At 32.5% G+C, this 57,671-nt stretch carries 46 protein-coding genes (2 of these 46 cut by a window edge); 44 read left to right on the top strand and 2 right to left on the bottom strand.

Annotated elements, in window-relative coordinates:
* From flgK to BUB90_RS16365, 36 genes are all read left to right on the top strand, one after another.
* Positions 1-1,522: the 3' portion of a flagellar hook-associated protein FlgK gene (gene flgK, locus BUB90_RS16540; RefSeq protein WP_073289552.1), read on the top strand. The gene continues 320 nt to the left of window position 1, outside the view; the window shows 1,522 of its 1,842 coding nt (coding positions 321-1,842); its start codon lies beyond the left edge, outside the window; its stop codon occupies positions 1,520-1,522.
* 21 nt (positions 1,523-1,543) lie between these two features.
* Positions 1,544-3,109, top strand: a complete 1,566-nt coding sequence (locus tag BUB90_RS16535; protein WP_073289551.1) for a flagellin N-terminal helical domain-containing protein — start codon at positions 1,544-1,546, stop codon at positions 3,107-3,109.
* 148 nt (positions 3,110-3,257) lie between these two features.
* Positions 3,258-3,734, top strand: a complete 477-nt coding sequence (fliW, locus tag BUB90_RS16530) for a flagellar assembly protein FliW (protein ID WP_242952563.1) — start codon at positions 3,258-3,260, stop codon at positions 3,732-3,734.
* Positions 3,735-3,956 carry a carbon storage regulator CsrA gene (gene csrA / locus BUB90_RS16525; protein ID WP_073289550.1) on the top strand — a complete coding sequence of 74 codons (222 nt, stop codon included), beginning with the start codon at positions 3,735-3,737 and terminating at the stop codon, positions 3,954-3,956. It begins immediately after the preceding gene.
* A gap of 134 nt (positions 3,957-4,090) precedes the next feature.
* Entirely contained in the window at positions 4,091-4,504 is a 414-nt protein-coding gene (locus BUB90_RS16520; RefSeq protein ID WP_073289549.1) for a flagellar protein FlaG, read from the top strand.
* A 13-nt stretch (positions 4,505-4,517) separates the two neighbouring features.
* Positions 4,518-6,869: a flagellar filament capping protein FliD gene (fliD, locus tag BUB90_RS16515; RefSeq protein WP_073289548.1), complete on the top strand. Its 2,352-nt coding sequence runs from the start codon at positions 4,518-4,520 to the stop codon at positions 6,867-6,869.
* 172 nt (positions 6,870-7,041) lie between these two features.
* Complete coding sequence (gene fliS, locus BUB90_RS16510) at positions 7,042-7,422, top strand: flagellar export chaperone FliS (protein WP_073289547.1); 381 nt, start codon at positions 7,042-7,044, stop codon at positions 7,420-7,422.
* 54 nt (positions 7,423-7,476) lie between these two features.
* Positions 7,477-7,959: a flagellar export chaperone FlgN gene (locus BUB90_RS16505; protein ID WP_084139324.1), complete on the top strand. Its 483-nt coding sequence runs from the start codon at positions 7,477-7,479 to the stop codon at positions 7,957-7,959.
* A gap of 179 nt (positions 7,960-8,138) precedes the next feature.
* On the top strand, positions 8,139-8,954 hold the full coding sequence (locus tag BUB90_RS16500) for a flagellin N-terminal helical domain-containing protein (protein WP_073289546.1): 816 nt from the start codon (positions 8,139-8,141) through the stop codon (positions 8,952-8,954).
* Positions 8,955-9,101: 147 nt separating this feature from the next.
* Positions 9,102-9,416 (top strand): hypothetical protein, encoded by a 315-nt coding sequence (locus BUB90_RS16495; protein WP_073289545.1) that lies wholly within the window; start codon positions 9,102-9,104, stop codon positions 9,414-9,416.
* A 109-nt stretch (positions 9,417-9,525) separates the two neighbouring features.
* A complete protein-coding gene (locus tag BUB90_RS16490) occupies positions 9,526-11,370 on the top strand; it encodes a motility associated factor glycosyltransferase family protein (RefSeq protein ID WP_073289544.1) in 1,845 nt (614 codons plus the stop codon).
* 20 nt (positions 11,371-11,390) lie between these two features.
* Positions 11,391-13,076: a motility associated factor glycosyltransferase family protein gene (locus BUB90_RS16485; RefSeq protein WP_073289543.1), complete on the top strand. Its 1,686-nt coding sequence runs from the start codon at positions 11,391-11,393 to the stop codon at positions 13,074-13,076.
* Positions 13,077-13,089: 13 nt separating this feature from the next.
* Positions 13,090-13,992 carry a class I SAM-dependent methyltransferase gene (locus BUB90_RS16480; RefSeq protein ID WP_073289542.1) on the top strand — a complete coding sequence of 301 codons (903 nt, stop codon included), beginning with the start codon at positions 13,090-13,092 and terminating at the stop codon, positions 13,990-13,992.
* A gap of 32 nt (positions 13,993-14,024) precedes the next feature.
* Positions 14,025-15,035: an acylneuraminate cytidylyltransferase family protein gene (locus tag BUB90_RS16475; RefSeq protein ID WP_073289541.1), complete on the top strand. Its 1,011-nt coding sequence runs from the start codon at positions 14,025-14,027 to the stop codon at positions 15,033-15,035.
* Between the two features lie 47 nt (positions 15,036-15,082).
* Entirely contained in the window at positions 15,083-16,585 is a 1,503-nt protein-coding gene (locus BUB90_RS16470) for an N-acetylneuraminate synthase family protein (RefSeq protein ID WP_170865521.1), read from the top strand.
* 252 nt (positions 16,586-16,837) lie between these two features.
* Positions 16,838-18,055 (top strand): CDP-glycerol glycerophosphotransferase family protein, encoded by a 1,218-nt coding sequence (locus tag BUB90_RS16465; protein WP_073289539.1) that lies wholly within the window; start codon positions 16,838-16,840, stop codon positions 18,053-18,055.
* A gap of 31 nt (positions 18,056-18,086) precedes the next feature.
* Positions 18,087-19,910, top strand: a complete 1,824-nt coding sequence (locus tag BUB90_RS16460) for a hypothetical protein (protein ID WP_073289538.1) — start codon at positions 18,087-18,089, stop codon at positions 19,908-19,910.
* 3 nt (positions 19,911-19,913) lie between these two features.
* Entirely contained in the window at positions 19,914-21,008 is a 1,095-nt protein-coding gene (locus BUB90_RS16455; protein ID WP_207650251.1) for a pyridoxal-phosphate-dependent aminotransferase family protein, read from the top strand.
* 8 nt (positions 21,009-21,016) lie between these two features.
* Positions 21,017-21,763 carry a class I SAM-dependent methyltransferase gene (locus BUB90_RS16450; protein ID WP_073289537.1) on the top strand — a complete coding sequence of 249 codons (747 nt, stop codon included), beginning with the start codon at positions 21,017-21,019 and terminating at the stop codon, positions 21,761-21,763.
* Positions 21,764-21,780: 17 nt separating this feature from the next.
* Complete coding sequence (locus BUB90_RS16445; RefSeq protein ID WP_073289536.1) at positions 21,781-22,521, top strand: phosphocholine cytidylyltransferase family protein; 741 nt, start codon at positions 21,781-21,783, stop codon at positions 22,519-22,521.
* A gap of 103 nt (positions 22,522-22,624) precedes the next feature.
* Positions 22,625-24,439, top strand: coding sequence for a hypothetical protein (locus BUB90_RS16440; RefSeq protein WP_073289535.1), 1,815 nt, complete (start codon positions 22,625-22,627; stop codon positions 24,437-24,439).
* Positions 24,440-24,462: 23 nt separating this feature from the next.
* Positions 24,463-26,064 (top strand): SGNH/GDSL hydrolase family protein, encoded by a 1,602-nt coding sequence (locus tag BUB90_RS16435; protein WP_073289534.1) that lies wholly within the window; start codon positions 24,463-24,465, stop codon positions 26,062-26,064.
* Between the two features lie 38 nt (positions 26,065-26,102).
* Positions 26,103-27,095, top strand: a complete 993-nt coding sequence (gene pseB, locus BUB90_RS16430) for a UDP-N-acetylglucosamine 4,6-dehydratase (inverting) (protein WP_073289533.1) — start codon at positions 26,103-26,105, stop codon at positions 27,093-27,095.
* Between the two features lie 48 nt (positions 27,096-27,143).
* On the top strand, positions 27,144-28,175 hold the full coding sequence (locus tag BUB90_RS16425) for a radical SAM/SPASM domain-containing protein (protein WP_073289532.1): 1,032 nt from the start codon (positions 27,144-27,146) through the stop codon (positions 28,173-28,175).
* 105 nt (positions 28,176-28,280) lie between these two features.
* The gene (locus BUB90_RS16420; protein ID WP_073289531.1) at positions 28,281-29,723 is read left to right on the top strand and encodes a class I adenylate-forming enzyme family protein; all 1,443 of its coding nucleotides are present in this window, start codon (positions 28,281-28,283) and stop codon (positions 29,721-29,723) included.
* A complete protein-coding gene (locus BUB90_RS16415; RefSeq protein WP_073289530.1) occupies positions 29,720-30,349 on the top strand; it encodes a hypothetical protein in 630 nt (209 codons plus the stop codon). The genes BUB90_RS16420 and BUB90_RS16415 overlap by 4 nt, the downstream gene beginning before the upstream one ends.
* Before the next feature lie 2 nt (positions 30,350-30,351).
* Positions 30,352-31,002, top strand: coding sequence for a cyclase family protein (locus BUB90_RS16410; RefSeq protein ID WP_073289529.1), 651 nt, complete (start codon positions 30,352-30,354; stop codon positions 31,000-31,002).
* Between the two features lie 6 nt (positions 31,003-31,008).
* Positions 31,009-31,257, top strand: a complete 249-nt coding sequence (locus BUB90_RS16405; RefSeq protein ID WP_073289528.1) for an acyl carrier protein — start codon at positions 31,009-31,011, stop codon at positions 31,255-31,257.
* Between the two features lie 11 nt (positions 31,258-31,268).
* Positions 31,269-32,036 (top strand): AAC(3) family N-acetyltransferase, encoded by a 768-nt coding sequence (locus BUB90_RS16400; protein WP_073289527.1) that lies wholly within the window; start codon positions 31,269-31,271, stop codon positions 32,034-32,036.
* 47 nt (positions 32,037-32,083) lie between these two features.
* Complete coding sequence (locus BUB90_RS16395) at positions 32,084-33,133, top strand: 4-hydroxy-2-oxovalerate aldolase (RefSeq protein ID WP_073289526.1); 1,050 nt, start codon at positions 32,084-32,086, stop codon at positions 33,131-33,133.
* A gap of 112 nt (positions 33,134-33,245) precedes the next feature.
* Positions 33,246-34,511, top strand: coding sequence for a DUF4910 domain-containing protein (locus tag BUB90_RS16390; RefSeq protein ID WP_073289525.1), 1,266 nt, complete (start codon positions 33,246-33,248; stop codon positions 34,509-34,511).
* 210 nt (positions 34,512-34,721) lie between these two features.
* Entirely contained in the window at positions 34,722-35,417 is a 696-nt protein-coding gene (pseF, locus tag BUB90_RS16385; protein ID WP_073289524.1) for a pseudaminic acid cytidylyltransferase, read from the top strand.
* A 42-nt stretch (positions 35,418-35,459) separates the two neighbouring features.
* Complete coding sequence (gene pseI, locus BUB90_RS16380; RefSeq protein WP_073289523.1) at positions 35,460-36,491, top strand: pseudaminic acid synthase; 1,032 nt, start codon at positions 35,460-35,462, stop codon at positions 36,489-36,491.
* Positions 36,492-36,525: 34 nt separating this feature from the next.
* Positions 36,526-36,987: a GNAT family N-acetyltransferase gene (locus tag BUB90_RS16375; RefSeq protein ID WP_073289522.1), complete on the top strand. Its 462-nt coding sequence runs from the start codon at positions 36,526-36,528 to the stop codon at positions 36,985-36,987.
* A gap of 19 nt (positions 36,988-37,006) precedes the next feature.
* Positions 37,007-38,134, top strand: a complete 1,128-nt coding sequence (gene pseC, locus BUB90_RS16370) for a UDP-4-amino-4,6-dideoxy-N-acetyl-beta-L-altrosamine transaminase (protein WP_242952562.1) — start codon at positions 37,007-37,009, stop codon at positions 38,132-38,134.
* Between the two features lie 182 nt (positions 38,135-38,316).
* Positions 38,317-39,408: a PseG/SpsG family protein gene (locus BUB90_RS16365; protein WP_073289520.1), complete on the top strand. Its 1,092-nt coding sequence runs from the start codon at positions 38,317-38,319 to the stop codon at positions 39,406-39,408.
* A 309-nt stretch (positions 39,409-39,717) separates the two neighbouring features.
* Here the strand turns inward: BUB90_RS16365 and BUB90_RS24135 are convergent, their stop codons facing one another.
* Both BUB90_RS24135 and BUB90_RS16360 read right to left on the bottom strand, forming a co-directional pair.
* The gene (locus BUB90_RS24135) at positions 39,718-39,843 is read right to left on the bottom strand and encodes a hypothetical protein (RefSeq protein WP_278277304.1); all 126 of its coding nucleotides are present in this window, start codon (positions 39,841-39,843) and stop codon (positions 39,718-39,720) included.
* A gap of 116 nt (positions 39,844-39,959) precedes the next feature.
* Complete coding sequence (locus BUB90_RS16360; protein ID WP_073289519.1) at positions 39,960-40,949, bottom strand: DUF1796 family putative cysteine peptidase; 990 nt, start codon at positions 40,947-40,949, stop codon at positions 39,960-39,962.
* 295 nt (positions 40,950-41,244) lie between these two features.
* On the opposite strand from BUB90_RS16360, the gene BUB90_RS16355 reads away from it, so the two are divergent.
* The 8 genes from BUB90_RS16355 to BUB90_RS16320 form a co-directional block, all read left to right on the top strand.
* Complete coding sequence (locus BUB90_RS16355; RefSeq protein ID WP_084139322.1) at positions 41,245-41,640, top strand: tetratricopeptide repeat protein; 396 nt, start codon at positions 41,245-41,247, stop codon at positions 41,638-41,640.
* Between the two features lie 209 nt (positions 41,641-41,849).
* Positions 41,850-43,601 (top strand): potassium-transporting ATPase subunit KdpA, encoded by a 1,752-nt coding sequence (kdpA, locus tag BUB90_RS16350; protein ID WP_073289518.1) that lies wholly within the window; start codon positions 41,850-41,852, stop codon positions 43,599-43,601.
* Positions 43,602-43,702: 101 nt separating this feature from the next.
* Entirely contained in the window at positions 43,703-45,760 is a 2,058-nt protein-coding gene (gene kdpB, locus BUB90_RS16345) for a potassium-transporting ATPase subunit KdpB (protein WP_073289517.1), read from the top strand.
* Positions 45,761-45,953: 193 nt separating this feature from the next.
* Complete coding sequence (kdpC, locus tag BUB90_RS16340; RefSeq protein WP_073289516.1) at positions 45,954-46,559, top strand: K(+)-transporting ATPase subunit C; 606 nt, start codon at positions 45,954-45,956, stop codon at positions 46,557-46,559.
* A gap of 89 nt (positions 46,560-46,648) precedes the next feature.
* The gene (locus BUB90_RS16335; RefSeq protein WP_073289515.1) at positions 46,649-49,339 is read left to right on the top strand and encodes a sensor histidine kinase; all 2,691 of its coding nucleotides are present in this window, start codon (positions 46,649-46,651) and stop codon (positions 49,337-49,339) included.
* 35 nt (positions 49,340-49,374) lie between these two features.
* On the top strand, positions 49,375-50,094 hold the full coding sequence (locus BUB90_RS16330; RefSeq protein ID WP_073289514.1) for a response regulator: 720 nt from the start codon (positions 49,375-49,377) through the stop codon (positions 50,092-50,094).
* A 153-nt stretch (positions 50,095-50,247) separates the two neighbouring features.
* Positions 50,248-51,846, top strand: coding sequence for an acyl-CoA carboxylase subunit beta (locus BUB90_RS16325; RefSeq protein ID WP_242952561.1), 1,599 nt, complete (start codon positions 50,248-50,250; stop codon positions 51,844-51,846).
* 437 nt (positions 51,847-52,283) lie between these two features.
* A protein-coding gene (locus tag BUB90_RS16320) for a lipocalin-like domain-containing protein (protein WP_073289513.1) crosses the window boundary here: on the top strand, positions 52,284-57,671 show its 5' portion. 411 nt of this gene lie beyond the right edge of the window; only the first 5,388 of its 5,799 coding nucleotides appear in the window; the start codon lies at positions 52,284-52,286; the stop codon falls past the right edge of the window.

The raw sequence follows: 57,671 nt of genomic DNA, 5'->3' as shown, positions 1-57,671 counted from the left end.
AGATGAAGGTGGTTTTACAGACTCATATAACAGCTTATTTAGTGCGTTGAAAACGCTGTTTGATGATCCCTCTAGTATGGATATTCGTACCACTGTAGCAAACAATGCAGATTCACTTAGTGAATACATGAATTATATGTATACTAGTATGCAAACAATTCAAGAAGATGCAAATTTCCAGATAAAAAATCTTATTGACCGTGTAAATTCATTAGGGGAACAGATTGCTACTGTTACAAAGCAAATCAATGCATTAGAAGTAACAGGGGTTACTGCCAATGACTTACGTGATTCGAGAGAAAATCTTGTAGATGAGTTATCGAAGATTGCTAATGTGACAACAGAAGAAAAAGTAATGAAGAAGGATCCTATGGACCCTGGTACCGTTGTTTATGAAGTAAGAATTAACGGTCAATTATTAGTAGATACGGGCTCAAGTAAGCAATTAAAAGTAGTACCAAGAACTGAGAAAATAAATGCAACAGATATAGATGGTTTATATGATGTTACTTGGGCAGACGGACAAGAGTTCTCTTTAAGCAATGCAAACTTAAAAGGTGAGTTGAGTGCATTATTTGCAGTTAGAGATGGTAATAATGCAGAGAATCTTGGTGGCAAAGTTACAACAACCACAACTGGTGGTGTAACGACATTAACCATGACTAAGACGAACTGTGATGACATTACTAAGTTAAATATCCCTACAGAGGGAAATATTACAATTGCAGGTAAGGATTATAAATACAAAGGATTTACTGTAGATGTTCAGGCAGATGGAACCTACCAATATAATTTCAAATTAGATGAGCCATTGGCAACTGATATCAAAGATACAGATAATGTTCGTGGTGAAATTGGTGAAACCGTTAATTACAAGGGTATACCTTATTATATGGGTAAATTGAATGAGTTCTCTCGTACATTTGCTTCTGTATTTAACAAGATGCATAACCAAGGAGAAGATTTGGACGGGAATAAAGGTCTAGATTATTTCAATTATACGGATAAAAAAGGTGCAGCAGATTTGCTAGAGAACTTTACATCGTTTAGTTCTGATGGTACTGCAACATATATTGCAGCAGATGGTACGGTAACTACAGGTGAATCTTATTATAATTTAACAGCTTTCAATATGACAATAACGGCTGAGATTATGAGTGATCCTAGGAAGTTTGCAGCGGCAAGTGATATTACACAAGGTGTTGAGAATAAAGATAATCTGAAGGAGCTTCTTAAGATCGAAAGTGATAAATCTTTATTCAAAGCAGGAACACCAGCACAATTCTATAGTACATTAGTTGCCGAAATCGGTGTAGATGCTTCTAAGTATGAAACGTTTACAAAGAGTCAAGAAAGTATCATGAAATCAATTACAAACCAAAGATTATCTGAATCTGGTGTTGATGTGGATGAAGAAGCAATGAATTTGGTTAAATTTAAAAATGCATATAACTTATCTGCTAAAGTTATTCAGACAATGAATGAAATCTACGATAAATTAATTAATGGTACAGGCGTATAATCCACCTGGAGGTGATAGCAAATGAGAATAACAAACCAAATGTTAACGAATAACATGATGAGTAACATCAATAAGAATAAATATAATCTGAATAAATATGATGAACAGTATTCTACCGGAAAGAAAATTCAAAGACCATCGGATGACCCTATTATTGCTGTTAGAGCATTAAAATTAAGAACGAACATGGTACAGTTGAACCAATACATCGATAAAAATATTCCAGATGCTTTGGCTTGGATGGATGTATCAGAAAGTGCGTTGAAAAATGTAAATCAGTTATTAACAGATATGAATAGTTATTGTGTAGATGGTTCGAATGATGATCTAACAGTTAAAGATCGTAATAGTATTATCCAGAATTTATTGGAATTAAGAACACAGATATATCAAGAAGGTAATGCTAATTACGTTGGTAGACATGTATTTACTGGATATAAGACGGATCAAAGCTTAACTTACAGTTCAGCGGATGATTTGGCTAGAGAAAAATATAATATTACAGAAGATTTTAAAGGGACAGATTTAGAAAGTGTTACGAAGATAATTGGTTCATATACAGTTCCAGGTGATACGACAACAATTACGCCTGGACTATATGGAGATGCACCAACAACTATTGAAGCATATCGATTACGATTATCTTATGGTTCACTTGGGGATAAAGGAGAAGTATCTTGTAACCTAAGCTATAAAAAGGCTGATGGAACATCAGTTGGATTTGGACCGGGATTTCCAGCATCAGCAACTAACAATTATCAGATATTAAATTCAACAGATCTAGTTGGAGGTAAAAGTGCTTACGAAGTTGGAGATGATGAAGTACGTTTCTTAGCGGACACTGGAGAAGTGATTATTGGAAAAAATGTCTATAATGAAATGAGAAATGCAACAGATATTTCCGTAACTTATGATAAATTACAATTTTCAGAAGGGGAATTACGACCAGAAAACTTTTTCGATTGTTCCAAATATAAAGTTGGAGATGACGGAAAGATTCAAAAGGATGGTACTGGAAATCCCGTAATTGATGTAGAGTATACAAAAGAAGATCAAAAGATTGAATATGAAATCAATTTTGGACAAAATATAGCAGTTAATGTACAAGCTAGAAATGCGTTTTCACATGATATTGGACGTGATATTGAAGGATTAAAGGCATTAGCGGACGATGTTACAGCAACAGAGAAGAAGATAGCAGAAGTTAAGAAACTTCGTGAAGACGGAAATAATTCCGCTGTTACGAACGAGGCACTTGATAAATTATTAGAACAGATGAATACGGAACTTGTATTAAAGAACAGTGCGTTACAAAAAGGTTTTTCATCTGCAATAACAAGCACACAAAAACAGCAAGAAAAATTAAATATAGCCATTGCTGATTTAGGAAGCCGATATAGCCGTGTTGAATTAACTGAGAATCGTTTGGATAAGCAAAAGACAGATTTTACTGATTTACTATCTTCGAATGAAGACGTGGATATCGCGGAAGCATATATTAACTTATCAATGTCTCAGTTGATTTACAATGCTTCATTATCTGCCGCGTCAAAAGCTGTTTCAAATACACTATTGGATTTTATCTAAGGTATAATATAAGCAAAAAGAAATGTCAGAGTGGTGGAAAGATTAAACTTTTGCCACTCTTTTCTTAAAAGGAGCGTAGTGCGAAAGACAAATCTTTCGCACGCAAATTTGTGCTTGCAGCCCAAAGTTTGCAGGCTATGGAAAGGGTATGGTTATTAATATGCTAATAAATACAAGATGTTTTGGAGAAATTAATCTTGATGAGAATAAAATTGTAACATTTGAAAGTGGTCTCATGGGATTTGAACAATATAAGAGATTTACTATTTTGTATAATATTGAAGATGAGAAATCTAAGATTTCATGGTTACAAAGTGTTGATGAACCAAGTTTAGCTTTACCAATCATTGCACCAGGTGTTGTAAAAGAAGATTATAATCCTACTGTAGAAGATGAAGTATTAAGGCCGCTTGGAGAATTAACAGATGAAAATCTAGTGGTTTTTCTAACAGTAACGGTACCAAGTGATATTAAGAAAACGACAGTGAATCTGAAAGCGCCAATCATCATAAATGCAGATACAAGAAAAGGGTGCCAGATTATTGTAGAAAATTCTGAGTATACAGTACGCTATAATGTATATGATATTATGAAAGAAAGAAAAAAAGATAAGGGGGTCGAATAGATGCTAGCCCTATCCCGAAAAATAGGAGAATCAATCGTTATCAATAACGATATAGAAATTACAATATTAGAAATCAAAGGTGATCAGGTAAAAGTGGGAATCGCTGCTCCTAAGAGTGTACCAATTTACCGGAAGGAATTATATCTTCAGATACAAGAATCAAATAAAGAGGCTGCTGATAGTGTAGCCGGTGTGGAAGAATTATCTAATCTTTTTGACTAACACAAATACAATATTTACTAAAGGTATTAATATTTGGAACTTAAATGCCGATAGATTCTATAAGTAAATTATATTAAAAACTAAATTTAGAAGTGATTTTGAAACATTTAAATGCACACGGAGGTGTATATAGTATGGCAATTAATGGAGTGAAGCCAGGTTCACAGGGAACCGGAGATGTATCAAGTAAAGTTGCATCTGAGCCTGCAGTAACAGAAGTAGAAAAAGTAAGTGCACAATCTACTGACAATATGGGTGAACAAAGTGAACAGACAGCGAGTCAGGTAACGGAAAACCAACAACCAACTGATGAACAATTAGATAAGAAACTTAAAGATGCTATCAGTATGGCAAATAATAAGTTAAAGCTATCTCAGCCACTAACAAGATGTGAATTTACTTACCATGAAGATGTGAATCGTGTATCTATTAAGTTAATCGATAAAGATACAAAGGAAGTGGTAAAAGAAATTCCACCAGAAAAGAAGATTAAAATGATTGAAAAGTTGTGGGAGATTACGGGCTTACTTGTTGATAAAAAATTATAAGGAGGCATAAGATATGGCTGGAATTAGAATGACAGGTATGATATCTAACATGGATACAGAATCGATTGTAGAATCCATGATGGACGCGCATCGTCTAAAATTAACTAAGATAGAGAATAATAAAACTAAATTAGAGTGGAAACAAGATAAATGGAAAGAACTTAATACAAAGTTATATAAATTGTATCAAGAGCAAACCTCTAAATTACGTTTAACTTCTAACTACAAGTCAAAAAAAGTAACATCATCGAATGAATCGGTTGTTAAGGTAACTTCTGATAAGAATGCTACAGAAGGGACACATTCATTCACAGTAAAAGAATTAGCTAGTTCTCAATATGTTACTGGAGCGAAATTGGGTAGTGATGTTAAGGAGACTACTAAATTAGCAGATTTAGGATTCTTAAGTGGAACAACCATCAATATATCTGCTGCTAACGGTAAAAAGAATACAAGTTTAACAGTATCATCTAGTACAACATTAGGAGATTTTATTAAGTCATGTGGTAAAGTTGGTTTAAATGCAAGCTATGATGCAAAACAGCAACGTTTATTTATTGGCTCTGCTTCGAGCGGTACTGATCAAACATTTAGTATTACTAGTGATGTGTCTAATACAATCATAGGTGGAATAGGTGATGCCGACCAAGCAGCAGCAAAAACAGCTATGGAAACAATTTATTCTAACAAGAATGCAATTTCAGGGATGACTGATGTAGAAAAGACGGCTTTCTATGAAGCGGCGGCTGGAATTGATCTCAGTAAAACAGATGATGAACTTAAAGCAGCCAATGGCTGGAATGATACACAAGTGACTTATGCGAAAGCATATAAGAATTTATATGATATGACTGCTTCAAATAATGAGTCTACTAATAGGCAATTAGCTAATACAGAAGCAGAAAAGATTATACAAGAGGCTATAAAACAAGCAATCTACTCAGATACATCAGCAGGAACGGCTACCATCACTGATAAAGGAAATGCTACATATACAATTTCAGGGATTGCAAGTATAAGTTCAATTAACGCAGATGCTTCTGTTGAAGCCGATAAGACGATTGCTGAATATATGGATGGAACGTTAGCATCTACACAACCAGCATTAGCTGCCGCATTAGATGAGTATAAAGAAGCAGCAAAAGCTAAGATGCAATTAGAAAATCCCGATATAGATTTTAATGATCCAGATGTTATTGACCAGTTGAATAATAATATAAAGGATCGATATCAATCTGATTTGGTTGAAGAAAAAGTAAATGCTGAAGTGACAAGAGTTCTTGGTTCAACAGAAGGTATAGCAGCTTACACAGGGTACTCTGATTCAGTTGTTAATAAATCTTTTACTACGGCAAACAAAAATCTAATAAGTAATATCCAGGGTGTTATTAACAGTGGCGGTGCTGGACTAGCTGGGTCTACTACTAGTGTACTTGATAGTTTAGGAATAGGAAATATTACCACATCAGTAGGCGCAGATGGAAAAATTACTACAAAATCTACAAATACTAATTGTGTAACAGTAAGTGCAGCGGATTGTAAGGTTGTCTATAATGGTGCAGACTTAACAAGTTCATCGAACTCGTTAACTGTTAATGGGTTAACTTTTGAAGCTGTTAGTGTTTCAGAACAAGATGGAAGTGGAAATTATAAGCCAACTTCAATTACTGTTACAAAAGATTCGAAAGGTATGTACGATATGGTGAAGAAATTCCTTACAGAATATAATTCAATTCTTAAGGATATGAATACCCTATACTATGCGGATTCAGCTAGGGGATATAATCCATTAACTGATGAAGAAAAAGAAGCCATGACAGATGATCAAATTAAATTATGGGAAGACAAAATTAAGGATTCGTCATTAAGAAGAGATACTACACTTGGTGGTATTACATCAGCTATGAAGCAGGCTATATCAACAACAGTTGAAGTCGATGGAAAAAAATATTCTTTATCAAGTTTCGGTATTATGACATCAAGAGATTATACAGAAAAGGGATTGCTTCATATATATGGTGATAAAGATGACGCTACTTATTCTGATAAAGATGATAAATTAATGAAAGCAATTGAAGAAGATCCAGATTTAGTTGCAAAAGTTATGGCTGGAATTACTGATAATCTTCACTCGACATTAATGAATAAGATGAGCAAAACTTCATTAAGTAGTGCGTTAACGTTTTATAATGATAAGCAAATTGATAAGCAGATTAGTCAATATAAAAAAGATATTAGTACTATGGAATCAAAATTAAAAGATAAAGAAGCGGCTTACTATAAGCAATTTACAGCAATGGAGAAAGCACTTGCTGCAATGCAGTCTCAACAAAGTGCACTATCAGGCTTGTTAGGTTCAAATTAATTTGCTATAATATAGATACATTGAGAGTATTAGAATAAGTTTGATATAAAATTATTTGTGATATTGGTTAAAAAACTACCGATGTATCAATTGGATAAGGTTACCTAGTTCTACAGTGAATAGAATTGGTAACCTTTCTTGATAAGTACATCAAATTAAGGAGGAAGTTATTATGGCATTTAATTATGCTGCTGCTTATCAAAATAATAAAGTACAGACTGCATCGAAAGGAGAACTAACTCTTATGCTATATGATGCAGGTATTAAATTTGTTAACAAAGCAATTATTTCAATTGAAAAGAATGATATTCAAGGGGCTAATGCGAATATTATAAAAGCTGAAGATGTAATAGTTGAGTTTCGTTCTACTTTAGATCATAAATATCCAGTTGCAAAAGATTTTGATGTTGTTTATGATTTTATGTATCGCAGACTTATTGAAGCAAACATTAAGAAGGATAAAGAAATTCTAGAAGCAGTATTAGTGGATTTTAAGGAAATGCGAGAAATATGGATGCAAGTTATGAAACAAGGCAGACAGCAAGCGAAATAGATTTAAATATTGATACTCATAGTTGTATAATGAGAAAATATAAGAGGTGCCAAATTGGATAATAATTCAACATATATACAAGTGATGATTCAATCATTAAATAGAAAGATAGAGGTTCTTGAGAAAATCATTGGATATACTCAGGAACAAGAACATGTCTTAAAAGAAGAAGAAGTGGACCTTGATCAATTTGGTGATTTGATTGATGAGAAGCAAAAATGGATCGAGCAATTGAATTTACTTGATACAGGATTCGAGAAGTTATTTGAACGTGTGAAGGAAGAAATTCAGTTACATAGAGAAGAGTATCATGAAGAGATAGAACAGATGCAAGGTTTAATAAAAAAAATCACAGATTTAGGTGTAGTACTTCAGACAAGTGAGCTTCGAAATAAGGTTCGTTTTGAACAATATAGTGCTAACAAAAAGAAAGAAATACGTGAATTTAAGATGAGTAATACAAGTGCTTCGAAATATTATCAGAATATGGCAAATCAACATCAAGGACAATCGTACTTTCTTGACAAAAAAAAATAAATATTTTATTTTTTGCTGTTAAGTTTTTTATATAATAAGTCGATAAATAAATTGTAAAAGAAAATTATTATAATTAGCTCGGGAGCGTACGGCCTAAAGTTAATTATTGTGAGTTTCTTCGGTAAAAAACATAATTTAAGCAGCATGGATGCTGCTGGTAATTCAAGGAGGAAAACAATATGATTATTCAACATAATATGACAGCTGCTAATACTAGCAGACAATTAGGTATCACTACTGGTAACTTACAAAAATCTACAGAAAAATTATCTTCTGGTTATAGAATTAACCGCGCTGGTGATGACGCTGCTGGTCTTTCTATTTCTGAAAAGATGAGAGGACAAATCAGAGGTTTAGAGCAAGGCTCAACAAACGCTCAAGATGGTATCTCTTTAATTCAAACAGCTGAAGGTGCTTTAAATGAAACTCACTCAATCATCCAAAGAATGAGAGAATTAACTGTACAAGCAGCTAATGATACTAATGCTTCTGAAGATAGAACTGCCATCTCTAAAGAAATGGATCAGTTACAAACTGAAATTAGTCGTATTGCTAATGAAACAGAATTCAATACTAAGAAACTTCTTAATTCTAAGAAGACACTTGATTTCCAAGTAGGTGCTAATAGTAATCAAAAAATTTCAGTAAACACTGCTAAAATGACTGCAACAGCATTAAAGATTGAAAAAGCAAAAGAAAATGTATCTACATTTACTAAAGCAACAGCTTACATTAAAACTCTTGATGCTGCATTAAAGTCAGTTTCTGAATTCAGATCAGATCTTGGTGCTGTTCAAAACAGATTAGAGCATACTATTGCTAATGCTGATAATACAGCAGAAAACTTAACTGCAGCTGAATCACGTATTCGTGACGTTAATATGGCAGATGAAATGGTTAAATTCTCTAAGAACAACATTCTTCAACAAGCAGCTCAATCAATGCTTGCTCAAGCTAACCAATCTACACAAGGTGTATTATCAATTATTGGTTAATTTTAATTCTGTTCTTAGATAAAAAGGTTGGCATTTTGCCAACCTTTTTTCTTTAATTATGAATATCGCGAGCGTAGACTGATTCATCTGAGTAATTGCAAGTGATATAATAAGAATTTATAGAATAATGATATTGCGGAGGAGTACATGGAAGTTAAAATTAAGAATAATGTAAATGAATTAATAATGTTACTAGACGAGATAACATTATGTTTTTACCAACAAAAAAAAGAAGAGGGATATAGTAAATTAGACTGCGTATTGTCAAAATTATCTGATGTTATGGATGAAATAGTGTATATAAAAGATACGAATAAAGAAATTCCGGTGGATATTATAAAGTTGAATAAAGCCTTAAACTTGGGATTGCAAGCTTTACAAGAAAACGATATCGTTATGTTTAGTGATGTAATGCACTTTGAATTTGTAGAACAATTATATGAAATTCAACGGTTTCTTTAGATAATAGAATTATGCATTATGCGGTAGTGAAAATAGAATATTGCGAAATAAAATACACAGTTGTTTTATTTCGCAATATTCCATTAAAAATAATAGGAGCATATAAAACATGGGAATGAAAAAAAATAATCTAGAAATTATAAAACAAGAAGCATTGTATTTATACAATGCACTAGAAGCTATTGAAGAATATCAAGCTGTGGAAACACTGTTAATTCAAACAGATGTTGCGTATAATAAGAGCTTGTATTCAGTGATAAAAAAAGAAGATAAAATTTTACGTTTGAATAGTAATTATAATCCTGAATATGAAGCAGATCGCTGGGCAGAACAATATGATTCTATTACATATGGGAGAAGTAAAAGGGTTTTTTTGGGGTTTGGATTCGGTAATGGTTATTTTATACGTTCTTTATTAAAAAAAAGAGAACCAGATGAGGTTGTTATTGTGTATGAACCTTGCATAGATATGTTTCTTAGTACGATCGAAATGTATGATATTGCTGATATTTTTAAAGATGAAAATTTTTTCCTTATCGTTGAGGGGTTAAATCAAGAAAGTCTTTCTGAAATATTGAGGAAATATGAATTGGAAGTAATGCGAGGACAGATCACATTATTTCCAATACCACAGTATGAAACGTTATTTAATGAGGAGTTACAATGGTTCATGGAGATGTATAATAATATATTTATATCTGCAATCATGAATCGTAATACCGCTACTATGTTTGGAGAAAGATGGGCGGAGGCTGAAATTGATAACCTGTTGACTATACTTAGTTCTAATATGCTTGAAGAATGTGAAAATATGGTACAAGCTAATATTCCGATTATTCTTGTTGCATCGGGACCGTCATTAACGAAGAATGCTAGTTTCCTTAAAGAAGCGAAAGGAAAGGCTCTGATTTTGGCGGTAGATTCAGCGGCAAAATATTTATATCATTTTGGAGTGGAACCAGATTTTATCATTAGTGTTGACGTTAGAAAATCATTAAGCCATTTTCAAAATTCTATTTCTATAAATACACCAATGCTTGCCAGTGTGACAGCTAATCCCGAGGTTATTAGAGCGAATAAGGCTAGGAAAATATTTTTTGATGATGAAGGTTTAATCAAACAACTTAAGGGAATAAATACAAAGTCAGCTAACCTACAAGGTGCAGGCTCTGTTGCTACTACAGCTTTTGAAATAGCAAGGTATCTTGGTAGTAAGACGATAATTCTTATAGGGCAAGATTTGGCTTTTGAGGGAGATGCTTCACATGCTATGGGACAAAGATTGCAGGAGGATATTTCAACTGAATATCATGAATTAGTCGAAGGAAACAATGGAAATCTATTAAAAACAAGGTTTGATTGGTATAAGTATCTCTGTTGGTATAATGAAACAATACCACAATTTGATGGCGTAGTTGTCAATGCGACTGAAGGCGGTGCCAAGATTCAAGGGACAGAGGTTCTTTCATTGAAGGAAGCAATTGATAAATATTGCTTAGAAGATTTTGATGCCAGTCGTATATTTAAACAATTGGATGATAAGAAAATAGATAATATTACTAATAAAGAAATGGGATGCAAAGCTATAAAATCATTACAAAGTGAGTTGCTCAATATAAAACAAAAGATAGATAAGGCACTGCAGATAACAGAAGAACTGATTCTGGAAAACGGTAAGGTTAATTATGAATCTTATCGGATGAGAGATAACGTGAATCAACTTTTTAAAATAAATGATTATATTAATAAATCCGCAGTTAATGAAATTTTGGAGCAATATACTTATGCTACAACTATGAAAGAATATCAGGATTTATTTGTGAAGTTTAAGGAGCAAAAGGATAATCGCGCTCACGTGTATGGAAAATCTAAATGTGTATATGAATCTTTGAATAAAGCGATAGAGAAGTTATTACTTAAACTGGATACTTTAATACTTTCTATGGAAAGCTAAGAGTAATAGGAGGAATAAAAGTGTTGACAAGGACTGATGAAATATTAGAAAATAATTGTTTAGTGATTGAAATGCTTGATAATATTGTATTGTATTTTCGACAACAAAATTTTGATAAAGGGATTCGTAAATTTGAAATTTTAATTAATAAGCTTGAAAAACTAATATCAAATTATGACTTAGTGATTACTAAACTAGATAATTATGATACAAATTATAATGAAGAAACTTTATTGAATATACTTAATAATATCTTACAAACTCAAGAGAATAGAGATTATATTCTGCTTTCTGATTTACTGGAGCTACAATTACGTCCATTTGTTATTAAGATACAAGAATGGATAATTACTGAGTTAGATTATAATCTTTTGAATATAAATGAAGAGAAAAATCTACAAGCCATAATAAAGACTGATAAAGATTTATATCTACAATCACAAATGGAGGTTAATGGAAAAGCAGAACTTCATTGTGAATATACTGCGAGTGGATTCCCTACAGTAAAGTGTTTTTTTGAAGGTAAGGAGTTCTATTTTCATAGTAATAATAATCCACAATTTGAAGCTGCAATTATGGCGACCACTTGGTATTCAGATGATAAGCATAAATATATTGTATATGGATTGGGGTTAGGATATCATATCTGTCAATTGTGTGAGATTGATAGTTACATAGAAATTGATGTTTATGAATCTAATTTAGCTATGTTACAATTAGCTATTGTCTATGGTGTTTTAGAAAGGTGTTTGCTAAGTGGACAAGTTCGTGTTCACTATGATCCAGATCATACGAAATTAGCAACAAAGCTCAATGAGGTTGATGAAGATACTGAATTTGCCATCCATGAACCATCGTTAAGAATTATTGAGGAAGCAAATATACGTGATCGTATGGAAGAATATTTTCTCCATTACCAATCGGTTAAAAATCAAAAAGGAATTCTGAAGGGCAATTTTCGATATAATGTGCACAATTATGATAGTTATGTGGATGAACTATTTCCTCTGTGGAAAGATAAAGATATATATATTATCGCTGCAGGGCCTTCACTTGATTTGAACTATAATATGTTAAAAAATATTGGAGAAAATGGGGTTATATTAGCAACAGGAACTGTGTATAGAAAATTAATGGCCGCTGGCATCAGACCGGATTATGTGATACTATCAGATGGAAACGCTAGAGTAATTTCGCAAATTGCTGGGTTAGAAAATGAGACTATACCAATGTTGATTCTTTCTTCAGCCTATAAAGAATTTGCAAAAAGATATCTAGGTAAGAAGTACTTAATCTGTCAAGAAGGTTTTTCTATGGCGGAGGAATTTGCAAAAGAGAAAGGATACAAGGTATATAAAACAGGCGGAAGTGTTTCAACAACAGCGTTAGATGTAGCTATATCACTTGGCGCGAAAAGGATTGTGTTTGTAGGCTTAGATTTGGCTTATCCCAACAATCTCGTACATGCTGAAGGTACTTCAAGAAGGCATCTAGCTGCTGATAATGACTTAAAAACTGTTAAAGATGTTAATGGGGATTTGGTAAAGACAAATAAACATCTAGATGTATATCGAAGATGGATTGAAGAGCGGATACGTACAACTTCTAATGGTGTTGAATTTATAGATGCAACCGAGGGTGGAGCATATATAAATGGCACGAAATTAATGAGATTAGAAGATGTAGTAAATAAATACTATAGTTAAAAGAGGATATTATATGGAAAGAGTAAAATGTACATTATGCGGAAATGAGGAAGTATTACCAATAAATAATTCGATTAGAAATGTTACAGATGATATTCTTAAGATGTATCAATGCACAAAGTGTCACACGCACTTTATATATCCACTTCCGAAAGAGACTGAGTTAGAGGCCTATTATGATGGAGAATTTCGTGCAGAAGTTCATACAAAAGCATATTATGAAAAATCATATATGGATAACATATTCAATAATTTTACTCCGGAGGCAAAAATACGTGTAAAGCGTGTGTTAAGTGAGCTAAAAGAATCAGATGATATTCTTGAGGTTGGCACTTCTGTAGGGTATTTTTTGTCAGCAATTTCTGAACATGTTCATCTTGCATACGGAACAGAATGGGATAGCGGTGCTAGGGGGTACATTGAGGAAGTTATTGCAAATCCAAAGATTAAGACTGCTAAGAATCCATGGGATTTTGAACAAAAGTTTGATAAGATATTTATGTTTCATGTGCTTGAGCATATTGAATACCCAGTGGAATTCTTACAAAGATTAAAAAAACAATTAAAAACTTGCGGTAAAATATATATAGAAGTCCCAAATGTAGACGATATTATGGTGAAAACTTTTGAAAACGATGCCTTTAAAAACTTCTATTATAAAAAAGCGCATATATTTAACTTTAATGAGGTAGGTCTAAATTATATATTTGATCTTGCAGGATTTAAGTCTGAAATCCGTTTTATACAGAGATATGATTTATCTAATCATTTCCATTGGCTAGCAAAGGGATTGCCGAGTGGAAATGGATATTATAAAAATATTTTATCGAATGAAGTTAACGAAGAATACGTAAAATGTCTTGTAAAAGCAAAACAAACAGATACTTTATTCGCTGTAATTGAACTTGAAGATTAGGCGTTTTATAGGTATATGAAGGAGGAAGTAAGGTGAATATACTCGCGATAATACCAGCAAGAAGTGGCTCGAAAAGTGTACCGCATAAAAATATACGACTAATTAATGGAAAACCAATGATTTCCTATTCGATCGAACATGCATTACGGTCTAAACTGATTAATCGAGTTATTGTTAGTACAGATAGTGAAGAATATGCAAAGATTGCAAGAGAATATGGCGCCGAAACACCTTTTATTCGTCCAGCTGAATTTGCTGAAGATACATCTCTTGATATTGATGTGTTTTATCATTGCCTTATGTATCTAAAAAAGACAGAAGGTTACGAAGCTGATATAGTAGTTCAATTAAGACCTACTTATCCAATAAGAAATCCTGAGGATATCGATCGAATGATTATGATGTTACAGGAGAATGAATATGCGGACTCTGTACGGAGTATGGTTATGGCAACTGAAATTCCCTATAAGATGTGGAAGAAAGGTGAAAATGGTACCATTCTACCGATTGCAACAGATATTCCAGAGTGTTATAATATGCCACGTCAAGAATTGCCGATAGCATATTATCAGAATGCATGTATTGATGTAGTACGAGGACGGGTTATATTAGAAGAACGTTCGATGTCTGGAAAAACAATATTAGGTTATGAGATGGAAGATAACTATGATATCGATACAGAGGAAGAACTAGAACGTGCAAAGAATCAGCTTAGAATTACCAACGGTGGTAAACGCTTTGTATTTGATATTGATGGCGTTATAGCAAAATTAGAGCCTAATAATAATTATGAATTATCAGAAGCCAATTCTACCATGATTGAAGTAGTGAATAAATTATATGATATGGGCAATGAGATTATTCTTTTTACTGCAAGAGGGTATGTAACGGGCATGGATTGGTCTGAGGTTACTAAAAATCAACTATCAAAATGGGGAGTAAAGTATCATGAGCTTAATTTTGGCAAGCCAAATGCCGATTATTATATTGATGATAAATTTATTGATATGAATGTATTGTTAGAGATGTTTCTTGATAAATAGAATATCAAATAATATTTGATATTCTTTGTGAACGAGAGGAGTTTATGATGGAAAAACAAAATCATATTTTTGATGATTTATTTATCTTTGAGATGGCTAATAGTCATCAAGGAAGTGTAGAACATGGTATTGATATCATTCATGCTATGGGGAAAATTGCGCGTAAACATAATATTAAGGCTGCAGTAAAATTACAGTATAGAAATTTGGATACTTTTATTCATCCTGATTATAAAGATAGAACAGATGTAAATCATATACCAAGATTTATGAGTACTCGTCTTACATATGATCAATTCACACAACTAGTAGACGCAGTTCGTGAAGAAGGAATGATTACAATGGTTACACCATTTGATGAGGATAGTGTTGGTTGGTGTATGGATCAAGGAGTCGATATTATTAAAGTAGCAAGTTGTAGCGCACTTGATTGGCCGTTTCTTACAGAAGTCGCAAGAACGCAAAAACCTATTATAATATCAACAGGAGGTAAGACATTATCTGATATTGATAAATTATATAATTTCTTCACTCATAAAGGGTGTGAATTTGCTTTCTTACACTGTGTTGCCGAATATCCAGCACCAATGGAAAGATTACAATTGGATTTTATTGACCGTATGAATCGTCGTTACCCAGAAGTAACGATCGGATATTCTGGACATGAAGACCCAGATGATAATACAGTCCCAATGTTAGCGGTAGCGAAAGGTGCACGAATTTTAGAGAGACATGTTGGGTTGCCAACTGAAACAATTACTCTTAATTCGTATTCAATGAATCCTGAACAAGCCGATCGTTGGGTTCAAGCAGCAGTTAATGCAAAGTCTATGTGTACAACAAAGAAAGAAAATGATAAATATGTAAGCCAAGAGGAAATTGACTCTTTGAATTCGCTTATGCGTGGGGTCTATCTTAATAAAAATATAAAAGCAGGTGAAGAAATTCATAGAGAAGACGTATTCTTTGCTATGCCATGCCATGACAAGCAAATGAATAGTGGTGAATTTATCGAAGGGATTATTGCGAGTAAAGATTATAAAGTCAATGAAGAACTTCATGAAAAAAGAAAAGTTACACAAATAAGTCAAGTGAGAAGTGTTATTCATGATGCGAAAGGTATGCTTTATGAGGCAGGGATTGCATTAGGAGAGGATTTCGAAGTTGAACTTTCACACCATTTTGGAATGCAACACTTTAGACAAATTGGTGCGATTATCATTAGTATTATTAATAGAGAATATTGCAAGAAATTATTAATTGTATTACCTGGACAAAAGCACCCGATCCATGCGCATAAAGTGAAGGAAGAGACATTCCAATTATTATATGGGGATTTGTTAGTTAATATTGAAGGTAAGGAAAGATATATGAAGCCTGGAGATATTCAAACTGTATTACGTGGTGAAAAGCATTCGTTCACTTCTACAAAGGGTGCAATATTTGAAGAAGTTTCAACCACTCACGTAAAGAGTGATTCTTATTATGAGGATCCTAGAATTAGTAAATTAGATCCAATTGAGAGAAAGACTATTTTGAGAAGATGGTAATATATCACATGATTTAAGCTGGTTATAAATGTTATTTTGGAAATGTATTTAATCTCTAATCAAGATGTAAGGGTTAAGAAATAAGTATAAACTGTCGATAATAGATATGTAATGTAAAATTTTCAAGGATGAGGTTGCTACATATCATGGACGAGTTATAATATAATTAAGTTATATTAAGATTTAATTGTGTCAGGAGGTTATGTTAGTAGCATCTCCTGGCACTTTTTGTCCATTTTTGAGGTATTATGTATGAAAAACATTATTAATAACATTAAATATTGGTCACAGGTATTTTTATTACCTATATATGGTCTTTCATTTCTTATTCCTAGAAAAAAAGATATATGGCTATTAGGAAGTACATTTGGAAGAAGGTTTGCAGATAATCCTAGGTATTTTTATTTGTATCTTAATCAATTCCAGAATGAGAATGTGAAAGCAATTTGGATTAGTAAAAACAAGAAAGTAATTAATTTTTTAAATGAGAATGGATATGAAGCATATTATGCGAGAAATATTAAAGGCATATGGTATTGCTTGAGAGCAAAAGTTTACTTGTACGATAATTATTCAAAAGATATTAGTTTTTGGCTGTCAGGCGGAGCTATAAAAATTAATATGTGGCATGGAATTCCGCTAAAAAAAATTCAAATGGATAATGTACATGATAAAGTTCGACATCCAGATAATGTGTGGAATAAGTTTAAATATCGCTTGAGGAGGTTGTCAGATGAAAAACCATCTGATTATGTATTAACTACTTCTGAGGAATTAAGAAATATTTTTGCATCTGCGTTTAGAACAAATCATGTGTTACCTATAGGATATCCAAGAAATGATATTATAAATTCCAATCAAATTGAGAACATACTGGACTTTGATGAAAAAAAATACTTGAATACTATAGAATCTAGATCATTCAGTAAAACTTTGTTATACATGCCAACTTTTCGAGATAGTGAAATTAAATTTTTTGATAAGATGGATATGATAGATTTAAAAGAATATCTAAAATTAGAAAATGTCTTACTATTGATAAAACTACACCCAAAATCTAAACTTGAAAAAGAGTTTATTAACTTAGAATGTAAAAATATCTGTGTAATAGAATCAAGTTTGGATCCTTATGTATTTTTACCCTATGCAGATGTTCTTATAACAGATTACTCTTCAATTTACTTTGATTATTTATTATTAAATAGACCATTAATATTTTTTAATTATGACATGAAAGAATATTTAAGTAATTCAAGAGAAATGTATTTTAATTATAATGAAGTTACACCTGGGAAAAAGGTTTCTAATTGGCTTGAGTTGAAACAAGCATTAGAAAATATAAAGAATGAATCCGAGTGTAATAAAGAACAGGGTGAACGTAACTTACTTAAGAAAAAAATGTTTATTGAAGAAGATGGTTTATGGTCAGAAAAGCTATATGGTGAAATATGTAAAATTATAAGGATTTAAGAATATTGATTGATAAACAGAGGTGAACTATATGAGTTGGAACTTTAATGAAAAATTAGAGGACATAATTAAAAGGTACAATTTTCAAGCGAGAGCAATTAGTGATAGCAAAATGATTCATAATTTTATTTTAGATTTATTAAGTAGAAGATGTGCGAACAAAAAAACTGCAATATGGGGAGTAGGTAAAAAGAATGCTGTAAATAGCCATTGTGCGGTTATTATTAATAAGTATATTTTGAATTTACCTAAGTTAGAGTATCTAATAGATTCGGATGTTAACTTTCAGGGAGATGTTTTTTTAGGATATCCAATAATTGCACCAGAAGAGGTTATTGATAAAAATATTGAAATCGTAATTATTGCAACAAAAGGAAGCGCTGATTCAATTAAAGATAATTTGAAAAAAGTAGCCCCTAAATGTGAATATATTGATATCTATGGTGAATTAAAAGAAGCTGGTTTTGTAGTTGATTACAATTTTTTTAGTGAACATAATGTATATACTGAGCTATATCGACTGAAGAATAACTATGAGAATACAGCAGATAAAGTAGAAAAAAAAGCCTCTTTACATGAATTAATTGCTCAATATTTAAAGATAAGAGATTTTTATTATGCTTTTTACTTTGCTGATATATATATAAATCAAGAATTTAATGATCGTAAGAATGTAAAGAACATGATTGAAGAGATTAAGGATTTATTGAATAATCTTAAGAACATAACATCGAAAAGAAAAGATGATATTATTATACATTTAATAGACTCATTGAGAGCAATTGACGTTTATAAAACAGATCATGAAGGTAATATAAAGCTTAATATGTTTGAGGAATATCAGGAAAAAGCAGCTATTTTTACACATGCTTATTCTACGGGGCCTGCTACATATGAAAGTATGATTGGTACGATTAAACAAAAACTATCTTTTCAAGAAAATGTATATGAAAATAATAACTTTATGTTTGACTTTGATGAGTTTGATTTGCTGTCAACAATTTGCAAGAAAAAATATCCAATATCTTTTTATGTAGCTAAAGATTATTTAATTATGCGTCCTTCTGATAAAATAAAAAGTGTAGAGCATTTACATATGTGTGAAAAATTATGGGCTGTTATATGTGACATGGCAGATAGTAAAGTACCTACCTTTAATTTTCTGTATTATCCATGGGAGTTACATTTTCCAATGTTAAGTGGTTTTATGCGAAAACCGCCTATAATAAAACAATTTTCTGATGTGGGATTGGAAAAAATGGATGATTTTATACTTGATCAATATGAAGATTGTCAAAATTATATAAGAAATGTATTTCAATTTTATAAAAAATTCTTTTGTGATGATATGTTAACAGTATTTTTTGCAGATCATTCTCAACCTGTATATGATGAATCAAAATCGGTACCTTTTTATATGTATTATAAGGAACCGGATCGAGTTAGTCATGTTACATTTTTCATTAGTAGTAATAAGGTTAAAGCAGGAGTTTATAATAACTTGATAAGTATGCTTGATTTTAATAAAATAATGAAAGAGGTAGTAGAAAGCAATAGAATAGTAATTCCTAATAGGGAAGTTGTTCAGTATCAATATTATTATGTTCAGAATAAGAAACTACGAGATTTAGCAAAAGAAAAAGGATATATGGATTATATCGAGGGAATTAGTTGTTTCTGTACAAAAACAAAGATTTATATAGTAACGGGGACAGGAAAAAAAGAGGTCTATAGATTGGATAATCTTGAAGAAAATATTATTACAACAAGAGAGGGAAAAGAAATTGCTGAATATATTGAGAATAATTATGATACGTCTTTTCCTGATTTTTGGGAAAAAGCAAAGGAAGTGTAATATATGAAATATTCTTCGTATAACAAATTAAATTTTACAGTAGGACCAGTTATGATGGATCCTGATATAAAAAAGATAGGATCGAATAATATACCTTATTTTAGAACACAAGAGTTCTCAGAACTAATGAAAGAAAATGAAAAGTGTATGAAATTACTATTAAGATGTAATGAGAATGGTCGAGTGATATTTCTGACAGGTTCTGGAACATCAGCAATGGAAGCAGCATTGATGAATTCCTTTACTAGGAACGATAAAGTATTGGTCGTAAACGGCGGAGGGTTTGGTGAGAGATTTGTTAAGCTTTGTGATATACACAATATATCTTACACGGAAATAAGACTCAGATATGGTGAAAGTCTAAAAACGACTCATTTAGAACCTTACGAAAGCAAAGGATATACTGGGTTTATAATAAATATGCATGAGACCTCAACAGGAGTCTTGTATGATATGCCTTTAGTGAGTGAGTTTTGTAAAAGAAATAACTGCTTTTTATTAGTGGATGCCATTAGTTCGTTTTTAGCTGATGAAATTAAAATGGAGGAATGGGGAATTAATCTATTAATAACAGCTAGTCAAAAAGCTTTAGCCTTGCCACCAGGAATAGCTATCATCGTTATGAATGTTGATGCAGTTGATAGAATTAATAAAAATAAAGTACAATCTTTATATTTTGATTTAAAAGAATATTTAATAAATGGCGAAAGAGGACAAACACCATTTACACCAGCAGTGGGTACCCTAATACAAATGAACAAACGTCTATTAGATTTGCGTCATAAAGGTATAGAAAAGCAAATATGTACTGTAAGAAAAGTAGCAGAGGATTTTAGAAAAAAAATTAAATTGTTACCTTTTGAAATTCCATCAGATAGCCTTTCTAATGCTGTAACACCTCTAAGACCACTAGGTAAACTGGGAGCAAACGACATCTTTAATAGATTAGAAACCGAGTATGGTATATGGGTATGTCCTAATGGGGGAGAGTTAAAAGATTCTCTTTTTAGAGTTGGACATATAGGAAATATAAGTATTGAAGATAATGATAAACTAATACAAGCATTAATAGATATGAAAAATAAAAACATATTGTAGGTGAAGTTATGGAGAATAGAGTTTCTGGAAATAAAATAGATATAAGCTATGAAAATACTTTAGAGTTTTTTGAACATAGAGGGAATGGTAAAGAGTTGAAACATAAGTATAACTATGTACTATTTCAAGATGAAAATCCTGAGTTAGCGATACTACGTGACTCACAGGAAAAACAAAAAATAAGTAATCTTCTAACATGGAATAAGGAGGAGATGTTACTAGATATTGGATGTGGAATTGGTAGATGGGGAGAGTTTATATTAGAAAGAGGGGTTCGCTACATTGGTATTGATTATAGTAAAAATTTACTTAATATAGCGAAGAAGAATTTGGAGTCATATAACAATAAGAAATTAATTCATGGATCTTTTCAAGAGATTTTATCTTGCTTAAGTAAGGAAGAAGAAAATACTAAATTTGATAAGATATTTATAAACGGTGTTATGATGTATTTAAATGACTCTGATTTAAAAAAAGGGCTAGTAGATGTTGCAGCTTTGTGTAAGGAATCTTGTGAGATTTACATAAAGGAGAGTATGGCCTTAGATGAACGACTCACGTTAAACCAAATCTATTCGGAAAGTCTAACACAAAATTATACTGCAATTTATCGTAGTATAAGTGAATATAGAAGATTAATTGAAACAATATTTGGGGAAGATGGTTTTGAAATTGTTAACGAAGGTGCTTTGTTTGAAGAAACTTTGAAAAATCGAAGAGAAACCTTAGACTACTATTTTGTAATAAGACGTTAGTAGAGGGAGGGTAATTTATGAAAGCGTTAATTATGGCAGCTGGTAGAGGAACAAGAATTAGTAGGTATATTGAAGGAAAACCTAAGTGTACTGTCGACATTGGTGGAATCAAGCTAATAGAATATACTATAGAAGAATTACAAAAAAGAGGAGTAACTGAAATTGCAATGGTACTTGGTTACCGTGCTGAAATATTAGAAGAGTTATTAAAAGAATACCCTATTAAGTTTTACTATAATTATTTTTATGATGTTACAAATAGTATTGCGTCTACATGGTTTGCTAAAGATTTTATTGATGATGATATACTTTTGTTAAACGCAGATGTATTTTTAGAGCCAAAACTTTTAGATGCGATTTTTTTGGAAGATAAAAGTCCGATATTATTTTCTGATAGTACGAGAAAGGAAGAAGCAGATTATAAATTCTATTATGAGGATAATCAATTAATCAAGTTTGGAAAAGAACTTGAGGGAGAAGATATATCAGGAGAATATGTAGGTGTTGCAAAAATTAATAAAGAGTTTTTACCTTGTTTTCATAAGCGCTTAGAAGAATTAATTAGATCGAATAAACATTTTATGTGGTGGGAAGATGTTTTGTACTCTTATGTAGGTGAAAAGGAAATATATGTTCGTGATGTTATAGGAAGGTTTTGGGCTGAAGTAGATTTTATTGAAGATTATGAGCGAATATTACAGTATCGTGGATATAGTGTGAACTATAATATTACAATTGAACGTAATTTAAGAGTCTGAAAATACTAAATTAAAATATCTTTATATATTTTTTGAAGGTTTATTTTTAATAGTATGAACTGATAGAAAAAAGTAAGTGATTGTATTTTATAAAGGAGGTTATATGAAGGTTGAATTAAACGTTGATGCAATAGTAAGTAAAATACCAATGCCAAGAACAGAAAAAACAATAGTTTGTTTTGGTGCAGGTACAGCTGGAGAAATACTATTAAAAAATTTACCTACTAACTATAGAATTAATTATTTTGCAGATAATGATAAAAAAAAATGGGGAAAAAAGATAGAAGATGTAGTAATTATTAATCCAAACGAAATTGTATCAATGCATAATGTTTTTGTTGTTATAGTAAGTAGACATATATTATCGATAAAAAGACAGCTTGAAGGCTATGGTTTGAGAGAAGACGTTGATTTTGTTAATATATATTCAGATTTTGAAAAATATTTCTTATATACTAAGGCGATTAATACATCACTTGATTATATCAATTTTGTAAAAACGATAAAACCAGAAAAATTAGAAAAACAGCATGGTAATTACGATAAAATTGGTATTGTAGTCTTTGGTGAATTAACGATGCAAAAAATGTTTTTCCAGATAACATTATACTTAATCTTAAAAATGAAAAATTATAACGTTGATTTAATTTTGGATTTTGTTGGAAATTTTTCCGATATAAATAATTTTGAAGGTTTAACTGAATTCATGAAAGAGCTAATAAAAGAAACTTTGAATAATATTAAGAATATTTATAAGAGCGTTAATTATGTTTGTTTAGAAGAAACGTGTATGGAATTGACAGAAAGTGACTATAAAGAAATTAATAAAAATGTGCGTGATACAGCAAACCATTATTGTGCTTACGTGGGATATAAACGTGCAATTAATCATATAGATAAAGAAAAAGAGCAGATAATAAGAAAAGAAATTAAAAAGCATGTTATGTCGATTAAAGCTTTTTTAACAAACAATGAATATCAGACAATTGCTGTTAGGTTTGGAGTGATAGATCGAGGTTGGGATTACACATACCTTGGTCATTCTTTGGGCATACGAGTACCTAGTTATGATGCTGATTGTTGGTCAACTGATTATCCAGCCTGTTGGCATTATGATCTTAAGAATAAATTAAGTTTAAATAATCTTAGATTATCTGAATTTAGCAGATTAGGAGAAGAACTATTTAATAATAGAAAAATCCTAAATGAAGGTATAGAAGGTTTTAAACAACTTGTAAAGTATAATGAGTTCGATAGTGATATAAAGTATGATATCTTAATTCCGTTAAACTTAATGTTCGATGGAGCGGTTTTGGGTTTAGATAAAATATTTTCTTCACCTGAAGAGTGGATAATTGAGACTGTAGATTATCTTTATAGAAATACGAATGCGAAAGTCCTAATAAGAGAAAGTCCTGCAGCACCGCCTTTATTACAACTTAATTATTCTAGTTATGCAGATTTATTATCTCAATACATAGATGGAGAAAGAATAATTTATTCGAGCAAGAATGAAATGGTGAATATATATAATCTTATTGAAAACAGTAAAGTAATTTTACCGTTTTCATCTACTATAGGTATTGAAGCTGCAATAATGAATAAACCTGTAATACTTCATACAAGTTGTTTTTATGAAAATGAAGAGTTTGTAATTAATTCTGATTCCAAGCGTAATTATTTCGATAATATAGAGAGAGCTTTACGTATGAAGAATTACACATGCAAAGAAAGAGAAAAAGCTTTGGCATTGTTTTATATAATACGCAGTGGAATATTAAGTAATAAGTCCAAATTTCAAGAGTCGGAGCTGCAGTGGATATCTGGCGAATTCGATAAAGAATGTGATAAAAATACAATTAATAATATGGTAAATGTAATTGCAGAAAACAAATTGTATAATATTCATTTGATATGATTATTATAACATGGAGGTGAATTATGAAATTCTCATATGAAGTTAATAGAAAAAATGTTGATGGTAAGGAGTTTTCTATTTTTGGATTGGGTTATGAGAGTTTGGAGATATTTTTCTATTGTTTACAACTAGGGATTAGAGTTAAAAAATTTGTAGTGGATTATCAAAGCGATGGAATTAAGTGTTTTTTTAGGGAGGTTATTACGTTACAGGAGTATTGTGTCTGTAATACTGACGATGATCATCTAATAGTCCCTAAAAGTGTTTATAATTATTTAATTACAAAGAATAGTTTGAAGGTAATAGAACTGGAAGATATTATTATTCCGTACATTCTTGGTGAAAATGAAGTTATAATTAATGATGAAAATTATCGGATATTAGAAAAAGAACTTTCGAATTCAAATATGGAAATTGTTATGGATACTTTAAAGTGGCGAAAAAAATTAATTGTATCTGACGGTAAAATGATTAGTAAAAATTCTGTGTTTGACATGACTAAAAGTATATTGGAAGGTAAAAAATTTGCTGCAATAGGTTCGCTAAGTGAACTGGAAATAATGAAACAATTTTTTGAATTTTTAAATATAACATGTATATATTGTAATGATATTGAAGATATAATTAACTTAGGAGGAGCAGAAAATCAATATGAAATATTGTATTATGATAATATAGATAATTTAATTAATGAGCGGATTATAAAAAAAGGCTATGAAGTAAAGAATTTCCTAAAATATTCTATGCATGAAACATACAATAGAGAAACTGTTATGGATATTAACCTTGGTTATAGCTTTCGATATAAAGTTTCAGAATATGCAGTGGGTTTTAAAGAATATGGGGATTATAAACAAGCAAAATATAAGATTATCGCGATGGGAAATTCAACTACCGATGCCGGAAGCGGTAGTGGTGATGAAAGTTGGCCGTGTTATTTATATAAATTATTAGATAAGATTTTCCCGAATCAGATATCGATATTGAATGCTGGCGCAGCTGGATACAATATTTCACAAGAATTTGTTAAGTTTATTAGAGATGTGTCTGTTTTAAAACCTAACCTGGTAATTTCATATTCTGGTTGTTTAAATATTGCGGAAAAACACAAAGAAAAGACGGAATTTATTTCGAGTTGGCAGAGTATGGTAGGTAAAATGAGCACAGTTATCGAAAATAACAGTATAGAGTTTAGTAATATTGATAGAGAAAATAAGTGTTTTGGAATTCCGTATTATGGAAGTAAATATAGTTATTTTATTGATCAGGCAAAAATGCTTCACGCTGCGGCTACATCTATAGGTATTGATTATTACTGTTTTTTGCAGCCGATTATCTACACTAAAAAAGAATTGTGTTTACAAGAAAAAGAAAAATTAATATATTATCATTCTATTCATATTAACAAGCAAGTAAAAGAGTTTATGCAGGAGTATCGATTAGATAAGAACCAATATGATTGGTTAATTGATTTTACAGGATTATTTGATGATTTTGATAATGTCTATAAAGATTTGTACCATGTGTATGGATTTGCGAATAAAATAATTGGACAAGGTATATTGGATTTTCTTAAAAGAAATTACTCATTGTTTAGTAAGATAATTGAACATTGTACCATATAGCAATAAAATTGAAATTAAAAATACTTGGAGGCGCAACGATGTTAAACGGAAAAAATATATTGATTACTGGAGGAACAGGATCCTTTGGTAAAAAGTTTCTAGAAATGATATTTAAGAGATACAATCCAAACAAAGTAATTATATATTCAAGAGATGAATATAAGCAAAGCGTTATGAAGACGGAATATGCGGATAAAGTTGATATGTCTAAAGTTAGATTCTTTATTGGTGATGTTAGAGATAAGGATAGATTATTTAGAGCCTTCGAGAATGTGGATTACGTAATTCATGCAGCAGCAATGAAACAAGTTCCAACATGTGAATACAATCCAATGGAAGCAGTAAAGACGAATATACATGGAGCACAGAATGTTATTGATGCGGCATTGGATAGAAATGTAAAAAGAGTTGTTGCTTTATCTACAGACAAAGCTGTTAATCCTATTAATTTATATGGAGGGACAAAGTTAGTTTCAGATAAATTATTTATAGCAGCAAATGCATACACAGGTTATAAAGATACACGGTTTTCAGTTGTTAGATATGGGAATGTCGCAGGGAGTAGAGGCTCAGTTATTCCTATATGGAACAAAATAATAGATGATGGTGGAAAAGTTCTTGGTGTTACAGATATGCGTATGACTCGTTTTTGGATTACACTTGAACAAGGAGTTGAATTAGTGTTTAAAGCTTTAGAGGAATCAAAAGGTGGAGAGACCTATATTTCTAAAATACCATCATTTCATATAGGAGATTTAGCTAAAGCAATGAAAGAAGATTGTGAAATTAATGAATTTGGTATACGTGAAGGTGAAAAACTTCATGAAGTTATGGTAACTAAGGATGATTCGTGGACAACATATGAATACGCTAAACATTATATTATCTATCCTCATTATGAGTGGGCTGATTTGCAAAGAGATATTTTACCAGGTGGAAAAAAGGTAGAGGAAGGATTTGAGTATAGCTCTGGAACAAATAGAGAGTGGCTTACAGTAGAACAGTTACGTTCGGCATTAAAGTCCATTTAATAAAAATATTATTGATTATTGTTTGGTGAATAGAATTAGGAGGGCTTTATGTCAATTACGGATAAAATTAATAGTCAAATTATTGTTGATAATGATCTATACCCATCATATATTGGGCGTACACTTAATATAGAAATAACTAGTCAATGTAATGAGAGGTGTATATATTGTCAATATTATGCAAAAGGATCACATAAAAATAAAAGAGTAATAGACGATGAGTTCTTTTATCGAATTACAAAGGAAGCATATGATTTGGGAATAACGGATGTAGGATTATATATAACAGCTGAGCCGTTAATGAATCCTAAAGTATATGATTATGTGCATTACTTAAAACATATAATAGGTTTTAAGTATGTATACATATCAACAAATGGAATACTTTTAACTCCTAAAAATCTAGAAAAATTGGCGGCAGCAGGAATCGATAGTATTAAGTTTTCTGTAAGTGGTTCAAACCCAGAAACCTTTGAAAAGCATCATGGAATTAATGCATTTTCAAGAGTATATGAGAATATCAAATATGCGTATCAGTATAGAAAAGAAAAAAATCTGAACTATAAGTTATACATGTTCTCGATACTAACTGAATTCAATAAAAATGAAAAGAAAGAAATAGAAGCTACTTACGGACCTTATGTTGATGAGTTGGTTATCTCAAATGTTATTGCTAACAGAAGTGTTAAAGGGGTTAAGGAATATTTATGCTTAAAGGAAGAAGATTATTCTATAACACATGATTTGGTAGGAAAATTACCATGTAAGTCGTTATTTAATAGAATTACAATTAATGAAAAAGGGGATTTATTGGCTTGTTGCTTTGATGTAACAAGTAATTTAACCGTTATTGCAGACCTAAATAATACAAAACTAAAAGATGCTGTATATAGTAAGGAATTTGTGGAATTAAGAAGAAAACATATAGAAAATAAAATTGAAAATACTATATGTAATTTTTGCTTAAGAGGTATTAAAGAGAATATATATTCTATGGTAGATAATATGAATATTAATAGTAGCAAGATTCAAGAGATAGATTTATCAAGTGAAATTAAGAGCAGATTTGACATTGTGTAATTGCTGTAATTGATATTGCAAAAAGTAAAATTAATTAAAGTACAGCAGTTTAAATCAAATACGGCTATTACAATTGTATTATTAATATTGATGGGAGTAATTTAAATGTACAAAGAAGAAATTAATAAACAATATATACTTAAACTAATTAACAATTTAGACATGGATTCAATTTTTGTAGTAGATAGTATTAACAATAAGCAATATACGTATAGAAAATTATTTTCCTTAGCTTATGAAATATCTCTAAAACAAAGGAAATGCGGTGTTGATAAGTATATTGTGTTATTAGATAATAGTATAGAATTGTTTTTATTTTATTTCTCAAGTCTTTTCAGTAACAAAATAATAATACCGCTAGATCCATTAAAACAAGATGATGAAGTAAATAAAATAATTCAAACACACGATGATAGTATACTTGTTAATATCAATAATGTTAATGAGTTTATGAACTTTGAAGACATGAAAGAATTAACAAATAAAATGATTTTTTATTATATAAGAAATATGGATGTTGATAAGTCATATTTAATAACATATACATCTGGTAGTACAGGAAATCCCAAAGGAGTAGTTCACTCAGCTTTTAACCTGTTTTATGCAGCTATAATAATGGGTAAAAGTTTAAAGTATACGGACAATTGTGTGTTTGGGCATATTATGCCAATGACATATATGGCTGGAATCTTAAATTCAATTTTCATGCCATTTATCATGAAATCAAAGATAGTTATAATGAATAGATTTACAGCAGAACAAGCATTGCATTTTTGGAAAAATGTTATGAGTTATAGTATAAATACATTTTGGTTTTCGCCTACAATGTTACATGTTTTATTATATATGGATAAAAAAGGACAAGTTAAAAATTATTTTGCAAGTAATAAACCTATTATATCGGTAGGCACAGCGCCACTAAGTTTAGAACTTAGAAATAAATTCGAAAATAAATATGATGTAAAATTATTGCAGAGTTATGGTTTATCGGAAACATTATTTATTTCTACGGAATGTAATGATGATGAAATTAAAGATAGCAGTGTAGGAAAAATTCTTGATAATGTGATTATAAAATTTGATAGTGATAATCAGATTTTAGTTAAGGTACCATGGCTTATGAAGGGATATTATGATTGCAATATGTCGGACTATATGATAGATGACTTTTATAAAACTGGAGATTTAGGGGTTATTAGCGATAATAAATTATTTATAAAAGGAAGAAAAAAGGATTTAATAATAAAGGGTGGTATAAATATTAGTCCTAGTGATATAGAAAATAAAATAATATCAATAAGTGATGTAAGTGATTGTTATATAGCATCAATAATATCAAATAATGAAGAAAGAATTGTATGTTGGTATAAATCAAATAAAATATTATTGGAAAGCGAAATAAATGATATTATAGTTAAAGAGTTGGGTAAATACTATAAAGTTGACTATTTTATGAAAATGACTGAAATTTATAAGAATCTAAATGGTAAGGTTGATAAAAACAAATTAATATCTTCATTTTATAAACAGTTTAGAGGTGAAGAATGATAGTAAAATTCGATCATATAACGTATACGTGTGCAACTGCTTACGAGGATGACGTAAAGAATATGCTCCCTCAATATAAAGTTAAGTTTAAAGAAAAAAATCTTTTTAATATCGAAATAAAAAATGAATTAATGAATAAAAAACAAAAATATCATAATATTACAATGCTATATAAAGATAAGGGATTACCAATTGAATTAACAACTTATGACAGCTGTGAAGTAGATAGCAATGTATTTAATCTATCAGATACAGTCATAAGTATTAATACAGCAAATAAAGAAAAAACGGAAATATTACTAAGTGATTTAGGATTTAATAAAGAAACAAATAATTCTGATAGATGGGTATTGCATCCAATATTAGATAACGTAGATATTTTAGTTGAAATAAAAGAAAATAATTCAGAGGTAATCAGTTATTTAGATGCTAATGGATTTACATCGATAGCATTTATTGTTATAAATAGTAGCAAATACAGACAGAGATTACTTAAATTAGGTTATCAAGTATCGGAGATAAATCAACTTATAGTTAATAATAAAGAATTAAGTATATTCTTTTTGATTGGTTATTCAGGTGAAATTATTGAGTTTATTAGTATAAAAAATAATGAGGGGATATAAAGATGAATGTTATTGATTTAACCATTACAGTGGATAATGAATGTTTAACTTGTGGAACTTCTTGGCATCAGAAACCTATGTTAGAAAAAATAGGAACAATAAATTCTGTTGGAAGAAATACAAGTCGAATAGTTTTAGGAAGTCATACAGGAACGCATATGGATGCACCACTACATTTTTATGATAATACACATGGAATTGATAAAATGGATTTAAATTTATTAATTGGAGAAATTGAAATAGTTGATTTTACTAATTTGGATAGGAACACATATGTTACGTTGGATATGGTAAAACAGATTAACATTAAAAAAAGAATGCTTTTTATATTTGGGTGGTATAAATATTGGAAGACAGAACAATATTACAATGGGTTCCCATATTTTGATATGGAAGCGGCTAATTATTTGATTGAGAATGGTATGAAATTAATTGCACTTGATACCCCATCACCAGATGCCAATAATGCAATATATGAAAAAAATGATTCACCTGTTCATAAAAAACTTTTACAAAATAACGTAGTGATTATTGAGTATCTAACTAATACGGCAACTATTGATATTAATAAGCAATATGAAATTGTAGCGTTACCATTAAAGTTGAAAGATATTGATGGTTCTCCGGCAAGAGTAGTTTTGATAGAAAGGTAGATAGAGATGGACGTAAAGAAATGGATAGTAGATTGGTTTTGCAAAAATACAGATGCAAATGAAAAGGAATTAGAAAAAAATATTAATGAAAATTACTTTAATCTTAATTATATCGATTCTTTTCAATTTATTCAATTAATTTCCGATATTGAGGATGAACTTCAAGTCGAATTTGATAATACACAATTTGAAGACCGTAACTTCGCAACAATTCAAGGGCTAATTGATGCAATTAAGAATAGTGTTGAAGAGTAGAGGATAATAATATGGATAATTACAATTATGAAGATTTGTTAATTGCATTAAATGATGTTGGCCTAAAAAGGGGGGATACGGTATTTATTCATTCAAATTTAGGGTATTATGGTAAAATGCAAAACGTTAAAACTGCTTCTGATTTATGCAACGAATATGTTAGGGCATTTAATGAGATATTAGGTAATGAAGGAACCATTATAGTTCCTTCGTTTACATACTCTTTTTGCCATAATGAAGTATTTAATGTACAAGAAAGTGTATCTAGTTGTGGTATGTTATCAGAATATATAAGGAAATTAAATATTAATCAGAGATCTAGAGATGCAAATTTTTCAGTATGTGGTTTTGGTAAAAAAATTAATGATTTAATAAAAGATATTCCTAATGAATCATTTGGTCTTAACTCTATATGGGATAGAATGATGGATGTTGATGGAAAAATATTATGTATGAATTTTGATAGTGGATCTACATTTGTACACTATGTAGAACAACAAAAAAATGTAACATATCGTTATAAAAAAGCTTTTAATGGGATGATGGTAGATGGTGGGGAAATAAGACGAGATTATTTTGTCCATTTTGTTTATGATTTAGAAAAACTTGAAGATGCGCCTGATTTTCGAAAGCTGGATTTAGCTTGTAAACAAGAGGGGGTCAGTAAAACAGTTAATTTGGGTAAAGGCAATATGAAATTAATGAATTGCCGGGAATATTATAATTTAATTGCAGATAATCTAAAGTCAGATCCAAGATTTCTTACTATTAAAAATTAAACTTTATAAAATAAAAAGGTTATTCTTTATTAAAGAGGATGAATAAAATGAAAAAGATAAATATAATGGATGTTACATTGAGAGATGGAAGCTATGCTATAAACTTTCAATTTTCATGTGCAGATGTTATGATGATCGGTGGAGCTTTAGATAAATTGGGATATAATTATATAGAAATTGGTCATGGAATGGGATTAGGTGCAAGTAGCCCTAAAAATGGTCAATCTTTAAATTCTGATGAAGAATATTTAAAGAGCGCACAAAGAAGTATAAAAAATGCAAAATATGGGGTTTTTTGCATCCCTGGGGTTGCATCATATGGTGATATCGAAAAAGCAGCGAGCCTTGGCATGAAATTTATACGAATTGGAACTAATGTTGATGAGATTAAGAAATCGGAACCTTATATAAAGATAGCTAAAAGTTATGGTTTAGAAGTTATGGCAAATTATATGAAATCATATGCATTAGCACCAGAAAAGTTTGCTGAACAAGTTGCTATTTCACAAAGCTACGGAGCAGATGTTGTTTATATTGTTGATTCAGCTGGAGGAATGTTACCTTATGAGATAGAAAACTATTATAATGCTATAAGAAAAGTGTCTGATATTAGACTAGGTTTTCATGCTCACAACAACTTGGGTTTAGCATTGTCTAATAGTATATTCGCAGCAAGTATTGGAATTGAAATGATAGATTGTTCATTGCAAGGATTAGGAAGAAGTGCAGGAAATGCTTCTACTGAATTATTCACTATTTGTATGCAGAAATATGGTTATGATTTAGATATCGATTATAAAAAATTATTAATGGTAAGTAATAAATTAGTTCGACCATTTGTTAAAAAAACAGGTATTGATCCAATAGATACTATATGTGGAGTAACTTCATTTCATACAAGCTATTTACATACAATTCATAAGCAGTCAGCTATTATGGGATGTAATCCTTTAGAATTAATTGAAGAGTATAGTAAAATTGATAAAATTGGTATGGATACTGAAAAACTTGCCACTATATCTAAAGCGTTGCAAGTGGATTATAACAGTTTGTATAATTTAAATTTTACTAATTATTTTGGAAATGAACAACTGTAATATTTGATGTATTTCTTGTTAAAAAGTATTATAGTTATTATGGCTGTATTTCTGAATAAATACAAATGTTTAGAATAATGTGAAAAATAAAATTATCGAAGGAATTGAAAAAATGTATCAACTAGCAAAAAAGTTATTTCCCATATGTAGAAGTTTAACAGGAAATGGGGTTAGGGAAACACTAGCCATTTTAAAGACAGAGTATAGCGATTTAAATATATATGAAGTGCCCTCAGGAACACAGGTATTTGATTGGACAGTACCAAAAGAATGGAATATAAAAGATGCTTATATTGAAACTTCAAACGGAGAAAAAATAATTGATTTTAAAGAAAATAATCTTTATGTAATGGGATATTCGAATCCTATGGACTGCTATCTTAGCCTTGACGAGTTGAATAAAATAATATATACGCAACCTGATCAACCTGATGTAATTCCATATGTAACTTCGTACTATAAAGAGCGTAGTGGTTTTTGTATGTCCGAGAATCAAAAAAAATTATTGAAAGAAGATAATTATCATTGTGTTATTGACAGTGAGCTCAAGCAAGGAAGCTTAACTTATGGAGAAATCATCATTAAAGGTGAAACACAAGAGGAAGTGTTATTATCTACTTATATATGCCACCCATCAATGGCTAATAATGAAGTATCTGGACCTTGTGTTACAATTGCATTGGCTAAGTGGATTAAAACCTTAAAAAAGAGAAGGTATACTTATAGAATTATATTTGTACCTGAAACAATTGGATCAATTACTTATTTGAGTAGAAATCTTGATATAATGAAAAAAAATACCATAGCTGGATTTGTCTTATCTTGTGTAGGAGATGATAGAACATACTCTTACGTTGAGACAAAATATGGAAAAACATTAACTGATAAATTATTAGAGAATGTATTAGGGTTTCATTATCCTGAATATCAAAAATATAGTTTTTTGCACAGAGGATCCGATGAGAGACAATTTAATGCACCAGGTATTGATTTACCTGTATGTGCCGTATGTAGGTCAAAATATGGAGAATTTAAAGAATACCATACATCAGCAGATAATTTGGAACTTATATCAGAAAAAGGACTACAAGGAACATTTGAATTAATGAAAAAGTGTATTAATGCTTTAGAATATAATTATAAGTATAGAGTTACTTGTCTTTGTGAACCGCAACTTGGTAAAAGAGGCTTGTATCCGACTATAAGTCAGAAAGGTACTTATAATAAGATAAAAGCATTAACTAATTTTATTGCATATGCAGATGGTCATAATGATTTAATTGATATTAGTAATATAATAAATGTTGCTATTGATGAACTAATAGAAATAGTTGATAAGTTAATTGACAATAATCTCTTAAAGAAAATGGATGTATAATAAAGGATACTGCGATTATATGTCGGATGATGAGTATGAGAAAACTAAAGAAATGAGCCATTAAGTTTTGAAAAATATGTGATTCAGAAACAACTTTCATGAATTGATGCGACCATTTATGACGAAAAAAGATTTAGATGATGTTATTGAAGCATTTCATAAAGTAGCAAAAAAATTGGATGAACTTCGCTAAGTAGAAAGGATATTGATATGAAGAAGAAATGTTTAGCTATCATAACTGCCAGAGGTGGTAGTAAGAGAATTACCAGAAAAAACATTAAAGAATTTTGTGGAAAACCAATTATTCAATATTCGATTGAAGCTGCAATTGAAAGTTCTATTTTTGATGAAGTAATGGTATCAACAGAAGATTTAGAGATTAAAAAAATTGCTGAGGAATGTGGCGCAATGGTACCTTTTACACGCTCACAAGAAACTTCAGGTGATATGGCAATGACACATGAAGTCCTTTTAGAAGTATTAGATGAATATAAAAAACTGGGAATAACATTTGAGTATGTTTGTTGTATTTATCCAACTGCTCCGTTTATTACAGCGGCTAGATTAAGAGAAAGCTATGAAAAATTAGTACTATCAAAAGCTGACGCGGTTATACCAATCGTGGCGTATTCTTTTCCTCCTCAGAGATGCTTTGTTTTAAAAGATGATAAATTAGAATTTAAATGGCCAGAAAATCGTCTATTACGTTCGCAGGATCTGGAAAAATGGTATCACGATTGTGGTCAATTTTATTTTATGAATACAGAAAGATTTTTAGATACGCATAATTTAATAATGGAGAATACATTACCTATTATTATTGATGAAATGGAAGTTCAGGACATTGATAATTATGTGGATTGGGAATTAGCAGAATTAAAATATAGAATGCGTATATCAAAATAGGTGTCTCTAGGGAATAATATTTTGAATTGGAGTAAAGAAAATATGAAATTACAAGATAAAATAAAAAATCAAGAGACTTATATTATTGCTGAGATGTCTGCTAATCATGCTGGAAGTTTAGATCGAGCGAAGGAAATCATTTATGCAGCAAAAGAATCGGGAGCAGATTGTATTAAAATACAAACTTATACTGCTGATACGATCACAATGAATTGCAGTAATAAATATTTTCAGATAGACAGCGGAACTTGGAAAGGAGAGAATCTATATTCTCTTTATCAGAAAGCTTATACTCCGTGGGAGTGGCAACCAGAATTAAAGGAAGTTGCTGATAAGATTGGAATTGATTTTTTCTCTACACCTTTTGATAAAACAGCAGTTGATTTTTTAGAAGAGATGGGAGTAGAGTTTTACAAAATTGCGTCCTTTGAGGTAGTAGACATACCATTGATTGAATATGTTGCTTCTAAAGGAAAACCAATTATAATGTCTACAGGTATGGCTACATTATGTGAAATAGAAGATGCGGTGAATGCGGTACGTAGTCAGGACAATAATCAATTGGCATTATTACACTGTGCAAGCGCATATCCAGCTATTACTGATGAGATGAATCTGAAGACGATGGTAAATATGAAGGAAATATTTAATGTTCCAGTTGGTCTTTCTGACCATTCAATGGGGTCATTGGGTGCAGTTGCAGCAGTTTCAATGGGAGCGTCTATTATAGAAAAACATTTTTGTATAAGTAGAGATAACAATAATCCAGATTCTTCGTTTTCAATGGAAGCAAATGAATTTGCTACGATGGTTAATGAGATACGCGCTGTGGAGATGGCTATTGGAAAAGTAAAATATGGGCCAACTAAACAAGAGGAAGGTAATTTGAGATTCCGAAAATCGATATTCGCTGTAAAAGATATTAAGGCAGGGGAACAGTTAAGTGCTGATAATATCCGTGTTATTCGTCCAGGTGCTGGCTTGAAACCAAAGTTTTATAATGAGGTAATTGGAAAAGTTGCTCGATATGATATTAGTGAGGGTACTCCAATTAGATTCGAAAGTGTTGAATAAATAATATTATATTAATTTTGAAATGGAGTATCATATGGAAGGCCTACTAGAATTCAAAAGATTTAGTATAGATGATATCAATATATTATATAATTGGGCTAATGATCCTGAAACTAGAATGAATTCATTTCATTCTGATAAGATTGTATATGATGAACATGTAAAGTGGTGTGAGACGAGATTAGATGTAGATAACATAGCAATATATATTGTTTATAAAAATGATATTCCTGTAGGACAACTTAGGTTAGAGTATGTCGATAAAAAAGCATATATTAGTTATAGTGTTGATAAGAGATATCGTGGTATAGGTCTAGGGAAAAAAATTATTGAATCTATCGAAAAAAACGAACTATATAAAGGACATCATATTATTGAACTTATTGGTGAAGTAAAGGAAGATAATCTTGCATCACAAAAAGTATTTGAATATTGTTTATATACAAAGTATTCAAAAAATAATCGTATCGTATTTGTAAAAAGATTAATAAAATAGTTAGATAGGAGATGATAAAGTGCATATCCCATACGGAAGACAATCAATTGATGATGATGATATTAAGGCAGTTGTAGAAACCTTGCGATCGGATTTTCTTACTACAGGACCCAAAGTTCATGAGTTTGAACAGTGTGTAGCGGAGTATGTTGGGGCCAAATATGCTGTTGCTATTTCTAATGGAACAGCAGCATTGCATGCTGCGTGTTATGCAGCAGGAATTGGAGAAGAGGATGAAGTAATTACAACACCAATTACTTTTGCAGCTTCTGCTAACAGCATTATTTATTGTGGTGGAAAACCGGTATTTGCAGATATTAATCCGATTACCTATAACATAGATCCAGAAGATATTAAGCGAAAGATAACAAATCGCACAAAGGCAATCATAGCAGTTCATTATACAGGACAACCTTGTGATATGGAGGCAATTCATGCCATAGCAAAAGAATATAAACTGATTGTAATTGAAGATGCTGCTCATGCATTAGGAGCAGATTACCAAGGAAAAAAAGTTGGTAGTATGTCAGATATGACAACGTTTAGTTTCCACCCAGTCAAGCATATTACAACAGCCGAGGGTGGGATGATTATGACTAATAATAAAGAACTGTATAATAGATTAATGTTATTCCGCACTCATGGAATCACCAGAGATCCAAAGTTGTTGTCAAGAAATGAGGGACCTTGGTACTATGAGCAATTGGAGCTAGGTTATAATTATCGAATTACGGATATACAGTGTGCTCTTGGTATATCGCAGATGCAAAAATTGGACACATTTGTAGCAAAGAGAAGAGAGATAGCAAAGCGTTATGACGAAGCATTTGCTAATATTAAGAATATTATCGTACCAAATCAAAAAGAAGGCTGTAATAATAGTTATCATCTTTATGTGATACAGGTTAAAAATGTTGATAGGCGGTATGTATTCGAAGAATTAAGTGCAGCAGGAATTGGAGTTAACGTACATTATATACCTGTATATACATTCCCATATTATCAGAAGAATGGTTATGATTTGGTAAGGTGTCCACACGCTGAAGAGTTATACAAGCACATAATCAGTATTCCATTGTATCCTGATTTGTCAACAGAAGAACAACAGTATGTAATTGATACGATAATTAAGCTAGTAAATAATTAAGATGGAAAGGTGTAGTACATTAGAAATTCCCTATGGTTGAGGTATGAGATATCTAGTAAGAACTAATATAAATGATCTACAGAAGAAATATGTTTAATTAGTGGGGGAATAGTAGTATAGAATTCTAGGGTGTTAGTGCCGAAATTAAAAAGCTCATTAATAAATTAAAGGAAGTGATAAAAATGCTTTATATTCGAACTGATGCTAATCCAACAATAGCAACAGGACATGTTATGCGTTGTATATCAATAGCAAGAGAAGTTATGAAATTAGGGCAGAAAATAACATTTCTCGTAGCGGATGAGCATGTAAGAGAACTGATAGAAAGCAATGGATATTCATGCATTTGTATGAATTCTAAGTGGGATGATTTGGATTTAGAATTGGAACGGCTGATTCTGCTAATTCAAGAGTATAATATTGACAGATTATTAATCGATAGTTATTATGTAACGGAACACTATTTATCAGAACTGAGAAAACATACGAAGGTATTTTATTTGGATGACCTGGCTATGTTTCCTTACCCAGTAGATGTCTTAATTAATTATAATAATTATGTAGAAAAATTAGATTATCATTCGGGATATAATTGGAATGTTAATTATTTTTTAGGCTGTAAGTATATCCCTTTGCGAGAAGAATTTCGTGGTATTAAAAGAATTTTTAGGAATATAGTAAGTCGGATTCTAATAACAACAGGAGGAGCAGATTACTATCATGTAGCAAAGAAGTTTATACACTATCTTGAACAAGAAACATTATTACAAGAAAAAACAACAATGAAAACAAAGCAAAAGGAATTATTAGATAAGCGGCCTTATGATATACGAACAATACAATATCATATAATCGTAGGAAATTTCAATTCTGATAGAGAATATTTAGAAGAATTAGCAAGTAAATATCCACAAATTATTCTTCATTTTAATGTTACAAATATGTCTGAAATCATGAGAAACTGTGATATTGCAATTACTGCAGGTGGTTCTACCATGTATGAGTTATGTGCATGTGGTGTACCGATGATTACCTATACATTTGCTGATAATCAATTGTTAGGTGCAAAAGGCTTTGAACAATTAGGGGTTGCTAGTTATTGTGGTGATATTCGTAATGGGGAGTTGGATTTATGGAGAAGAATAAATGCAGCAATTAGGCAATATGCTACCAACCAAGAGTATAGGTTTAACATTGGAAGTAAAATGCAGTCATTAGTGGACGGTAAGGGTGCGATAAGATTAGCCAGGATCTTGACTAACCCCATTGTGTAAGTATACTCTAGAATTTAGATTAGGTCTGGACTAATGCTGTTGAATCTGACATGTCGTTCTTGTGAGTATGATCAAGGTAGAACATAGTAATAAAATTTATTTTGGCAATCAAAATACAATCCATGGAAATAATCCTAATTATGTGAATACTAAAATGAAACTCATAAGGATGAGCTTATGTGTAGCGAAAAGACTATGTACTACTACATTGATGTGTCTGTTTGAGGTCAGAAATATTGATCTACCGAGAAAAGTGCGATTTCGGGAATGATACAAAAGGCCAGATTTCAAAGTGGACTAAGATTTCACCTACTTATATAAAGTTGCATATGGAATGCTATTTTCTTTGCCCAGTCTTTTTTTCCATTCCACTAGCAAGGAATTTTTTAATAAAATAACACGTTCAGAATTTTTTCCTATTTTTGCTGTTGCCATACGACTACCTCCAAATTAATTATCGAAGTAATGTAATACAAAAAGCTTTAGGAGCTAGGCATGCTGGAGAAGATGTTTACAAATAAAACAGTTAATAATACTCTATTCAGCATCAATCAACCTACCCCAATCGGTGCCAGTCCATCATATAAAACCTTTTTATAAGACTCTTGAGAGAAATTCATATCTTTCAGGGTCTTTTCTATTTCTGTTGTATCACCATAGATACAGATTAATACAAAGACGTCAGAAGTATGTGATCGTAAGCTTGTGATATCTTTTAATTCTAATATTTCGCTAATCATACCGATCTTGGCTGGGTTACGATCTACAATCCAACCGATAGGTACAGAATCTTTTGTTATTGTTAAGTGTGCGACAATTTTTCTTCCTGCACCACCAAATCCCCATATTACCAAAGTCTTTTCCTTGGTATATTGCTTTAATGCCTGTACAAGAAAATACTGATATCCAATAAGTGAATAATTAGAAAGTACTTCTTTCCAATGTACATGATTCCCCATCCAGACATCATAAGCTAAATCAGGCTGATCAGATATTTCGTAGATATGTACATTATCGTATTTGCTTGGTATCGATCTAACACTAGTAGTATTAGTAGTATTAACGATTAGAAAATCAATAGTAGCACTAGGATTTAATGTTATTAAGCGTTGCAAATTTTCAATATCTATTTCAGTTGCATTGGTTCTGACAAATAGGATGGATTTTGATGTGCAGATTAAATCCATAAGGCGATTGATTCTGCGCTTATATTTTGTAATAAATCTATCGTATTCTTCATCGAATGGTTTAGCAGAATTAAAGTCGTGTAAACTGAGAAAACCGGTGGTAGAATCCATTACACTTGTGTGTTCTGGTCCGACATATTGTACAACAAGATTTTCTCTATTGAAAAAATCATTCCAATTGTTTAACAAAGTATCAACCACAGCAGCAATATTAGTTGTAACTAGCCAATCAAATAGGTTGGACTCAGAGCGAAGTTTATTCAAACGCATTTGATGTGCTGTCATGCAACGTTCACCTAGACTACATACCATTTCATAAGAATGAGAATTTGTATATAAGTTTGTATCTATCATAATAAAGTCCTCTTTATATTTTCTAATGTAAATTCAGATAATTAATCTTTATTACTTCTATTATATCATGAAAACACACGATTGTAATTGGGTAATTCAATACATTATTAGTAATATAGAGAAGGGGGTTAATTAACAATATTAACTATGTCTGATTAATTTTTACCCCATTTTAACATCCTACCCTACTATCCATACCCACATTTAATATAAATCATGTTAGCCTATAGAAGTAATAACAAATGCACACTTTATTATATGTACATTAACTAGGACAATATAGGAGGCATAGTTTATGGAAAATGTCAAAAGAGATAGTCAAATCAATATTACGAACAAAAGCTCAGTGGAGAAGGAAATTAATAATAAGTTATGTAATGAGATTAGGAGATTAATCAAGGATAAAAACTTTCTAACAGCAGAACAACAGATCAAGCATGCTATGAGTGAGCATGCACACTCACCAATACCTCATAACCTTATGGGGATATTACTGGAAACACAAAAAGATCATAGGCTTGCATTAAAACATTTTCGGGCTGCTTATGCTCTTGATCCTACGTATTGGCCTGTGAAGTACAATATGGATCAGTATGTAAGCTTTTTACCTATTAGTCATCTAGCTTATGATGAAGACGATGATTGTAATAAAAAGCAAGGTAAGCGTATTTTTACACACACTCTAGATTAAAAGACCATATCTATAAAATTTTAATACCATTTTAATACCCCACCCCCAATCCATAACCCTATTTTTATATCCAATCTGCTATTCTAATTCATGTAAAAACATTGGAGGTGGATAGACAGATAAGTTAAGCGTTTTATAGATTGGATAATACAAAGAAGAAACGTTGTATATGAAAAAATTGTTGCAATAGTAATTGGGAGGAAAAAAGCATGGAGACAGTAATCCAATATTCAATATATTTAATTATACTGATAGCCTTAGCAATACCCCTTGGCAGGTATATAGGAAAGGTTATGAACGGAGAAAAAGTCTTCCTATCAAGGGTTGGAAGGCCGTGCGAGAGATTGATTTATCGATTATTACATATTGAAGAAAGTGAAGAAATGACATGGAAGAGATATGCGTTATCAGCAATTTTGTTTAGTGCATTATTTTTAGTTACTTTATTCTTAATTATACTCTTACAAGGAATTTTACCACTTAATCCAGAAAAAATTGACGGAACAAGTTGGCATTTAGCTTTTAATACAGCAGTTAGCTTTATTACCAATACGAACTGGCAAGCATATAGCAGTGAGGCACAACTTTCATATTTTACACAGATGATTGGTTTAACTGTTCAAAACTTCGTATCAGCTGCGGTTGGTATCTCGGTATTGTTTGCACTTATTCGTGGATTTGTAAGAACGAAGACAAATGGAATTGGTAACTTTTTTGTAGATGTAACAAGATCTTTAGTTTATGTATTAATTCCATTATCAATAGTAGTATCAATTGGCTTAGTATCACAGGGTGTGGTGCAAAACTTTAAGAGTTATGATACCGTTCAATTAATTGAGCCTATTACAACAGAAGATGGTACCGTTGTAACAGAAGAAGTTGTTCCTATGGGACCAGCTGCGAGTCAGATTGCCATCAAACAATTGGGAACAAACGGTGGTGGTTTCTTTGGTGTTAATTCCGCGCACCCATTTGAGAATCCAACAATACTAGCGAACTTGCTTGAGATGATTTCCATATTGTTAATACCGGCAGCACTCTGCTTTACATTTGGAAGAAATATCAAGGACTCAAAACAGGGAAGGGCAATCTTTATCGCTATGTTTACGGTTTTAGTTATCGCACTTACATCGGTAGCTGTTAGTGAACAATTTGCTACTCCACAATTACAAGGCTCTGAAAGAAATAGCGAGGAGCTAGTGGATCTTAGTACGGACGGTCAAGCGGGTGGTAACATGGAAGGAAAAGAAGCTAGATTTGGAATTGCCTCATCAGTAACCTGGGGGGTATTCACTACAGCAGCTTCCAATGGTTCTGTAAACTCCATGCATGATTCGTATACACCACTTGGGGGAATGGTATTAATGCTTCTCATGATGCTTGGTGAAGTAATCTTTGGTGGTGTAGGTTGTGGATTATATGGAATGCTTGGTTTCGCTATATTAACGGTATTCATTGCGGGCTTAATGGTTGGTAGAACGCCAGAATATCTAGGTAAGAAGATTGAACCTTATGAGATGAAGATGGCTGTGTTCGTTTGCTTAGCAACACCAGTCGCTATCCTAATTGGTAGTGGTATTGCTATGGTAATTCCTTCTGTAGCAGATGGCTTGAATAATGCAGGGGCACATGGATTTTCGGAAGTATTATATGCATTTGCCTCAGCAGGCGGAAACAATGGGTCTGCATTTGCTGGATTAGGGACAGATACGCCATTCCTTAATATAGCAATTGGTTTATGTATGTTGTTAGCAAGGTTTGTACCAATGTTAGCTACTCTTGCAATTGCAGGTAGTTTAGCTAAGAAGAAAAAGATTGCAACTTCAGCAGGTACACTTTCTACTTCGAATGGTATGTTTATTGCTTTATTAATTTTTGTTGTTTTACTAATTGGAGCATTAAGTTTCTTCCCTGCGGTTGCACTTGGACCAATTGCAGAACATTTGCAGATGATTGCATAGGGAGGAAGGGTTGAAAGAATATAAATCTTATGAAAGGAGCCATGCACTGCTTTCTTTCAACCTATTTATTATGGCGGAATCACAAGAGGCTTGTGATATGCATGGAAATTAAAGTGAAAGACAAGAAAATACTCTTACATGCATTAAAGGATTCGTTTATGAAACTGTCTCCTAAGACACAAATTGGGAATCCTGTAATGTTTTTAGTATATATATCAGCAATTTTAACATCATTTCTTTTTCTCTTATCATGCTTTGGGATTAAAGATGCTTCTTCCGGATACATATTAGGAATAGCAGTTATTCTTTGGTTTACTGTACTGTTTGCGAACTTCGCGGAAGCAATTGCAGAAGGTAGAGGTAAGGCACAGGCAGATTCTCTGCGGGCTTCAAAGAAAGATATAGAGACGAAAAAAATCGATTCAATTGATCACAAAGAGGATTTTAAGCTAGTATCATCAGCAACATTAAGAAAAGGGGATCTCGTTTTAGTGAATGCAGGGGAACAAATCCCAGCGGATGGTGAAGTAGTGGAAGGTGCGGCATCCGTTGATGAAAGCGCAATCACTGGAGAATCTGCCCCAGTGATACGTGAAGCAGGAGGGGATAGAAGTGCGGTTACTGGTGGTACAATGGTTACTTCTGACTGGATTGTTATTCAGGTAACCAGTGAGGCTGGAGAAAGCTTTCTAGATAAGATGATTGCAATGGTAGAAGGTTCTTCAAGGAAGAAAACTCCAAACGAAATCGCCTTACAAATCTTCTTAGTAGCGTTAACAGCAATATTTATCTTAGTGACAGCTTCGTTATATAGTTACAGTTTGTTTTCTTCAAAACAATTAGGTCTTGAAAATCCTACCTCCATTACTTCATTAATTGCGCTATTAGTTTGTCTTGCACCAACAACGATTGGAGCATTGCTATCTGCAATTGGTATAGCAGGTATGAGCCGTTTGAATCAATCAAATGTACTTGCAATGAGTGGTAGAGCAATTGAGGCAGCTGGTGATGTTGATATCCTTATGCTTGATAAAACAGGTACCATTACACTAGGTAACAGACAGGCAGCGGAATTTATACCAGTCGATGGTCATACGGAGCAAGAACTAGCAGAAGCGGCACAGTTGGCGTCTCTAGCAGATGAAACACCGGAGGGGCGTAGCGTAGTAATCTTAGCAAAAGAGAAGTTTGGTATAAGGGAACGTAACCTAGAAGAGTTACATGTGAGTTTTGTTCCATTTACGGCAACCACAAGAATGAGTGGTGTTGATATGAAATCAGATAGAATCCGTAAAGGTGCGGCTGATTCCATCAAAGAGTATATAATTAATCAAGGTGGAAGATATAGTGGACAATGTGACGTGGCAGTAAAGTCCATCGCTAGTAAAGGTGGCACGCCACTTGTTGTATCTAAGAATAAAGAAATTCTTGGAGTTATCTATCTTAAGGATATCATTAAGGCAGGAGTAAACGAAAAATTCGCAGATCTTCGTAAGATGGGTATCAAGACAATCATGATAACAGGAGATAATCCATTGACAGCAGCTGCTATTGCAGCAGAAGCTGGTGTAGATGATTTCTTAGCAGAAGCGACTCCAGAAGGAAAGCTGCAGATGATTCGCGATTTTCAAGCAAAAGGTCATCTTGTAGCCATGACAGGAGATGGTACCAATGATGCTCCAGCATTAGCACAAGCGGATGTAGCGGTTGCTATGAATACAGGTACACAAGCGGCAAAAGAAGCTGGTAACATGGTGGATTTAGATTCCTCCCCAACCAAACTAATTGATATCGTAAGAATTGGAAAACAGTTATTAATGACAAGAGGTAGTTTAACTACATTCAGTATCGCAAACGACTTAGCGAAATATTTTGCAATAATACCGGCTCTCTTCTTAGGATTGTATCCCGAATTGTCAGCACTTAACATTATGCATCTTCATAGTGCAGAAAGCGCCATATTCTCCGCAATTATTTATAATGCATTAATCATTATCGCGTTGATTCCGTTGGCATTAAAGGGTGTTAAGTACCGTGAAGTTTCAGCAGGTAAGTTGTTATCATGGAACCTACTTGTATATGGTGTAGGTGGTATTATCGCTCCGTTCATCTTTGTTAAATTAATCGATTTGTTACTAGTAGCGACGGGATTATTTTAAATGCTAGTCTTGTTATAAATAATAAGATTAAGTAACGAAAATTAACTTTATGGTTATCCTATCATGAGGTTGTGCACTTTGTGACATAACGGGTGGGTCAAGAAACTATAAAAGAATATCAAGCGTTTTAGTTAAACAAATAAAATAACAAGTACGAAACGAATTAGGAATTAAGAATTAAGGAGGAATCATCATGAAGTCAATTAAGATCTTGCTAAAACAAACAGCAACGTTCATACTTATAACAACTATTGTATGTGGTGTTATCTATCCGCTTGCAGTAACAGGAATTTCACAACTTTTCTTTAAAGATAAAGCAAATGGTAGTATAATTGAGGTAGATGGAAAACAATATGGAAGTAAATTACTTGGTCAGAAGTTTACAGGGGATAGATATCTATGGGGACGTGTTATGTATGATAATACAGGGACATATCATGATGAGGAAGGCAATGCGTTGTATTATGCAGGACCATCAAATCTGACACCGGCTAGTGAGGATTATCGTTCCTTAATTACAGAACGTGCCGAAGCTATAAAAGCTTCAAATCCAGCCATGATAAATCAGAAAGTTCCAGTTGATTTAGTAACGGGTTCTGGTAGTGGTCTTGATCCTCATATTAGTGTTGCAGCCGCCATGTATCAAGTAGATAGAATAGCAAAGGTGAGGAATATATCTACAGAACAAGTAGAGGATATCATTAATCAATATACCACAGGAAAATTATTGGGGGTTCTTGGAGAAAAGGTTGTTAATGTTCTTGAAGTAAATTTGGCACTTGACGGAATTCTGAATTAGATGAATCTAGGAATCTAATTGGGATAACAAAATCAAGCGGTATATGGGAGTGGTAGTCAACGCTTGATACATGTAAATGGAGCTAAGATATGGAAGAAGTAAGAATGAATCCGGAGGCAATTCTTGATAGAATTGTCTCTGATGAAGAGAATGTAGGAAAAGGAAAATTGAAGATCTTCTTTGGCTATGCAGCAGGTATAGGGAAAACTTATGCTATGCTGCTTGCTGCGCATGAGGAGAAAAAAGCAGGCATTGATGTTGTAGCTGGTTACATAGAACCACATGCAAGACCAGAAACAATGAAATTAGTAGAGGGTTTAGAGGTTTTACCACCGAAAGTAATACCGTATCAATCCATTGAGCTGACGGAATTTGATATTGATAGTGCACTTAAGAGAAAGCCGAATATTATACTAGTTGATGAACTTGCACATACCAATGCGTTTGGAAGTCGTCATCTTAAGAGGTATGAGGACATTAAAGAACTACTTAATGCTGGGATTAATGTCTATACAACTGTTAACGTACAACACATTGAGAGCCTTCATGATTTAATTGCACAGATTACAGGAGTTATGGTAAGAGAGAGAATCCCAGACTCTGTGTTTGATGAAGCAAATCAAATAGAGATGATTGATATACAGCCAGAGGAATTAATTGCTCGTCTTGAACAAGGGAAAATATATAAGAAAGATCGTGTAAAAAAGGCGTTAGGAAACTTCTTTACCGAAGATAATCTAATAGCGTTACGTGAGATAGCACTTAGAAGAATGGCAGATTGGGTTAATCAAGAACAGAGTAAATCCATTCACCAATTAGGTAAGGAAGGGGCTGTGGGTGAGCATATCCTTATGTGTTTATCCCCTTCACCCTCGAATGATAAAGTGATTCGACAAGCGGCAAGGATGGCAAAGGCTTTTCACGGTAAGTTTACAGCATTTTATGTTGAGACACCAGAATCTTCAGATATGGATAAAGAGGACATTCAAAGGTTAAGGGAGAATACCAAGTTAGCTGCTCAATTTGGAGCTAATACGGTAACCTCCTATGGAAGTGACATTGTGGAACAGATCGCGGAGTATGCTAAGTTATCTAAGGTAACAAAAGTGGTACTAGGGAGAAGCTATAGTAAGAGAAGTCTGTTTTTGGTAAAGGAGAGTTTCTCCGAAAGACTTTCTAAGCTTTGTCCCTCTATTGAGATATTCCTTATTCCGGACAGCTATGATCAGATGTATCGGAAAAAGAAGAAGAAAACTACAAAGGTTCAGCCTTCTATTGTAAGCCTTGATATAGTTAAGACTCTATTATTATTAAGTGTTTCATCAGGTATTGCAATTTTCTTTAAATATATGGATTTGCAAGATTCGAATATAGTAATGACATATATACTAGGTGTATTGGTCACAGCGATAATAACAAAATATAAATTTACCAGTTATGTATATAGTTTTATAAGCGTATTTACATATGATTTCTTTTTTACTGATCCAAAACTTACTTTCAAAGTATATGAAGGAGGTTACGTAATCACTATTGTGATTATGTTAATTATGTCCTTAATTAGTTCAACTGTCACCCAAAAGGTCAAAAATGAAGCAAAGGTATCAGCAAAAAAAGCCTATCGTACAGAAGTATTGCTAGAGACTAGCCAGAAATTACAGCATGGTAAGAATACAGAAGATATTGTGTGGCGGACCATAAGGCAGATAGGCAAATTATTAGATAAGACAATCTATGGTTATGTTGGAGATCCAGAGAAGAATCCGAAACCAATCATCTACCATAGTAGCAGTAATATATCAACATCAATACCAAAAACAGAATTAGCTGTTGCAACCTGGACATATAAGAACAACAAGCATGCTGGCGCATCAACCACAACGTTACCAGGTGCCAAATGTCTGTATATGGCAGTACGGAATGGTGATAGAGTATTTGCGGTTATTGGAATTGAATTAAATGGAGAGGTGATTCAAGCATTTGAACAAGGAATCTTAGTGGCTATTCTGAACGAATGCGCTTTTGCGCTGGAGAAGGAAGAGCTACTTCTAAAGGAACGTGAGGTGGCAATTCAGTTAAAACAAGAACAACTACGTGCTAATTTATTGCGCTCTATTTCTCATGATTTGAGAACACCTTTGACTAGCATATCAGGTAACGCAAGTATGCTAATTGAAAACTCAGACCTAATATCCGCAGATAAGAAGCATGAGTTATATGAATATATATATGATGATTCGATGTGGTTGATTAATCTAGTAGAGAATTTATTAAGTGTTACGAGAATTGAGAATGGAACCATGCAGTTAGATTTAGAACCAGAACTAGTGGAAGATTTAATCATCGAAGCTATGAAACACATAGATCGAAAGTCAAAAGAGCATAGAGTATCGGTTGATGTAGAAGAAGTACTAGTAGCAAGAGTTGATGCAAAACGTATTATTCAAGTGATAATTAACTTAATAGATAATGCAATCAAATATACGCCTGCTGGGTCTCATATTGAAGTAGTTACCTGCAAAGAAGGGGAATATATAGCTATCGAGATACGAGATGATGGACCGGGAATTGATGATGAACAAAAGACTAAGATATTCACGATGTTCTATACCGTCAATGATTCTGTATCTGATGGGAGAAGAGGAATGGGGCTTGGTTTAGCCTTGTGTAAATCAATTGTAGATGCACATGGGGGAAAACTAGAAGTTCTCGATAACAAACCTAAGGGAGCTATCTTTCGATTTACGTTGAAATTAGAGGAGGTAAAGGAATTGCAGTAGACCATGTATTTAACTTTGGAAAGGAGCATGTTATTATGATAAATCAAAAATCAAAAATCTTAGTCGTAGAAGATGATAAACCTGTACGGAATCTAATTACCACTACGCTTGAGACTCAAGATTATAAGTACATTGTTGCTGAGAATGGTGCACAGGCTATTCTAGCAGCAACCTCTCACAATCCAGATATTATCTTACTTGATCTTGGTTTACCGGATATGGATGGGATTGAGGTGATTAAGAAGGTACGTTCTTGGTCGATGTTACCCATTATAGTGATTAGTGCAAGAAGTGAAGATATGGATAAAATCAATGCATTAGATGCAGGAGCCGATGATTATCTTACGAAACCATTCAGTGTTGCAGAACTTTTGGCTAGGTTACGGACTACATATCGCAGATTACAGCATATGAATGGGGTGATGGGCGAACCGAGTCAATCTTGTTTTATTAATGGTGATTTAAGAATTGATTACCCAAGTGCAACAGTAACAGTGAGGAATCAGGAGATACATTTAATGCCCATAGAATACAGTTTGATTTGCTTGCTAGCCAAGAATATCGGTAAGGTGCTTACGCATCGTTTTATATTAGACAAAGTTTGGACCAATGCGATTGAATCGGATATGTCTTCTCTTAGAGTTTATATGGCTTCACTTAGAAAGAAACTAGGAACGGGAGATAATAAAGAGCAGTATATACAAACTCATGTTGGAATAGGATACCGAATGGTGAAAATGGAAAATAAATACTAATTTATTTGATAATCAAAATAAATTAGTTGAAAATGAGATTGGTATCGGTTATAATCTATATTGCAACAGAACAATGTTTGAGAATTCTATATATGGTAATATTAGTAAAATAGAGTTCGAAATTCAATAGTAAGATGAGCGAGGTGTACTTTCTTGGAAGAACAGAAATCTTCAATATTTCCAGCAGGAATTGCAGAACTAAAGAACATAATCACAGAGAATATTCCATTTATGAAAGAAAAAGAATCGGAGTATGTAGATAAATATAAATTAGAAAAACAACATGATAAAGGTAAACTACATGCCATTGAACGTATTACAATGATTCTTGATAAGGATACTTTCAAAGAGATTGGATCACGAGTAACAAATCACAAGAGTGCATTAGGACTATGTGAAGATACATTACCTTACGATGGTGTCATAACAGGCTATGGATTTATTAAAGGTCAAAAAGTGTACATATATGCACAAGACTTTACAGTAATGGGAGGTACACTAGGTAATGAACATGGAAAGAAGATTGCACATGTTATTGAACTAGCAATTAAGACCAAATGTCCGGTAATAGGCATTAATGATTCGGGTGGAGCTAGAATTCAAGAAGGTGTTAGTTCACTAGCAGGATATGGTGATATCTTCTATATGAACACATTAGCTTCTGGCTATATTCCACAGATTTCAATAATTGCAGGACCATGTGCGGGTGGTGCAGTATATTCACCAGGTATTACAGATTTCATCTTTACAATTGATGAGGTAAGCAATATGTTCGTTACTGGACCAAAAGTTATCAAAAGTGTAACCAATGAAACAGTTACAGCGGAAGAATTAGGGAGTGCAAGAGTACATTCCACAACAAGTGGGGTTGCTCATTTTAGATATGAATCAGAAGATAAATGTTATGAAGGCGTACGGCATCTAGTTGAGATGCTTCCACAATATTATGGAGACAAGCGTACTTTCAAGCAAGAACCATATGTGAATAAGAATCAAAAAGCGTTAGATTCCATTCTACCTGAGCGTATGTCACAAAGTTATGATATGCGTCAAGTAATTGCTGAGATGTTTGACAAAGATAGCTTTGTAGAAATTCAAGCAGAATTTGCACAAAATATCGTTGTTGGTTTTGCTAAATTAAGTAATATCACCGTTGGTGTTGTTGGTAGTCAACCAAGATATGCGGCAGGTTCTCTAGATTGTGATGCAAGTGATAAGGGAGCTAGATTTATTCGTTACTGTGATTCTTATAATATTCCAATTATTACATTAGTTGATGTACCAGGCTTTATGCCAGGAGTAAATCAAGAGATGAGAGGAATTATTAGACATGGAGCTAAATTACTGTATGCGTATTCAGAAGCAACCACAATCAAATTAACCGTTGTACTTCGTAAAGCATATGGCGGCGCATATATCGCTATGTGTAGTAAACATCTTGGTGCTGACTATGTATATGCATGGCCTTCAGCAGAGATTGCAGTTATGGGTGCAGAAGGTGCAGTTGAGATTATCCATAGTAAAGAATTAAAGAATATACCGAAAGGTCAAATTGGTGAATTCATTAACGCGAAAGCAGATGAATATCGTGAGTCATGCATGAATGGTGATATTGCAGCTAAGTACGGATACGTAGATGAGATCATTAACCCATCTGAGACAAGGGAAAGATTGTATTCTGATTTAATTATGTTACGAGGTAAGAGTGAATTAACTGTTGTTCGCAAGAAACATGGCAATATTCCATTATAAAAAATAGGATTTATACAATAAATAAAAACGGCAAAATACCACTAGTTTAACTAGTGGTATTTTGCTATTTTTATTTTTGCTAGATAATGTTTTATTTTACTGATGTTCTCATATTAAAGTAATATCTATTATTAGATGTCAAAAAAACAGTAAAAATTATAAATAAATTAGTAAGTATAGAGTGAAATAATTTAGAATGCTCAATAAAAATAAAATAATTAATAAAAAATAATAAAGAATTACATAAAAATTATACAAGTTGACAAGGAAGGCAACAAGTAGCAATATAAAATTGTAAAGTATTTTATCTAAATGTCAAATATTAATAAGAGATTACTAATTTAAATCAAAGTTTAAATTAGTATCATTGACCTAAGGTAAAATATTAGAATAACTATATAGTAACGATTTATGGGGTTTTTTGAAAGGAGAAGGTTATGAGAAGGCAGGGATTTGTAAAACGAACACTAGCTTTGGTACTGACAGGAGCACTAATAATACCGCAAAGTTGGACATGGGGGCTGGGACCAATTGTAGGGAAAGCAGCGAACGTAGAAGATGCAGGATATGCGGTTACTCCAGATTATATGTATAATTTTAAATCGGAAACTGTATCTGAAAGTAAAGTTTCTTCTACTGCTGACAGTGCTACCATCGTGGGAAGTGGAAAAATTATTACGGATGCGCAAAGAGGGTTCGTATTTGATAACAATTCTTCAGGGCCGCCCTCATTAAGAACAGATTATTTATCAATGCCTAAAGTATTAGAAGGAGCTAAAGACGGTTTCACTGTTAGTATGTATATAAAAAGTTACAGCGGTGCAGAGCCATACTGGAGTTCAATTTTTAGTGCTTATAATGACAATCAAACCTATCCACTTACACAATTAGGTTTTAATTTAATTGGGAGAGTGAATGCAGATGGCTATGTAGATACAACAGATGGTTCGGATAATAATGTAGCAAGTTATAACGTAATGACAGATGGAAATTGGCATCAGGTAGCCTATGCAGTAAAAGCGGATGAGATTCGAGTGTACTGTGATGGGGTGGAAGTATCGAATGTAATGTTAGATGGTACGTCTGGTAAAAGCAGCGGAGTACTATTGAATTCTTTGCCACAGCTTACTAGCGTGAATGTTGGTGGTAATTGCTTTTGGGAGGATAAAGATGTCAATGCATTTTATGATGATATTGCAATCTATCATTCTTTTCTGACAATAGAACAACTAAAAGATAATACAATAATACCTGAGTATCTATATACCTTTGAAGAGGGGACGGTATCAGGAAAAAGCATTGGCAATACTGGTGGAGTAAAGCAAGAAGAGGAAGATGTTATTCCAACAATTCAGATAAAACAAGAAGAGTTAAATGCAATGTACTCAGAGGCGTCTAAGACAAGAAACTCTGTACATGATCCGTCAATTGTTTTATCGACCGACCAAAATGGAGATAAATTGTACAGCGTATTCGGTTCTCATATGGGAGTATCGAAGACATATGATTTGAAGAATTGGACATCCGTAACATCAGAATCTATGGAAAGCACATTATTTGGAGATATCCATGGCAATGTAACATCCTTTGAGAATGCATTCAAGCAGAATCGTTTAACGGGATCTACAACAGTATATGATGCTCAAAATAACCCTTATATAGTAGAGCTCGGATCATATGATATAGCAGAATGGATTTCAGACAATACAGTGACGGGTAATATGTGGGCGCCCGATGTGGTTTATAATAGTGAGCTTAAAAAGTGGTGTATGTACCTAAGTTTAAATGGATCAAAATGGAACTCGGCTATTATTTTACTGACATCGGATCAAGAATTCGGTCCCTACATATATGAAGCACCAGTTATATTCTCTGGTTTTAGCACAAGTAGTTCAAGTAAGTCCTTTAAAGATACGGATCTTGAAATTGCTTTAGGTACAACGCTAGATGAATTGCCTCAAAAATACAATAAAGTTGGTGATGGTACTTGGGGAGATTATCTACCACATGCGATTGACCCATGCGTATTTTATGATGATAATGGAAAGTTATGGTTGGCATATGGTTCGTGGTCAGGTGGAATATACATGATAGAACTTGATGAGAACACAGGTTTAAGGGATTATTCTGTACAGTATCCTAACATTGGCGAAGGAACAAAAGGTGTTACAAGTGATGCTTATTTTGGAACAAAAATAGCAGGCGGATATTATGCGTCTGGAGAGGGGGCTTATATTGAAAAGATAGGAGATTATTATTTCTTGTTTATGTCTTATGGATTTTATTCGCCTGAAGGTGGTTACACCATGAGAATATTCCGCTCAGAAAATCCAGATGGGCCATATGTAGACACAAGAGGAACAAGTGCAATATATAACAACTATGTACACAATTATGATGGAACCAATGATAATCGTGGTATGAAGCTAATGGGTAATTACAGATGGAGTACTAAGTCAAAAGGAGAAGTGGCACAAGGGCATAACTCCGCGTTTGTAGATACGGATGGAAAGGCATATGTTGTATACCATACTAAATTTGATGATGGTACAGCTGGTCATGAACTGAGAATACACCAGCTTTATCTAAATGAGGAAGGATGGGTTGTGGCAGCACCGTATGAATATGCTGGAGAGACCATATCTACAACAGGCTATAGTAGGTCAGATATAGTTGGAAATTACGAAATGATAATCCATAAGTATAAGGTGGATTATGCTAATCTGGAGACAGTAAAATCTGTTTCTATAGAGTTGTTAGAAGATGGCACGATTACCGGGGATTATAAAGGTACTTGGACTAGGTCAGAAGATACGGCATATTGTAATTTGCAGATCAATGGAAAAAACTACAAAGGTGTATTTGCAAAGCAGGTAATAGATGGGACAAATGTTGAAACATTGTGCTTTACGGCTGTTAATGAAGATGGTCTTTCCATTTGGGGTTCAAAGTACCTTGCAGATGATGTAGCAGTGGCTTGCAATGCACAGCAGATCAGCGTACCACTTGGTGCATTTAGTAGTTTTACACTACCAACAAAAGGAAGTTACCAAACAAGATTTAGATGGGAGTCTAGTAATGAAAGCGTACTAAAAAATGATGGTACGGTGATTGTGCCAAAGGAAGATACCGATGTTACATTAACCATGACTATATATAAAGGTGATTATTACTACACATCAAGCTACACAATTAGAATATATGCAGATCGTTCAGAAAGTGAGGAGGATTATCTAATTGGCTCTTATTTTAAGGACACTCCCAAGGATTTATCTACGGTCCTTGATGGTAGTTTATATGTAAGAAATCCATTCTGTAACAAGACAAATGCAGGAGTGAATATAACGAATGGAATATCCATTGAATTTGATGTCAAGAGAACCGGTGACGTTAACATGCTTGGTACGATCCTAAGTATGTTAGGGGACAACGGAAGATTATTTTTTACTCCGGGTTCTTATCTGGGATATAATGCAGAAGGCAGTTTTTTTGATGCCAATGTAAAAGATTTTAAGATGGTAAATGATTACATAGGTGATTCAGCTACTGTTAGAATTAATATTCATAAATCTGGTTTTAATGTAAGTGTAGATGGGGAAGAGGTTTATAATGAGAATATTTTAAACACTGAAAACGGAAAAGGAACAATAACAAGTTATGAAAACATATTGTCATGGATATCAGGTTCCGCTGATAAAATATATTTTGGATATGGATCATGGTGGAATGCAGCAGGATATGATGAGGCAAATTGTACCATTAGTAATGTTAAGTGCTATGTAGAACCGGTAGGAGAATTCACTAGTGATTCCATATATAAAATGGATTACTCGGATATAACAGATGCAACAACGAAATGGCAATCAGAAGGTAACGTTATAATTAAGAAGAATGAGCAGAATGGTAATTATATTGAATTTAATGCGACTGAGGCGAAAGCGGCATATAGCCAACTTCCTAAATATGCAAGAGTAAGCGAGCAATATATCGCAGAATGTGATGTGGCATTACAGAGTGGAAGTCAAGTTGGTACAGAGATAGCAATTTTAGGAACAGATAAGAAATATATCAATGATTCCGTTAATGATGGCGTAGAGTCAGGTTATATATTAAAACTAACTAAGACAGAGGCCAATGCTTGGAAGATCAATGATAAAGAAGTAATATCACTGCCAAATACATGGCTTCATGTGACTGCTGTAGCTTCAGCTTCAAATTCCATAGCGGTAGTAACCATTGCGGATGCCAGTACGACTTATTATGAAGGAGTCGTAGCCATAGATGGTTGTGGAACGTTAGATGGATATTATTTACGCAGTAGCGGTAGTGAAGATACCTTGTTGTTTGATAATATTAAAGTTAAGAATGTAGGAACTCATTTTACTCTGGATGAAGCACAGTTATCCACAGCAGAATCCATTACATATTATGAGAATCCTTTTTATGGTAAGAAACTAGAGATGGTAGATATTAAATACACCATTAACTGGAATGAAGACGCTGCTAAGAATGGGTGGGATGGTTTATTTGCATTCTACAATACTAAGAATTCTGGAAGAGTATCCTTTCAATCGCTTCCATTTCTGTGCTTTAATGGAGGAGGTAAATGGATTGATATAAATAATCCAGGCTTATCAGGAGTTACGAATGTTGCGGCAAGTTTAGAAAAAGGGAAAGGTTATACATTCCGATATGTAATAACCAAAGATGATTTACAAATCTATCTAGATGATACGTTACTAACCTATGTGACCAACGGAGAGGCAACTTATTCTGATATATTGGACTTTATTGAAACTTGTAATACGTTAACTATTGGTGTAGGTAAAGGAGAGAGTGCCTATTGGTGGACAGAGAAATGTGTTTTGAAAGATATTGATATTAAGGATCATATTTGTAAGGAATATAAGTCACAAACCATAAAGGAAGCAACTTGTACAAAAGCTGGAATATATGGAAATTCCATATACTCATGTGGAAAAAGTAGAGTTACTGCAATTGAGCCAATAGGTGAACATAGCTATGGGGAGTGGGTAATCATCAAGCAGCCGACTTATACGAATGAAGGACGTAGAGAAAAAACATGTAGCAGATGTGGAGAAATCATTTCCGAAAGTATCCCTAAATTGTCTTGGTCTAACATGTCGGATAATAATAATGCGGTTGAAGAAGTTGATAAGGAACAGAAGGAGACAATAGTAGTAACCTGTGAACAATCGGATTCCAAAGCAGAGGTAGTTATTTCAAGAGATAAAGAGGGAAATATATTGCAGACACTAGCTACTATTCATATTTCGGATATTCAGCTAGCTAATCATATGGGGACAGTGACGATTAATGAAGAGCTAGTAAAACAAATTAAGAAGGAAGTATCTAACATTACCGCGTGGAGGATAATGATTAATGAAAAACTGATTGAAAGTGCTGCTAGAGTTATAAAGAAAGGAAATGGTACAAAACTCAAAGTAATTGTACCTACTAATCTAAATCTGGATAATCGAAGTATTATAATCAGTAGCAGGGCACTTCAGGCTGCAAAACAAGTAAACGAGAAACTAGTCATTCAAGTACAAGAAGGAAAGAATACAACCTATACAATAACAATTCCAGAAGAAGAGTTAAGGAAAACAGGGAAGAACTTAGAAGATCTTAACATAACTGTAGATACAGTGAAGGAGGATAAGAGCAAGGGGTTACTTACCTTTGGAGAAGAATGGACTCTTTCCATACCCGTTAGTATTAAAATAAACGTGAATAGTTTGCTGGAGCGAAATAAAAAAGGTAGTATCTATATTTATAAAAAGAATGAATTGACAGGCAAAATA

It is taken from the genome of Anaerosporobacter mobilis DSM 15930 (genome assembly GCF_900142955.1).
Classification (GTDB): Bacteria; Bacillota; Clostridia; order Lachnospirales; family Lachnospiraceae; genus Anaerosporobacter; species Anaerosporobacter mobilis.
Note: the sequence above shows the minus strand (reverse complement) of the source record. Positions and strands in the feature narration are given on the sequence as shown.

Excerpts from the sequence above, each read along its gene's own strand:
- BUB90_RS16535 (WP_073289551.1), top strand. The coding sequence starts at position 1,544 with ATGAGAATAACAAACCAAATGTTAACGAATAACATGATGAGTAACATC.
- fliW (WP_242952563.1), top strand. The coding sequence starts at position 3,258 with ATGGTTATTAATATGCTAATAAATACAAGATGTTTTGGAGAAATTAAT.
- csrA (WP_073289550.1), top strand. The coding sequence starts at position 3,735 with ATGCTAGCCCTATCCCGAAAAATAGGAGAATCAATCGTTATCAATAAC.
- BUB90_RS16520 (WP_073289549.1), top strand. The coding sequence starts at position 4,091 with ATGGCAATTAATGGAGTGAAGCCAGGTTCACAGGGAACCGGAGATGTA.
- fliD (WP_073289548.1), top strand. The coding sequence starts at position 4,518 with ATGGCTGGAATTAGAATGACAGGTATGATATCTAACATGGATACAGAA.
- fliS (WP_073289547.1), top strand. The coding sequence starts at position 7,042 with ATGGCATTTAATTATGCTGCTGCTTATCAAAATAATAAAGTACAGACT.
- BUB90_RS16500 (WP_073289546.1), top strand. The coding sequence starts at position 8,139 with ATGATTATTCAACATAATATGACAGCTGCTAATACTAGCAGACAATTA.
- BUB90_RS16495 (WP_073289545.1), top strand. The coding sequence starts at position 9,102 with ATGGAAGTTAAAATTAAGAATAATGTAAATGAATTAATAATGTTACTA.
- BUB90_RS16490 (WP_073289544.1), top strand. The coding sequence starts at position 9,526 with ATGGGAATGAAAAAAAATAATCTAGAAATTATAAAACAAGAAGCATTG.
- BUB90_RS16480 (WP_073289542.1), top strand. The coding sequence starts at position 13,090 with ATGGAAAGAGTAAAATGTACATTATGCGGAAATGAGGAAGTATTACCA.
- BUB90_RS16470 (WP_170865521.1), top strand. The coding sequence starts at position 15,083 with ATGGAAAAACAAAATCATATTTTTGATGATTTATTTATCTTTGAGATG.
- BUB90_RS16465 (WP_073289539.1), top strand. The coding sequence starts at position 16,838 with ATGAAAAACATTATTAATAACATTAAATATTGGTCACAGGTATTTTTA.
- BUB90_RS16460 (WP_073289538.1), top strand. The coding sequence starts at position 18,087 with ATGAGTTGGAACTTTAATGAAAAATTAGAGGACATAATTAAAAGGTAC.
- BUB90_RS16455 (WP_207650251.1), top strand. The coding sequence starts at position 19,914 with ATGAAATATTCTTCGTATAACAAATTAAATTTTACAGTAGGACCAGTT.
- BUB90_RS16450 (WP_073289537.1), top strand. The coding sequence starts at position 21,017 with ATGGAGAATAGAGTTTCTGGAAATAAAATAGATATAAGCTATGAAAAT.
- BUB90_RS16445 (WP_073289536.1), top strand. The coding sequence starts at position 21,781 with ATGAAAGCGTTAATTATGGCAGCTGGTAGAGGAACAAGAATTAGTAGG.
- BUB90_RS16440 (WP_073289535.1), top strand. The coding sequence starts at position 22,625 with ATGAAGGTTGAATTAAACGTTGATGCAATAGTAAGTAAAATACCAATG.
- BUB90_RS16435 (WP_073289534.1), top strand. The coding sequence starts at position 24,463 with ATGAAATTCTCATATGAAGTTAATAGAAAAAATGTTGATGGTAAGGAG.
- pseB (WP_073289533.1), top strand. The coding sequence starts at position 26,103 with ATGTTAAACGGAAAAAATATATTGATTACTGGAGGAACAGGATCCTTT.
- BUB90_RS16425 (WP_073289532.1), top strand. The coding sequence starts at position 27,144 with ATGTCAATTACGGATAAAATTAATAGTCAAATTATTGTTGATAATGAT.
- BUB90_RS16420 (WP_073289531.1), top strand. The coding sequence starts at position 28,281 with ATGTACAAAGAAGAAATTAATAAACAATATATACTTAAACTAATTAAC.
- BUB90_RS16415 (WP_073289530.1), top strand. The coding sequence starts at position 29,720 with ATGATAGTAAAATTCGATCATATAACGTATACGTGTGCAACTGCTTAC.
- BUB90_RS16410 (WP_073289529.1), top strand. The coding sequence starts at position 30,352 with ATGAATGTTATTGATTTAACCATTACAGTGGATAATGAATGTTTAACT.
- BUB90_RS16405 (WP_073289528.1), top strand. The coding sequence starts at position 31,009 with ATGGACGTAAAGAAATGGATAGTAGATTGGTTTTGCAAAAATACAGAT.
- BUB90_RS16400 (WP_073289527.1), top strand. The coding sequence starts at position 31,269 with ATGGATAATTACAATTATGAAGATTTGTTAATTGCATTAAATGATGTT.
- BUB90_RS16395 (WP_073289526.1), top strand. The coding sequence starts at position 32,084 with ATGAAAAAGATAAATATAATGGATGTTACATTGAGAGATGGAAGCTAT.
- BUB90_RS16390 (WP_073289525.1), top strand. The coding sequence starts at position 33,246 with ATGTATCAACTAGCAAAAAAGTTATTTCCCATATGTAGAAGTTTAACA.
- pseF (WP_073289524.1), top strand. The coding sequence starts at position 34,722 with ATGAAGAAGAAATGTTTAGCTATCATAACTGCCAGAGGTGGTAGTAAG.
- pseI (WP_073289523.1), top strand. The coding sequence starts at position 35,460 with ATGAAATTACAAGATAAAATAAAAAATCAAGAGACTTATATTATTGCT.
- BUB90_RS16375 (WP_073289522.1), top strand. The coding sequence starts at position 36,526 with ATGGAAGGCCTACTAGAATTCAAAAGATTTAGTATAGATGATATCAAT.
- BUB90_RS16365 (WP_073289520.1), top strand. The coding sequence starts at position 38,317 with ATGCTTTATATTCGAACTGATGCTAATCCAACAATAGCAACAGGACAT.
- BUB90_RS24135 (WP_278277304.1), bottom strand. The coding sequence starts at position 39,843 with ATGGCAACAGCAAAAATAGGAAAAAATTCTGAACGTGTTATTTTATTA.
- BUB90_RS16360 (WP_073289519.1), bottom strand. The coding sequence starts at position 40,949 with ATGATAGATACAAACTTATATACAAATTCTCATTCTTATGAAATGGTA.
- BUB90_RS16355 (WP_084139322.1), top strand. The coding sequence starts at position 41,245 with ATGGAAAATGTCAAAAGAGATAGTCAAATCAATATTACGAACAAAAGC.
- kdpA (WP_073289518.1), top strand. The coding sequence starts at position 41,850 with ATGGAGACAGTAATCCAATATTCAATATATTTAATTATACTGATAGCC.
- kdpB (WP_073289517.1), top strand. The coding sequence starts at position 43,703 with ATGGAAATTAAAGTGAAAGACAAGAAAATACTCTTACATGCATTAAAG.
- kdpC (WP_073289516.1), top strand. The coding sequence starts at position 45,954 with ATGAAGTCAATTAAGATCTTGCTAAAACAAACAGCAACGTTCATACTT.
- BUB90_RS16335 (WP_073289515.1), top strand. The coding sequence starts at position 46,649 with ATGGAAGAAGTAAGAATGAATCCGGAGGCAATTCTTGATAGAATTGTC.
- BUB90_RS16330 (WP_073289514.1), top strand. The coding sequence starts at position 49,375 with ATGATAAATCAAAAATCAAAAATCTTAGTCGTAGAAGATGATAAACCT.